The organism is Paenibacillus sp. R-74696 (assembly GCF_055814915.1).
In genome coordinates this window covers 1-57,671 of record NZ_JBPULM010000046.1, presented here as the reverse complement: position 1 = coordinate 57,671, position 57,671 = coordinate 1, and the positions used below count along the sequence as shown (strand labels likewise).

Annotated in this window: 48 protein-coding genes and 1 riboswitch (1 of these 49 running past the window's edge); of the genes, 35 read left to right on the top strand and 13 right to left on the bottom strand. The window is 48.2% G+C overall.

Going from position 1 to position 57,671, the window contains the following annotated elements; translation table 11 throughout:
• The 14 genes from ACSR9A_RS24825 to ACSR9A_RS24760 form a co-directional block, all read left to right on the top strand.
• Nucleotides 1–618, top strand: partial view of an acyl carrier protein gene (locus tag ACSR9A_RS24825; RefSeq protein ID WP_473760345.1) — the 3' portion only. It extends 192 nt beyond the left edge of the window; 618 of the gene's 810 nt are visible here — the last part of the coding sequence; its start codon lies beyond the left edge, outside the window; the stop codon is at nucleotides 616–618.
• A complete protein-coding gene (locus ACSR9A_RS24820; protein ID WP_473760343.1) occupies nucleotides 615–890 on the top strand; it encodes a hypothetical protein in 276 nt (91 codons plus the stop codon). Before ACSR9A_RS24825 ends, ACSR9A_RS24820 begins: the two co-directional genes overlap by 4 nt.
• A gap of 14 nt (nucleotides 891–904) precedes the next feature.
• Nucleotides 905–2,074 carry a beta-ketoacyl-[acyl-carrier-protein] synthase family protein gene (locus ACSR9A_RS24815; protein WP_473760341.1) on the top strand — a complete coding sequence of 390 codons (1,170 nt, stop codon included), beginning with the start codon at nucleotides 905–907 and terminating at the stop codon, nucleotides 2,072–2,074.
• A gap of 3 nt (nucleotides 2,075–2,077) precedes the next feature.
• Nucleotides 2,078–2,902 (top strand): hypothetical protein, encoded by an 825-nt coding sequence (locus ACSR9A_RS24810; RefSeq protein WP_473760339.1) that lies wholly within the window; start codon nucleotides 2,078–2,080, stop codon nucleotides 2,900–2,902.
• A complete protein-coding gene (locus tag ACSR9A_RS24805; protein ID WP_473760337.1) occupies nucleotides 2,880–5,654 on the top strand; it encodes an AMP-binding protein in 2,775 nt (924 codons plus the stop codon). Before ACSR9A_RS24810 ends, ACSR9A_RS24805 begins: the two co-directional genes overlap by 23 nt.
• 20 nt (nucleotides 5,655–5,674) lie before the next feature.
• A complete protein-coding gene (locus ACSR9A_RS24800) occupies nucleotides 5,675–8,005 on the top strand; it encodes a PEP/pyruvate-binding domain-containing protein (RefSeq protein ID WP_473760335.1) in 2,331 nt (776 codons plus the stop codon).
• Nucleotides 8,002–8,604, top strand: coding sequence for a gamma-glutamyl-gamma-aminobutyrate hydrolase family protein (locus ACSR9A_RS24795; RefSeq protein ID WP_473760333.1), 603 nt, complete (start codon nucleotides 8,002–8,004; stop codon nucleotides 8,602–8,604). Before ACSR9A_RS24800 ends, ACSR9A_RS24795 begins: the two co-directional genes overlap by 4 nt.
• Before the next feature lie 2 nt (nucleotides 8,605–8,606).
• Nucleotides 8,607–9,380 (top strand): class I SAM-dependent methyltransferase, encoded by a 774-nt coding sequence (locus ACSR9A_RS24790; RefSeq protein WP_341278788.1) that lies wholly within the window; start codon nucleotides 8,607–8,609, stop codon nucleotides 9,378–9,380.
• A 17-nt stretch (nucleotides 9,381–9,397) separates the two neighbouring features.
• On the top strand, nucleotides 9,398–10,135 hold the full coding sequence (locus ACSR9A_RS24785) for a phosphocholine cytidylyltransferase family protein (protein ID WP_473760331.1): 738 nt from the start codon (nucleotides 9,398–9,400) through the stop codon (nucleotides 10,133–10,135).
• A 20-nt stretch (nucleotides 10,136–10,155) separates the two neighbouring features.
• The gene (locus ACSR9A_RS24780; protein WP_473760330.1) at nucleotides 10,156–11,211 is read left to right on the top strand and encodes a hypothetical protein; all 1,056 of its coding nucleotides are present in this window, start codon (nucleotides 10,156–10,158) and stop codon (nucleotides 11,209–11,211) included.
• Complete coding sequence (locus tag ACSR9A_RS24775; protein ID WP_473760328.1) at nucleotides 11,208–11,723, top strand: adenylyl-sulfate kinase; 516 nt, start codon at nucleotides 11,208–11,210, stop codon at nucleotides 11,721–11,723. The genes ACSR9A_RS24780 and ACSR9A_RS24775 overlap by 4 nt, the downstream gene beginning before the upstream one ends.
• Nucleotides 11,724–11,757: 34 nt before the next feature.
• Complete coding sequence (locus tag ACSR9A_RS24770) at nucleotides 11,758–12,567, top strand: helix-turn-helix transcriptional regulator (RefSeq protein WP_473760326.1); 810 nt, start codon at nucleotides 11,758–11,760, stop codon at nucleotides 12,565–12,567.
• 242 nt (nucleotides 12,568–12,809) lie between these two features.
• The gene (locus ACSR9A_RS24765) at nucleotides 12,810–14,630 is read left to right on the top strand and encodes a helix-turn-helix domain-containing protein (RefSeq protein ID WP_473761252.1); all 1,821 of its coding nucleotides are present in this window, start codon (nucleotides 12,810–12,812) and stop codon (nucleotides 14,628–14,630) included.
• Between the two features lie 131 nt (nucleotides 14,631–14,761).
• A complete protein-coding gene (locus ACSR9A_RS24760) occupies nucleotides 14,762–16,171 on the top strand; it encodes a phosphodiester glycosidase family protein (RefSeq protein ID WP_473760324.1) in 1,410 nt (469 codons plus the stop codon).
• 198 nt (nucleotides 16,172–16,369) lie between these two features.
• Here the strand turns inward: ACSR9A_RS24760 and ACSR9A_RS24755 are convergent, their stop codons facing one another.
• Nucleotides 16,370–16,654, bottom strand: coding sequence for a hypothetical protein (locus ACSR9A_RS24755; RefSeq protein ID WP_473760323.1), 285 nt, complete (start codon nucleotides 16,652–16,654; stop codon nucleotides 16,370–16,372).
• 264 nt (nucleotides 16,655–16,918) lie between these two features.
• Here ACSR9A_RS24755 and ACSR9A_RS24750 point away from each other — a divergent pair, with 264 nt between their 5' ends.
• Together ACSR9A_RS24750 and ACSR9A_RS24745 are read left to right on the top strand one after the other, a co-directional pair.
• The gene (locus tag ACSR9A_RS24750) at nucleotides 16,919–17,920 is read left to right on the top strand and encodes an HRDC domain-containing protein (RefSeq protein ID WP_473760321.1); all 1,002 of its coding nucleotides are present in this window, start codon (nucleotides 16,919–16,921) and stop codon (nucleotides 17,918–17,920) included.
• A 235-nt stretch (nucleotides 17,921–18,155) separates the two neighbouring features.
• Nucleotides 18,156–18,617, top strand: a complete 462-nt coding sequence (locus ACSR9A_RS24745; RefSeq protein ID WP_473760319.1) for a chemotaxis protein CheX — start codon at nucleotides 18,156–18,158, stop codon at nucleotides 18,615–18,617.
• 87 nt (nucleotides 18,618–18,704) lie between these two features.
• On the opposite strand, the gene ACSR9A_RS24740 is transcribed toward ACSR9A_RS24745, so the two are convergent.
• A complete protein-coding gene (locus ACSR9A_RS24740; RefSeq protein WP_473760318.1) occupies nucleotides 18,705–19,346 on the bottom strand; it encodes a DUF2625 family protein in 642 nt (213 codons plus the stop codon).
• A 149-nt stretch (nucleotides 19,347–19,495) separates the two neighbouring features.
• Between ACSR9A_RS24740 and ACSR9A_RS24735 the strand changes: the two genes are divergently transcribed.
• From ACSR9A_RS24735 to ACSR9A_RS24720, 4 genes are all read left to right on the top strand, one after another.
• On the top strand, nucleotides 19,496–20,269 hold the full coding sequence (locus ACSR9A_RS24735) for an SDR family NAD(P)-dependent oxidoreductase (protein WP_473760316.1): 774 nt from the start codon (nucleotides 19,496–19,498) through the stop codon (nucleotides 20,267–20,269).
• Between the two features lie 26 nt (nucleotides 20,270–20,295).
• Nucleotides 20,296–21,837: a DEAD/DEAH box helicase gene (locus tag ACSR9A_RS24730; RefSeq protein WP_473760314.1), complete on the top strand. Its 1,542-nt coding sequence runs from the start codon at nucleotides 20,296–20,298 to the stop codon at nucleotides 21,835–21,837.
• A gap of 257 nt (nucleotides 21,838–22,094) precedes the next feature.
• Nucleotides 22,095–22,847, top strand: a complete 753-nt coding sequence (locus ACSR9A_RS24725; protein ID WP_445933750.1) for an ABC transporter ATP-binding protein — start codon at nucleotides 22,095–22,097, stop codon at nucleotides 22,845–22,847.
• Complete coding sequence (locus tag ACSR9A_RS24720; RefSeq protein ID WP_473760313.1) at nucleotides 22,844–24,133, top strand: ABC transporter permease; 1,290 nt, start codon at nucleotides 22,844–22,846, stop codon at nucleotides 24,131–24,133. The genes ACSR9A_RS24725 and ACSR9A_RS24720 overlap by 4 nt, the downstream gene beginning before the upstream one ends.
• A gap of 237 nt (nucleotides 24,134–24,370) precedes the next feature.
• Here the strand turns inward: ACSR9A_RS24720 and ACSR9A_RS24715 are convergent, their stop codons facing one another.
• The 3 genes from ACSR9A_RS24715 to ACSR9A_RS24705 all read right to left on the bottom strand — a co-directional run bounded on the left by ACSR9A_RS24715 (nucleotide 24,371) and on the right by ACSR9A_RS24705 (nucleotide 28,127).
• Nucleotides 24,371–25,306 (bottom strand): AEC family transporter, encoded by a 936-nt coding sequence (locus tag ACSR9A_RS24715; RefSeq protein ID WP_473760311.1) that lies wholly within the window; start codon nucleotides 25,304–25,306, stop codon nucleotides 24,371–24,373.
• A 135-nt stretch (nucleotides 25,307–25,441) separates the two neighbouring features.
• On the bottom strand, nucleotides 25,442–27,382 hold the full coding sequence (locus ACSR9A_RS24710) for an ABC transporter permease (protein WP_473760308.1): 1,941 nt from the start codon (nucleotides 27,380–27,382) through the stop codon (nucleotides 25,442–25,444).
• Nucleotides 27,357–28,127 (bottom strand): ABC transporter ATP-binding protein, encoded by a 771-nt coding sequence (locus ACSR9A_RS24705; protein ID WP_473761251.1) that lies wholly within the window; start codon nucleotides 28,125–28,127, stop codon nucleotides 27,357–27,359. The genes ACSR9A_RS24710 and ACSR9A_RS24705 overlap by 26 nt, the downstream gene beginning before the upstream one ends.
• A gap of 219 nt (nucleotides 28,128–28,346) precedes the next feature.
• Between ACSR9A_RS24705 and ACSR9A_RS24700 the strand changes: the two genes are divergently transcribed.
• Nucleotides 28,347–28,634 carry a DUF1330 domain-containing protein gene (locus tag ACSR9A_RS24700; protein ID WP_473760307.1) on the top strand — a complete coding sequence of 96 codons (288 nt, stop codon included), beginning with the start codon at nucleotides 28,347–28,349 and terminating at the stop codon, nucleotides 28,632–28,634.
• Between the two features lie 78 nt (nucleotides 28,635–28,712).
• On the opposite strand, the gene ACSR9A_RS24695 is transcribed toward ACSR9A_RS24700, so the two are convergent.
• The 3 genes from ACSR9A_RS24695 to ACSR9A_RS24685 form a co-directional block, all read right to left on the bottom strand.
• Nucleotides 28,713–29,729 carry a sensor histidine kinase gene (locus ACSR9A_RS24695; RefSeq protein WP_473760304.1) on the bottom strand — a complete coding sequence of 339 codons (1,017 nt, stop codon included), beginning with the start codon at nucleotides 29,727–29,729 and terminating at the stop codon, nucleotides 28,713–28,715.
• Nucleotides 29,726–30,445, bottom strand: coding sequence for a response regulator transcription factor (locus ACSR9A_RS24690; RefSeq protein ID WP_473760302.1), 720 nt, complete (start codon nucleotides 30,443–30,445; stop codon nucleotides 29,726–29,728). The genes ACSR9A_RS24695 and ACSR9A_RS24690 overlap by 4 nt, the downstream gene beginning before the upstream one ends.
• A gap of 137 nt (nucleotides 30,446–30,582) precedes the next feature.
• A complete protein-coding gene (locus ACSR9A_RS24685) occupies nucleotides 30,583–31,878 on the bottom strand; it encodes an aminotransferase class I/II-fold pyridoxal phosphate-dependent enzyme (RefSeq protein WP_473761249.1) in 1,296 nt (431 codons plus the stop codon).
• A gap of 199 nt (nucleotides 31,879–32,077) precedes the next feature.
• On the opposite strand from ACSR9A_RS24685, the gene ACSR9A_RS24680 reads away from it, so the two are divergent.
• On the top strand, nucleotides 32,078–32,872 hold the full coding sequence (locus ACSR9A_RS24680) for a helix-turn-helix domain-containing protein (RefSeq protein WP_338552302.1): 795 nt from the start codon (nucleotides 32,078–32,080) through the stop codon (nucleotides 32,870–32,872).
• 196 nt (nucleotides 32,873–33,068) lie between these two features.
• On the opposite strand, the gene ACSR9A_RS24675 is transcribed toward ACSR9A_RS24680, so the two are convergent.
• Complete coding sequence (locus ACSR9A_RS24675; RefSeq protein WP_473760300.1) at nucleotides 33,069–33,710, bottom strand: pyridoxamine 5'-phosphate oxidase family protein; 642 nt, start codon at nucleotides 33,708–33,710, stop codon at nucleotides 33,069–33,071.
• Nucleotides 33,711–33,905: 195 nt separating this feature from the next.
• Here ACSR9A_RS24675 and pdxR point away from each other — a divergent pair, with 195 nt between their 5' ends.
• The gene (gene pdxR / locus ACSR9A_RS24670) at nucleotides 33,906–35,396 is read left to right on the top strand and encodes a MocR-like pyridoxine biosynthesis transcription factor PdxR (RefSeq protein ID WP_473760298.1); all 1,491 of its coding nucleotides are present in this window, start codon (nucleotides 33,906–33,908) and stop codon (nucleotides 35,394–35,396) included.
• Between the two features lie 168 nt (nucleotides 35,397–35,564).
• Here the strand turns inward: pdxR and asd are convergent, their stop codons facing one another.
• On the bottom strand, nucleotides 35,565–36,353 hold the full coding sequence (gene asd / locus ACSR9A_RS24665; RefSeq protein WP_473760296.1) for an archaetidylserine decarboxylase: 789 nt from the start codon (nucleotides 36,351–36,353) through the stop codon (nucleotides 35,565–35,567).
• Between the two features lie 863 nt (nucleotides 36,354–37,216).
• Here asd and ACSR9A_RS24660 point away from each other — a divergent pair.
• The 6 genes from ACSR9A_RS24660 (at nucleotide 37,217) to ACSR9A_RS24635 (ending at nucleotide 44,505) form a co-directional block, all read left to right on the top strand.
• Nucleotides 37,217–38,038 carry a hypothetical protein gene (locus ACSR9A_RS24660; RefSeq protein ID WP_473760293.1) on the top strand — a complete coding sequence of 274 codons (822 nt, stop codon included), beginning with the start codon at nucleotides 37,217–37,219 and terminating at the stop codon, nucleotides 38,036–38,038.
• A complete protein-coding gene (locus ACSR9A_RS24655; protein ID WP_473760291.1) occupies nucleotides 37,989–41,651 on the top strand; it encodes a hypothetical protein in 3,663 nt (1,220 codons plus the stop codon). Before ACSR9A_RS24660 ends, ACSR9A_RS24655 begins: the two co-directional genes overlap by 50 nt.
• A 16-nt stretch (nucleotides 41,652–41,667) precedes the next feature.
• A complete protein-coding gene (locus ACSR9A_RS24650) occupies nucleotides 41,668–42,156 on the top strand; it encodes a hypothetical protein (protein ID WP_473760288.1) in 489 nt (162 codons plus the stop codon).
• Between the two features lie 424 nt (nucleotides 42,157–42,580).
• A complete protein-coding gene (locus ACSR9A_RS24645; protein WP_473760286.1) occupies nucleotides 42,581–42,952 on the top strand; it encodes a hypothetical protein in 372 nt (123 codons plus the stop codon).
• Between the two features lie 116 nt (nucleotides 42,953–43,068).
• A complete protein-coding gene (locus ACSR9A_RS24640; protein ID WP_473760284.1) occupies nucleotides 43,069–43,446 on the top strand; it encodes a 1,4-dihydroxy-6-naphthoate synthase in 378 nt (125 codons plus the stop codon).
• A gap of 153 nt (nucleotides 43,447–43,599) precedes the next feature.
• Nucleotides 43,600–44,505, top strand: a complete 906-nt coding sequence (locus tag ACSR9A_RS24635; protein ID WP_473760283.1) for an ATP-grasp domain-containing protein — start codon at nucleotides 43,600–43,602, stop codon at nucleotides 44,503–44,505.
• Nucleotides 44,506–44,632: 127 nt separating this feature from the next.
• Here ACSR9A_RS24635 and ACSR9A_RS24630 read toward each other — a convergent pair whose 3' ends face one another.
• Nucleotides 44,633–45,394 (bottom strand): tryptophan-rich sensory protein, encoded by a 762-nt coding sequence (locus ACSR9A_RS24630; protein ID WP_473760281.1) that lies wholly within the window; start codon nucleotides 45,392–45,394, stop codon nucleotides 44,633–44,635.
• A gap of 142 nt (nucleotides 45,395–45,536) precedes the next feature.
• Here ACSR9A_RS24630 and ACSR9A_RS24625 point away from each other — a divergent pair, with 142 nt between their 5' ends.
• From ACSR9A_RS24625 to thiC, 3 genes are all read left to right on the top strand, one after another.
• Nucleotides 45,537–45,833, top strand: coding sequence for a hypothetical protein (locus ACSR9A_RS24625; protein ID WP_473760278.1), 297 nt, complete (start codon nucleotides 45,537–45,539; stop codon nucleotides 45,831–45,833).
• An 88-nt stretch (nucleotides 45,834–45,921) separates the two neighbouring features.
• Nucleotides 45,922–47,091: a glycosyltransferase family 4 protein gene (locus tag ACSR9A_RS24620; RefSeq protein ID WP_473760276.1), complete on the top strand. Its 1,170-nt coding sequence runs from the start codon at nucleotides 45,922–45,924 to the stop codon at nucleotides 47,089–47,091.
• Nucleotides 47,092–47,125: 34 nt separating this feature from the next.
• A riboswitch (TPP riboswitch) is annotated at nucleotides 47,126–47,231 on the top strand.
• 285 nt (nucleotides 47,232–47,516) lie between these two features.
• Complete coding sequence (gene thiC / locus ACSR9A_RS24615; RefSeq protein ID WP_473760274.1) at nucleotides 47,517–49,286, top strand: phosphomethylpyrimidine synthase ThiC; 1,770 nt, start codon at nucleotides 47,517–47,519, stop codon at nucleotides 49,284–49,286.
• A 12-nt stretch (nucleotides 49,287–49,298) separates the two neighbouring features.
• Here the strand turns inward: thiC and ACSR9A_RS24610 are convergent, their stop codons facing one another.
• The gene (locus ACSR9A_RS24610) at nucleotides 49,299–49,871 is read right to left on the bottom strand and encodes an NAD(P)H-dependent oxidoreductase (protein ID WP_473760272.1); all 573 of its coding nucleotides are present in this window, start codon (nucleotides 49,869–49,871) and stop codon (nucleotides 49,299–49,301) included.
• Nucleotides 49,872–49,934: 63 nt separating this feature from the next.
• Nucleotides 49,935–50,516: a TetR/AcrR family transcriptional regulator gene (locus ACSR9A_RS24605; RefSeq protein ID WP_473760270.1), complete on the bottom strand. Its 582-nt coding sequence runs from the start codon at nucleotides 50,514–50,516 to the stop codon at nucleotides 49,935–49,937.
• Between the two features lie 199 nt (nucleotides 50,517–50,715).
• Between ACSR9A_RS24605 and ACSR9A_RS24600 the strand changes: the two genes are divergently transcribed.
• The 3 genes from ACSR9A_RS24600 to ACSR9A_RS24590 form a co-directional block, all read left to right on the top strand.
• Nucleotides 50,716–51,762, top strand: a complete 1,047-nt coding sequence (locus tag ACSR9A_RS24600; protein WP_473760269.1) for a FecCD family ABC transporter permease — start codon at nucleotides 50,716–50,718, stop codon at nucleotides 51,760–51,762.
• Between the two features lie 2 nt (nucleotides 51,763–51,764).
• Nucleotides 51,765–52,799 (top strand): FecCD family ABC transporter permease, encoded by a 1,035-nt coding sequence (locus ACSR9A_RS24595; protein ID WP_473760267.1) that lies wholly within the window; start codon nucleotides 51,765–51,767, stop codon nucleotides 52,797–52,799.
• Between the two features lie 272 nt (nucleotides 52,800–53,071).
• Nucleotides 53,072–57,671 (top strand): hypothetical protein (locus tag ACSR9A_RS24590; RefSeq protein ID WP_473760265.1); only part of this gene is annotated, 4,600 nt, incomplete at its 3' end.

The window sequence follows — 57,671 nt, the reverse complement described above, 5'->3', positions numbered from 1 at the left end:
TCGCAGAATATCGTTTTAATTGATCCGGCCTACGTTCCCTCTATGCTGCTGGAGCAGATTATGAGTAAGAAGGAGGGAATCGGTCATGTGCTCAGAGTAAACCATACTCGTGATATTCGGAGCATGATTCAGTACGGCTGGCGGCTGACAGCCGAGGCCGTGGATTTATTCGATAAACCATATCACCTTCGATTTCAAGAGCATCGCCGGGTTCCATTCAAGGAATATAAGATGACTTTTCCTCCATTTCAGGAAAGCGGCGTGCATCTCATCGAATATTTTAATCCAGATATGATCCGAATGAATACCAAATCGACCCAGCCATTTATGGATGAGGAAGGGGACTACGATAGGATGAACAGACAACAAATGTTCGATGAAGTGATGAATATGATCACCAGGCAGATGAATATACAGATGAATCAAGACGAGGTTGACGAGACAATGCCACTTGGGGACAAGGGGCTCGAGCTTGACTCTATTCAAATTATCGAGCTTGCTGCAAGAATAGAGACGCAGTTCGGCTTGACAATAGCCGATAGCGAGCTCATTCAAATTAGCGGGTATACGGTCGGACAACTGATTGGCACTCTGCATGAGCGAGTCAATGCAGTATGAACGAGAGTCCGCTGATAAGCAAGGGGGCAATCAAAAGTCTGCTGCTAGAGAATCAGTTGTTCGTCTCAAGGCCAGATGAGTTAAACGATGATTCAGTTATTATGATGGATTCTTTATGCCTCATATGGTTTCTCGATATGCTTGAGCATCGCAATCATATCTTTTTGCAGCTTGAAGACGGGGACTACGAGCGCTTCGACTCCATCATATCCATTTACCGGCTCATTCAGGAGAAGGGAGTAATGATCGAGAAGCATACGAACATGATGTGAGAAAGGGGTACGCGATGAGCAAGCGGGTAGTGGTAACGGGAATCGGTTTAATGATTCCAAACGGATTTGGAGAAGAGGCCGTTAAGAGGAGCGTACTGACGGGAGAGCATCTTTTTAGGCCGGTTACACGCTTCGACAGCACACCTTTCCGGGCTGCTTTCGCAGCGGAATCCGATTTCAAGGGAACCTTGCTCGGGCTGGGGATACGCTTGGCCGAGGAGGCCGTTGCTTCCTCCGGCATAAACGATTTATCGGAATCGTCCATTGTACTCGGCCTGCAAGGCGATTACAATGCGCTTCAACAGTACTGGAGGTTGAAGTCCTCCGGTCAACATTCAGCAATACCGCTATCAGAATTTCTGCCATCCTACCATTTGAAGGTATTGGCTGACCTGTACCGAGTTAACGGCAACGGAAGGAAAATAAGCTTAAACAATGCTTGTATTGCTTCCAGCAACGCGATAGGCGTCGCTTACGAGCTTATCAGGAGGGGACAATCGGATACAGCACTTTGCGGCGGATATTCTCTGGTAACGGAAGAGATGTTTGCGAAGTTTAATTCAGGCCGCGCCTTTGCTTCGGACGGTCGCGTAAGGGCATTTTCGGCCAATAGATCAGGCATGCTGCTCGGGGATGGCGGCGCTATGCTCCTGCTCGAAAGTCTGGAGCATGCCGAGAAGCGCGGAGCTACGATTCTGGCGGAAATGCTTGGCTGGGGACTATCCTGCGACGCCTTCCATGTGTGCCAGCCTCACCCTGATGGAACCGGTATGGCACTTGCCATTGAGCGGGCATTGGCCGCAGCTTCTATTCAAAAGGAAGAAATAGATTATATTCATGCCCATGGAACAGGCACTCCTCTTAATGACCGTGCAGAAACGGCGGCGATTAAGCAAGCGTTTGGTCCGAAGGCTTATGATACACCGATCTCATCGACGAAGACGGTGACGGGACATATTCTGGAAGGCACAGGAGCAGTTGAGACCGCTCTCTCCATCTTGGCTATGAAGCACAACACGATTCCGCCCACGATGGGGTATGAACAGAAGGATCCCAATTGCGACTTGGACTATGTACCGAATTACCCAAGGAAGAAGCAGCTGAACAAGGTTATTAATTTAAATGCATCCTTCGGGGGCAACAATACGGCTATTGTTCTGCAAAAATCGGTTGAGAGGGGGTAATTTATGCTGAAGGTGACAGCGACTGAATGCTTAGGTCCATGGGGACATTCCATCGAAGGTCTCGCCGATTATGCGGATATGCTTAAAGCGGCGGAAGAGCCAACCCGGTCGATTGCGATAGAACCCGTCCCCGGTTTTATCGAATCCGCCTTCAATCCCATGGTGTATCAGATTTTGAAAAAACATGTGGAGTCGGGTACGATTCGCTCGCACCAGAAGCTGGCTATTTTGCTTGGCAGTGCGTTTGGCGATACGGCTACTGCAGATCGGGCAAGTCAGAACTTGCTTCAAGGCAAAGTTCATAATCCTTTATTGTTTTATCAATCCGTTCCTAATTCCATTCTTGGCTACGCTTCCAAACAATTTGGCTTTACCGGCTTGATATCAGCGGTCTCCCACTTCGGGAACGGGCTTGTCTCCTTGCTCGATCTAGCTGCAATCTATATGGATCAACCAGATGTTGAGCAGGTACTAGTCATTGGAGTAGAGCTGCAAAGCAGCCGTTCCGACGAACTGCTTGCGGAGCTTGTTGATTCAGAGGTGACCTTGCGATCATGCGATCATGCCATCTCGCTCTTACTGGAGAGCGCCAAGGGAGATGGTTTCTCAGATTCTGGCGATGAGCTTCTTATTTATATTGAAGCGGTCGAAAGCTTGACTGAGCCCTTGAGCACCGGGCTGCCTGTACGACCGTTTGCCGGCAACCAAGGGTTAGCGGATTTGGTCATTGCTGTCGATCGATTAAAAAAAGGGGAATTAGCCGCCCCGGTTATTATTTACGATTATGAATTCGGTGGAGGCTGCCATGCAATTAAACTCAATCGATAAGCAAGCATTCTATCAGGCGTTGATTTCAAGCTCAGCAGAGCCCTCGCGCTTGGCTATGAAATTCTCTTCTTCTGTAACGTACGGGCAGCTTTTCGAGGAAATCGAAAGAGGGCGGCTGCAGCTGTCGGAAGCAGGCGTCAAGGAAGGGGATCTCATTGCGCTGCAAGTCAAAAGCTCCCTGACCTTTGTTTATATGTTATTTGCCGTATGGAGTCAAGGGGCTCAGGCGATGCTGCTGGACAGCCGTTTGAAACGGACGGAAACCGAGGCGTTGCTGCAGGAATATGGTCCACACTATTATATTCGCTCAACCGATCAGAGTCATCCGCTGGCAACCTTTGCCGAAAAAGTTTCCTTCGAAATCGTGAAGCTCCAGCAAAGCAAAAGCTGCGAGCCCGAATGCGTGCTTCATTTGTTCACATCGGGCTCAACGGGCAAGCCGAAAGCAATCGGTAGAACGGCAGAAGCGATCCTTGGCGATCTGCACAAATTGACAGCGGTACCTTTGTTATCAAGCGATGATCGTGTTCTGGCCTTGTCCCCGCTTACGCATACATTCGGTTTGCTTAATGGACTGCTGCTCACATTATTCACAGGGTCGTGCTTATATTTTCCGCGAAGTCACCAGAGCCAATCTATCCTTCAGACACTCCGGGAGGAAAGGATTACGGTGATGTATGGCGTTCCGTTCCACTATCAACTATTAGGACAAGCGCCGGGTTCGGGGCCTCTCCCTGACCTTAAGCATGCCATTTCTGCTGGGGAGGCTCTCTCTCTAGAGGTTTATGAAGCTTTTTACGACAGATATGGAGTCAGGATCGGTCAGCAATACGGGACAAGCGAGACCGGCGTTCTGACCATGGACTGGGACGGCAAATATCCGGAGAGCGTAGGTCGCCCGCTGCCGGGAGTAAGCTTGCGGATTGAGAACGATGAGGTGCTGGCGGAATTGCGGGAATCTCCCTATCTTCCTCGTACCGTGAACGAAAGATGGAGCAAGGGATGGTTCAACACATCGGATACGGGTTCCATTAACGAGGAGCAGTTTTTATATTTAGCCGGGCGTTCAGACAGTATTAAGATAATCGGCGGACTTAAAGTGAATCTTCAGGAGATCGAGCTTAAGCTGAAGTGCCACCCGAAAATCCGTAATGCGCTTGTCTGTTTGTCAGAGGACAACAAGATTATTGAAGCTCATATTGAGCGGCAGGAATCATTGCTGGAGTCCAGCTTGCTGGAATGGTGTCGAGAACACATGGCCGATTATAAAGTGCCTAGACGGTTTTATTGGACAAGCAAGCTTCCAAGAACATCGACGGGCAAGTTGATTCGGATAAATCCCCATTTACTGAATCGGGAGGAGGAACGGTTGCAGAAGCTGCTGTACCAGGAACCTCAAAAGGTGTCACTGCTGCTGGAGCTCGGATCTTTATACGAAAAGCAAGGCCGGCTGCTTGAAGCCAATGATCTCTATAGGAGAGCGAAACGTTCCGCAGTCTCTAGTGAATATATGCCTGAGATTGAGAAAGATCTTGCGCGTATTCACATGCTTATGGAACGCGCTGCATTCACGAAGAGAGACTTTGCGGCTTCATTAAATAAAGTAGTAAGTATTTATTGCTATGGTCGAAGCGGCACGCATTTGATGAAAAGTCTGCTAGACGGTCATCCGAATATTATATTAACCATGTTGAACGGTATGGAAATTTTCAAGCTGTGGCAATCAACGATCAAACCGAGTGAAGGGAGCATGGACAAGGAGGGAATCGTTGATGCGATATTCAAAACGTTCCCTGACGAGTTCAATGAGGGCTGCATTCTTGAAGAACCGAAGCAAAACGGGATGTGCGCCTTAGGTGAAGGCAGAGATCAGATTTTCTCGATTGACCGAGCCCAATTTAAGACGGCATTTCTGGAAATTACGGAGTCGGCGGATCTGATGGACAAGGCATTTTTCTACCAAGCCGTACAGCTTGCGGCATCCTGCGCGATGGGAAGAACCTATGACTTCACCTCAGAGCTTCCGGTCATTATTGAAGGTGGCATTCACTTCGGAACGAGCGTCGCGGAGACCGAGCAGTTCATTGAGCATTTTCCCTTCGCTAAATTATTTCATATGATTCGAAATCCCGTTATTGCGTTTGCTTCCGCACTGAACTACCAGTTGCATGCAGGCAAAGCGAGTGTTTATAACTTATGCTTTCAACTGCAAGCTCTGTTCCATGGCGTCCCTGTATCAGCGCGCTGGACAGACCGGACGTATTTGGTGAAACTAGAGGATTTGCATGTAAAGCCGGAGGCTACACTTGAGCTTATATGCAAGCATCTGGGCATTGATTGGGATGAAAGCTTGCTTCACAGCACGTTTGGCGGCATGAAATGGTGGAATTCATTAACATCCGAGGTTGTTTCCGGATTTAATACACGTACCATCTCGAAATCTTATGATGAGTTATTGTCTTCTTTCGACAAATTCAGGCTTGAGAGCATGCTTCGAATTAAATACCGGGCATGGGGTTATCCAGGACACGATTATTACAACTACGATAACCTGATGGAGCTCCTGGCATTCCCGTTTAAGTTTGAGAAGCAATATGGAGAGTTCATAGAGAACCCTGCCATTATTCGTACGATGGTACATCGTCTGTGCATGAAATTACTCGCAGAAGAGCATGAGCTTGGCGACACCGACAGATTGGAATATCAAGTCCAATTATTGTCTGAGCGTCAAGTGGACAATGCCGTGCGATAAGGGGGCTGGGTGAGAGTGGATTGATCCTATTCGGTACAAAATCAGAAACGTTGGAGAGGCTTGAGAGACTAGTCAAGTGTGCAATCGTACTACCCCAGCTTCAATTTACCGCATATGAGTGGCGTTATCACCAATCGGACGTTTTAGACAGCCTTAGGCAGCTTTCATGGTCGGGGGCGCCACTAATTGTACGAAGCAGTGCTTCTTGGGAGGATGGGGCTGCGGCTTCCTATGCAGGTCGCTATGATTCCGTTCTTGATGTGTTTGGAGAGAGCGAAGTCATACAGGCAGTTAACAGGGTGCTTGCCTCCTATCAAGACGAGGATCCGGTCCATCATGTATTCATACAACCGATGCTTCCTAATGTTGCGATCAGCGGAGTTGCCTTTGGAGTTAATCCTAATAATGGCGGCAATTATATCGTCATCAACTACGATGATGTCAGCGGTGCAACCGATGCTGTCACCTCAGGCGCAACTAATCATCTCAAAACCTATCATTATTTCAAAGGTTCGCCACTGCCTGCAGTGAGGCCACTGGGTCAAATTGTTGACTTGATGGATGAACTGGAGCACATATTCGAGACACCCAGGCTCGATATTGAGTTTGCAGTGGACAAGGCGGGCAAGCTGTATCTTTTTCAGGTTCGGCCCTTGTTATTAACCTGCGATTTAGCAAGCCTTGACCATCAATCTGCGATACTAAAACGGATCTATGACAAAGTAGGACAAGGTCAAGCGAGGCAGCCTTACCTTTATGGACACAAAACGGTCTACGGTGTCATGCCCGACTGGAATCCAGCCGAAATAATCGGCATTCGGCCCCGGCCGCTCGCGCTATCGCTGTACAAAGAATTAGTGACTGACAGCATATGGGCCTATCAGCGGAGTCAATACGGATATAAGAATGTCAGGAGCTTTCCTCTGCTCATCGATCTTGGAGGATTTCCATATATCGATGTAAGAGTCAGCTTCAACTCCTTCTTGCCAAAGGAGCTGGATGCCGAATTAAGCGAGAAGCTCCTGAATTATTATATGCAAAGCTTGATCGATAACCCTCAGAATCATGACAAGGTCGAGTTTGAGATCATCTTTTCTTGTTTTACCTTCGATCTGGATACCAGATTGGAGATTCTCTATGAGCATGGATTCACAAAGCCGGAATTGAAGCAGCTTAGTCTTTGTCTGAAGGATCTCACGAATCATATTGTATGTACGGAAAATGGCTTGTTACAAAATGATCTGAGTAAAATCAACCAGTTGGAAGCAAGGCGTACGGAATTGCTGGACAGCTCAATCGACAAGGTTTCGAAAATTTACTGGCTGCTAGAGGATTGCAAGCGTTATGGTACGCTGCCATTCGCTGGGCTGGCAAGAGGGGGATTCGTAGCCGTACAAATGCTTCGTTCCCTCGTCTCCATTGGTATTCTATCGGAAAGCGACTACCATCGTTATATGAGCAGTCTGGAGACAGTCAGTACACAAATCAGTATGGATTACGCACAGTTAGGCATGGAGGAATTTTTAGCGAAATATGGACATTTACGACCTGGAACCTATGAGATTTGTTCGCTTCGTTATGACGAAGCACCAGAGCAGTATTTTGAATTCTCCTCATCGCGCGAGCTGAGCGGTGTGATAGAGAAGCCATCCTTCTTTCTTTCGCTTGCTCAATATAAAAGGATTCAAGCTTTATTGATAGAGCACGGTCTGTTAGATGGCAATGTGCTTGGACTATTCGACTTTTTTAAGACTGCGATTGAGGGAAGGGAATATTCCAAGTTTGTATTTACAAAAAGCTTGAGCGAGGCGATTCGGCTATTCGGCCAATTGGCGGAGGAATACGGTATTTCGAAGGAGGAGGCTTCCTTTGCCAATATCGAGGTAATCAAGCGGGCTTATGAGTCAGATTGCGATATACAGGGCTTGCTACTGGATAGTGTTAGGGCTGGCAAACAAAGATATGAGGCAACCTTGCAGCTGGAGCTGCCGCCATTGATTACCGAGCCCTCTAATGTATGGTTGTTCAGTCAACCGGAGCTTGAGCCGAATTTTATTACAATGAATCAGGTCACCAGCAAGATTGCATTCTCAAATGAGGATCATGAAAGCTTGCGGGGAAGCATTTTATTTCTTCCGAGTGCCGATCCCGGTTATGACTGGATTTTTTCCAAAGGAATTGCTGGCCTAGTAACCATGTACGGAGGCGTCAATTCACATATGGCTATTCGTGCTGGAGAGCTTTCGATTCCCGCCGTAATTGGAGTAGGAGAAAATTTGTATAACCACTACGGCAATGCCAAGGTGCTTGCCATCGATTGCGCGGGGAAAAACATGAGGATCATTCAATGATTATGATTGGCATTACAATGCGTGTCGAAGAGGTAGCGAGCCGCGGTGAGCGAAGAGATGCTATTGACCAAAGCTGGATCAACCTTTTAGCCATCTGCGGCTATATGCCGATTCTGCTGCCCAATCATTTGCCAACGGTTCAGGAGATGATACGCAGTCTGCCGATCCGAGGCGTGATTATGACGGGAGGCAACGATCTGCTAACGTATGGCGGGAGTTCACCGGAGAGGGATGAGGTAGAGCGATTTCTCATTCAATATGCATGTGACAGCGGCAAACCCTTGCTGGGCGTATGTAGAGGTATGCAAATGCTTCAGGATTTTTGGGGCATCGAACTGGAGAGGATCGAGGGCCATGTTGCGGTGCATCATGCTGTGCACACGCATGAAGGCAGCTTGAGCAAGAACAGCTATCACCGCTACGGATCTCGAATGACTGTAGATAAGCTCGTTGTAACCGCAAGGGCTGCCGACGGGATCATTGAGGCGGTCATGCACAAGCATGCCAGCATTAAAGGAATTATGTGGCATCCAGAACGGGAAATGCCGTTTGAACCAAGCGATATGAGCATGATAAAACATTTATTTGGAGGAGAATGAGAATGAATAAGATGATGCACGGTGATTTTACTTTGCTAGCCAAACAATATGTCAACAGACCAGGTTATTCGGAAGATATTCTACATGCGCTGATGTCGCATACGGGAGCAGCTAGCGAGGGTTTTGTGACTGCAGACGTAGGGGCGGGAACGGGGAAGCTAACCGAAATACTGGCCAAGCTCGGGATGAGGGGTGTAGCTGTCGAGCCTAACGATGCAATGCGGGAAGAAGGTATTCGTCTGGATACTTGCAATAAGCAGTTTGCTTGGCAAAAAGGTTTTGCGGAGGAAACGGGCTTGGCGAATGATTCGGTAAACTGGGTGTTTATGGCCTCTTCCTTTCATTGGACAGATCAAAAGCAAGCGTTAAGCGAGTTTCATCGTATCTTGAAAGAAGGGGGGCATTTTACTGCTTTATGGAATCCGCGGGATATTGAGCGAAATGAACTGCAGCAGCAGATTGAAAGCATAGTAAGACACTATGTCCCTGATTTAAAGCGTGTTTCATCAGGCTCGCAGAGCCACATGAGCGGTGTCGAGGAGGCGCTGTTATCTACGGGGCATTTCGGACGCTTAATATTTATGGAGGCTCCGCATACCGTTGTTATGACAAAAGAACGTTATTTGAACGCTTGGCGTTCGGTAAATGATATTCAAGTGCAAGCGGGGCAGATTCTGTTCGAGAAGATTATGGACGAGATCAGCCTTTGCTTAAGCCAGATTGATGAAATTGAGGTGCCTTACAAGACAAGAGCTTGGACAGTCCAAGCGATATAGGAAGCGGGTTGCATGAGATGAAAGCTATTCTATTGGCGGCAGGACGTGGAAGTAGGTTAGGCTCCCATACCCTGCATGAGCCGAAATGCCGCACTATGCTGCTAGGCAAACGATTAATTGATCGACAGCTTGAAGCGCTTCGCGAGGCTTCCATCCGCGATATCGCGATCGTCCGTGGATATATGGCGGGTAGGATACAAGTGGCTGGAGCAACATACTTCGAGAATAGGGAATGGGAACAAACGAATATGCTTGCCAGTCTGTGCTGTGCTTCCGATTGGCTGGAGCGCGAGCCTTGCATCGTTAGCTATACCGATATCGTCTATACGTCTGATGTTATCGAGCTTATGCTGCGCGCAGATGAAGATGACGATATTGTCATTCCTTACAATATCAACTGGCTTCCCTTGTGGGAAGACCGATTCCATAATCCGTTAAGCGATGCCGAAACGTTCAGACTGGGAAGCGACAGCCGAGTTATTGAAATCGGCGGCAGGCCAACATCTCTTCAGGAGGTGGAAGGGCAATTCATGGGGTTGCTCCGTATTTCGCCAAAGGGGTGGCGGATGATTCAACAATTTCTCTCCTTGCAGGATCAAAGCCTAGTGGAGCGCATGGATTTGACGGCTTTGCTAGCCGGATTAATCGAACAGGGGATTGCCATTAAGGCAATTCCTTATCGCGGACTATGGTTAGAAGTTGATCACGAATCAGACCTGTTGCTCTATGAGAACAAGTATGGAGACAGGCTATAAACCGGAAGGAGGGAATGACGGTGTTCAAACTGGATTTTGTGCCCTATAACACGAACCGAATTGATTGTTATTGGAATAATGTGATCGCCATTCTAATGACGAGGGATTCGGCTTTTGAATGTATGGTCCCTCTTATTACATCTCAATATGAAATAGAGATCCCCAATCGTGAATTAATAACTGACGCAGCTTACAAGGAAAAACAAGAGAATGGCGCATTGGTCCCGTATGTTACAAGGAATTTGCCAGACGTGCTATATGATGAATATTTTCAGAAGGTTGAATTGCCACTCTACAGAGATACCGATGCTATCGAACTCGTCAAAGGTTATTTGAATCAGGGTATGTATTGTATTCTACGATTGAATCGTTTTCATTTTCCCTTCTGCCTTGAATGCCGTAAAACGGATTTGATTCATCCCGTTTTGATCTATGGGTATAGTGACGAGCTATCCACATTCTATATGGTGGAAGACTGCGTTCCACCAGGGAATATCGTTAAGCATGAAATAAGCTACCAGGATTTCCAGCTTTCCTACGACTCGATTCCCGCAGATCAGTTGTTTGGATTAGGGCTGCGCGTTTTTAAGGAGCAGTTGGACCCGCAGGTGCCTTATAGGATCATCCAATCGAATATTGAAAAACAGCTTTACGGCGAATCTATAGTTTCGGAGGAAATGACAATAAAGAGAGGTCTAGGTGTATTGGAGTACCTTCGCGATCAATTTAGTGAAATTATTCTCTCTGCCCATGCTCTCAACTCCAATATGACTCACCGACTGACATACTCATTATTTTATCAGGAACGCAATCTAATGCTTATTGACTATTTGAAAAAGCAAGGTATATTCGGTAGCAATGTTTATGAAGAATTGCACAAGGGCTTCACTGATCTGTACAACAATTGGACGTTAATCCGAACCAAGGTCGTTCAATATTATGTCAAGCCGGATCGGCCTAATGCGCAAGCCTATGCGTTGACTATACGGCCTTATTTGGATGCTTGCATGAAAGAAAGTGAGCTTCTTATGCAGCTGCTAGAATGCTTGAATAAAGTCGGGGAGGAAACAAGTTGAACGAATCGGGCCGCGTTTATTGGATTACAGGACTTGCGGGCTCAGGAAAAACCACAATAGGTAAACGAGTATATACTCAGTTGAAGGCAAAAAGCGATGCGGTTGTTTTTCTTGACGGCGATATGCTAAGAGAGGTTTTCGGCCATGATCTTGGCTACTCTAGCGCTGACCGACATGCAAGTGCCATGCGTAATGCAAGGATGTGCAGGATGCTGGCTTTGCAAGGATTGGATGTGGTGTGCGCGACGATCTCTATGTTCCATTCCTGCCGGGCATGGAATAAGGAAAATATTTCGCATTACTATGAAATCTACCTGCGTGTATCCAAAGATACGCTAATTGCTCGTAATCAAAAGGAGCTGTATACTGGGGCTTTGAACGGACAGGTACAGGAGGTTGTTGGTATGGATATGGATTTTGAAGAACCATCGCAACCTGATCTAATTGTCGTTAATGAGGCATCTGCTTCTTTAGATGCAATTGTTACACAAATCTTGAAGCTGCCTGAATAATCGGGATTTGGCGGAGAGACGGGGGAATGAGGTTATGTTAAAGATTCAATTCTATTCCTTAATATCTCAGCAGTCGATTACGATGAACAGAAAGTCGCAACGACCCTTACAGCTGATCCATGGGGATCAAATCATGCTGCTGCTTGCGCTCAATCCAATGGAGCTTATGCAGGAGCAGCAAGCCATTTCGTTAGGTAGGGAGGAGCTTCTGCTTGCCTCGGGTCCATTGTGCATCGTGCCGCAGCACGAACCTACGATTAGCTATAAAGGGATTGTCTGCAATATTGAAGGTGAACGCACAGACGAGGAAGCCGAGTGGACTATATCAATCATCAAACCCGCTGATCGGGAATTAGCACAGCAGCTATTGAAAAATCCTGTTCAGACTGAACAGGATATCCATGTATTAGAGCGGTATCTACAATTATTCATCCAGTCGAATCCGAAAAGAAAAGTATGCGCAATGGAATCAGCCCGAAGGTCTTCTGAACAGATCGACAAACGAATAAGTTTCGTATATCGCTATATGCTGCTCCATTATGAGAAGCCGCTTACGCTTCACGACCTTTCGAAATTAGTAGGCTGCCATCCCGTTTATTTGAGCAGCGTATATACGAGAGTATATCAAGTATCCCCGATGCAGCATTTACAGCAGATTCGTATGAGAAAGGCTAGTGTGTTTGTTCGAAGCACGAATATGAAAATGAAAGAAATCGCTCATTCCATAGGCTATGTATCTAGTTCCCAATTCGGCTCCATTTACAAACGTTATTATGGCGTTTCGCCAAATCGGGATCGCGCAGCTACCATGATGAATACAAGTTGGATAGAACCCTATTATTGAGCCTTGCCTTACGTCCCATTTTTATGGGGCGTTTTTTGTTGGAACCTTTATCCGTTATCCGATACATGCGAACGACAATACTCTTTATAGGAACGCCATTATGTTACATCTAATAGCTGAAAATCATCTATAGTTTACTAAGCGTAAACTATAGATGCCCATCTTATCTTTTTTTTTCATATTATGTATAATTGGTAAAGAGATTAGATTAGACTGTCCACATAATGGAGGTATTTGCTGTGATGAGGATGAATGATTATTACCAATTGATATCATTATATATTTTTATTGTATCTATAGCGATTATTTCCTTTTTATTTATCTTTCTCGGTGCATCACATCAAAATTCCAATAATAAAAATATTGAGATTAATCAAGCCATTGAAGATGAACAACGAATCATTCCCGATTTAGGCGCATACTCCCTTCAATCATCCAAAGATAGCGATTCAAACTCTTTGGGATTAATAGGTAATATAAATTTTAATCTTGCAAATTTGAATAAGGACAATGCTGACTCTACGACTATCGTTCATTCCAAGTATACAGACTGGAAGTTCTATTCAAGTAGGGCGGTTGACATAAATGACACAAAGCTTTCTGTTTTTTCAGGCAGATGGATGTTAATAGTGGTCATTAGTATCTTAATGATTCTTGTTGGATTTACTCTTGTAAAACATATTCGCTATAAACCGACTCAATCCATCCTTAATAAGCTGGGGCAATACTCCATTAGACAAAGTGAGGAAGTAGGCATTAAAAATACGAATAATGAATTTACGTTCATTGAGATGGCAGTGGATCAGCTTCTTAAGAAGTCCCTAGATTATGAAAGCTTGTTTAAGGAATACAGTCTGCTTCGCCAGCAGCGTCTATTTTATGATTTGCTGTCAGGGCAGCAGGTCTTGACTGACAGGCAGTTCGAGACTCAAATGACAGCTCTTAATATGCCGTATCTATTCGATCGCCTCAGTGTCATCATAGTTGAAATAGATTACTACACACGTTTCACAGAAAAGTATAATCCCAGAGATCAGCATCTACTCAAATTTATAATAGAAAACGCATTTCACGATTTAGGAGAGCAGTGTAAGATTTTTGTTTGGCATGCTTGGATGGAGCCAAATCGTATCGCGTTTGTTGTTCATCAATGCAAATCAGAATTATCAGTTGCGAAACCAGTAATAGAGCTTGCGAGTGAATTTCAATCCTGGATTTTGCACAATCTGGAGTTGACGGTAACGATAGGGATTGGAGCTGATTCAGATAGCATTGAGACAATCGCGGAATCGTATCGCAATGCGAAGGAGAATGTTTCTTTAAAGCCTGTTTTTGGAACGAATACGTTGATAGATAATCGGGTAAGCTCAGGAAAAATCAGTCTGGACAATTACGCCTATTTGCAAGCTATAGAAAATATTGTACACTCGTTCCGCAAAAATGAATGCGATTGTAATAAAAAACTTACACAACTGTTCAAGCAGCTAAGAGAGATGAGATTTGATAAACATGAAATGTTTGCGTTCGTTAAAAGCTTTGTGATGCAGATGGAGAAAGAAATCAACGTATTGAATCCGGGAATTCAACAGCTATGGAGGAATGAATTCCTTTATAAGTTTACAGAGCTTTGGGCTCAGTCAGAAACTTTGGATGAGCTTGAGAAAGAGCTTATGAGTACGATGCTGGCATTCGAAGCTAGTGCAGATCAAGATCGTCAGGCTAGAAGACATCATGTTATCGCTTTCCAAGCCAAAAGCTATATCGATATGAATTTCGCCGATCCCCTTCTTTCTCTTTCGGGTGTTAGCGCCTATCTTAAACTTCAGCCCAGTTCATTAAGCCAGCTTTTTAAGGAAGAACTGGGCGAAAAATTCATTGACTACGTTCTGAGAGTCAGGCTTGAATATGCGAAACGATTATTATCGGAGACGGATGAACCGATTCAATCCATTGCGGAGCAAATTGGTTATCAGAACGTCATTTCATTCTACAGAGCATTCAAAAAGATTCAAGAAATTCCTCCAGGAGAATATCGAAACATACACCGAGCTCATTCGAAATGATGAGGAAAGCGATCTATTTTTAAAAAAGGCATAAACAAAGTTGGACCAAATGGTTCAATTGTTCCCTAGTTCTGCCGATATAGGTATAAGAGCCTAATTTTGGACATAGCTAGGGAGGACTAGAAACAACAATGAAATCATTAAACCAGTCATCATGGAAAAAAAGTATGCAGCGCACAGTCTTAGTCGGAGGCGCGTCGCTTCTGCTGTTAAGCTCAGCAGGCGGAGAAACGGCCTACAATTTTGGAGGTTCGGCGTATGCAGCTGAAGCACAATCAACTGTCAAAAATGTCACGATTACGTATCCAGCATCAGCCGTAACGGTTGCTCTTAATGAAAGGCTGCCGCTGCTCGCAAAGCTGAAGCTGTCAGAGCAGGTGACGCTGCGGTATGAATCAGGCAATGGCGCGGTAGCGCGCGTGAACAGCGATGGTGTTATTATCCCTGTTTCCGCAGGGAAAACTAAAATTCGCGTTCATGTGACCTCCGCTTCCTATAAGGGCAAGCTTGAGCTGCCAGTAACGATCCGTGCAGCATCAACTTCTTACAAGGCTGTGGCGGCTTCGAAGCGCGTGTCCGCAGGGGGACGTTCCTTCACCGTTCAAACCGTGGCGATTCCGAAAGGGATGCCCGTTACAGCAGGCCTGCCTAGCAGGACAGTCGGGTTGACGCAGGGCTTATCTGGAATAGCTTCCCTGTACAATGCAGCAGCAGCCATTAATGGCACGTATTTTGAATCGTATGGCGGAATTCCTGAGCCTTATGGCAACATCATTAGCGATGGCGTTGTCGAGCATATTGGAAATACAGGAACGAGCATTGGCTTTCAATGGGACGGCTCGGCTCTTATGGATACGTTGCAGGTGAAGATGAGCGGCAAAGTAAGCAGCCCCGGGAAATCCTCACAAAGCTGGTATGTGTATTTCGTTAATCGGACACCTACCCCAGGCAGAACTGCTGCCATTATGTATACGCCGAAACGCGGCAGCAAAATCGGCATGACCACAGGCTCAGCCGTAACGGTCAGCAAGGGTATCGTAACGAAGGTTAGCAAAAATACGAATGTCGATATTCCGAAGGATGGGTATGTTCTCTTCTTTACAGGGGAGGAGGAGCATTTGGCGAGCCGTTTCCAAAAAGGCAGCTACGTTGACTATACCGTCAGCTATAACGATGTTTCCGGCAAAGCGATTGACTGGAGCGAGGTGCATACCGCAATTGGTGCGGGCCCGCGCCTAGTGAAGGATGGCAAGCTGGCCGTTGATCCAGCGAACGAAGGTTTTGTCAGCCCGAAAATTTTAACCGACTCTGGCGCACGAAGCGGAATTGCGATAATGAACGATGGCTCGATTTTGCTGGTTACGGTACCGGCTGCGACCATAAAGCAATGGGGACAAATTATGGTCAGCCTGGGTGCTAAGCAGGCGATGAATTTGGATGGCGGCGCATCTTCCGGCTTGTATGCGAATGGCAAGCAAATTACGCCTGCCGGACGCGAGCTCAGCAATGCGCTTGTATTCAGCTCCTTGCCGAAATGGTAAGGGTTGCTTGAAAGCTGTTTAATTGACAGAAAGAGAGCACAACATGGCAGCATGACGTAAAAAATACGGCCTGCCTTGAAGCGGCAACAGCCAAAAAGGTTCAGCGAGACGAGGTCTCGCTGAACCTTTTTTTCATACCTGGTGAGCAGGCGTTTGTGCGGTAAATTCGTTGAAGGGGCTTGAGTAAAATTTGTCTTTCTAGCTCTGTTCCTCTTCTTCTGTCTCGGTGGAGAGCACAAATTCATCATCTGCTCCGGGATAGTCGCGTTTCAAATCTGCATGCAGAGCGCGGTTTTCATAGCTGAAACGGTTGTTAGGGCGCTGATCTTTGCGCCATGGCGAGCTTTTGCCAAGCGGCAGACCGGGTCTCTCCGCTGCGTAAGGCCCTTCTGGAAACTCCTCCGGCACCAGGTCATTTCGCTGTGATTCTACGGTTGAGACATCGGTTGAGCGCTTGCGGTCCTCTTCGATAAAACCGTCCATGTGGATCATCCTTTCTCCTTCCATTTTGCATTTGCAATACCTGCGCTTTCATTGTTCCCTGTTCGAAGGGCATCATGCAGTTTATAAAGCAACTGCTATATCTGTATATAAAAGCTTGTCAGATTGAAAAGCATATGATAATATACTGCTAATCGAATATTTGAACGTGAGGAAGCACCTCTCTATGGCTCTGGATGAGCTATGGGGAGGTGCTTTTTTTATGTCCTTTTATTTGAAATTGGAGCAGCCAGGGAGAGATGAAAGATGCAAATTTTCTTTTTGAACACATTTGAAAAATCCTCTATGGAGGAGGGCGTACATACCGCCCAATTGTCGATTTGCGAACAGGAGGGCATTTGGTCAGTACTATGGGTCGATGGCGAGCATACGGCAGCTGCGCCTGATGTCTGGTATGAAGGCGTTTCCTGGGAGGACATGCTGCTCGCCTTTCGCCATGGAGTTGCGGTACGAATGGGAGAGGGCTTTACGCCGGTCATTGAATCTATGCTGGAAGGCCGGCGCCATTCGGGAATGGGCAGCTTGCAGGCTATGGTACAGTGTTATGGCGAACTGAACGCAGATCAAGACTTGTTTGAACAATTAAGAGATTGGCGCAGGGTGAAAGCAGGAGGAGAGAAGAGGTCGGCTTACCTCATTGCAACGAATCGGATGCTGTGGATGTTCAGCACGTTTGTACCGCATACGGCCGAAGAACTGCTGCAAATTCCCGGGTGGGGAGAGAGCAAGCAAAATCGATATGGAGCTGAAATTTTGGCGATTACAGAGAAGCATGCCCGTGAAACAAGCTTTCCGCTTGACTGGGTAGAGCAGCTGCTGGACAAGTCTGATTTTACAAGGTGGTTGTATAAGCAGAAGGAAGTAAAATTCAAAAACGAGATGGACAAGCAGCTGCAGAAAAAGCGGATTCTCAGCTGTTTGAACAGCGAGGAGACGCTGGAGCAGCTAGGCGCCGGCCTCGAGCTGTCGCGCAGGGAAATAATGGACAGAATCGAACAGCTTGAAGCTGAAGGATATGATGTCGAGCCTCTTATTGCACGCGAGCTGCTGCGTATGCCGGAATCCGAGCAGCAGCTTGTCTGGGAAACGTTCGAGCAGTTGGGCGACCGCTACTTGAAGCCCGTGCTTCAGCAAGTATATGGAGCAGAGGGCTTGAAGCATGAACAGGTGGATATGCTGTATGAACGGCTGCGGCTGCTTAGAATCCGTTACCGCAAGGCTCATGCAAATCAGGCGCAAGCTATATAAGCCATGATTGTGTGTTGCTGCGTTCATCTAGTACTTTATGTCCGGAAATTAACTAGGTCCATAAATTTGGTGCGAAAATCCTCAAAATTGCCTTGTAAAGCATTTGAAAATGAACACAAACTCATAGGTCTTAAGGTTCAAAAATGATAAAAATAGTATACTTGTCCTATTTTTAAAAGTATAATGAGGAATATAAAAAATCGCGATCTTTGTCGAAAAGGAGCGTATTCCCGTTATGAAGGCTGAGTATATTAATCCGTTTCTTGAAGCGGCAAAAAGTGTAATTGAGCAGGTCATCCAGATAAAGCCATCGGCAGGGCAATTAGGCTTGAAAGATGTTAAATTTGTTGAAAATTACATTTGGATACAAATCGGCCTGAACGGACAAATGAACGCTGATATCGTTTTTGGATTAAGCGAATCGGTAGCGATGAAGATGATATCGGCTATGATGGGCGGCTTCTCGATTTCTGAAATTGACGAAATGGGCAGAAGCGCCATTTCTGAGCTTGGCAACATGATTAGCGGGAATGCGAGCACGATGTTATCGAATCAAGGCGTCCATGTAGATATTACACCGCCGAAGGTCATTCAGTCTGCAACTGCTGCTGGCTTTAAAGCGCAGCAAGCATTAACCATTCCGCTCATTATGGAGGGAATTGGTGAACTGGATATTCAAGTGCTGGTAGCATCATAATCGTAACGGCGAAAAACTCCTTAGGGAGTTTTTTTGCATTTATAAGAGCTGAATTTATATTTCCATCTTTTTGGAGGAAAAGGCTTTCTACGGCTGGGATAAAGTGTTTAATGATTTGCCCATTTCCTGATGGAGCTCATACAGCTCAAGTACGCTTACGGGCCTTTTGGATGCTTGCTCGATATTTTGCCCTTCGGCAGTCCATAGGTAGGGGACAATGGAAAAGGCTTGATCTCCTTTTAGCGTTTGGGAGTCCGCCATCCAGCTTTCCCAACGCATTGTCTTATAAAATAAATGCAGATCGCCATTCAACGCCCAGCCTATAAACTCGGAATAGGTACACTCGGTATCCTCCCATTCAAGCGTGTCAGGCGCCAAATAAAACACGGTTTTATAATTGGAATGAATGGCAAAGAAGCCGCCAATTATATCATAGGCTACGACCAAAATGTTTTGGATGGGATTGTTCCAAGTTGCTAAAGAGCCTGAAAGCCGCTCATTTCCTGCCCCTAATATTTTTAACCACCCATAATCGACAAGCAGTCCTCCGCATTCCAAGGCAATAGCCCCCAAATAGGAGCGATTCGTAACTTGCAGATGCTCCAACGTTTTCCTGCCATCCTCAATGGAACAGCTGACAATGGTAACGGGATTGGCAGCTTCGGATACAAGGCTTTGAATTTCTTCCCATGCATCCTCAGGCACCATTAATTCCTTATAGGATTTCATTTTTCTCATCCTTCCTTTCCTTATTATTGTACTGAGGCAGAAGCGCATTGTCCAAAATCAAAAAGTGGCGGAAGCCTAAGCAATGTTTTACAAAGGTTTCTTTGCTTAAAATGCCCTGATCAAGTAGAATTAGCTTTAGGTGATGACGGATGTTAAATGGCAAAGTTGTGCTTATTTCCGGCGCTTCCAGCGGGATAGGAGCACTTGCTGCAAAGCAGCTTGCGATGCGCGGCGCCATTGTGGTGCTGACCGGACGAAATGTGGAGAAGCTGAAGGCGCATGTGGCAGAAATCGGCAGCAATAGCTCCTATTTTCAGATGGATGTAACGAGCATGGAAGATGTTCAGCAGGTCACTCAGGCTGTCCTGCAAAAGCATGGGCGTCTCGATATATTGATTAATAATGCTGGTTACGGGCAGTTTGAATATTTTGAGACGATGCCGGTCGAAGAATTTGACCAGATGATGGATACGAATTATATGGGTATCGTTCGCTGCACGAAGGCTGTGCTGCCATATATGCTTTCCCAAGGCAGCGGTCATATCGTAAATATTGCCTCACTCGCAGGCAAGATCGGCTCAGCCAAGTCAACGGCCTACACGGCAACGAAGCATGCGGTGCTCGGCTTTACCAATTCGCTGCGGATGGAGCTGCGGGGCAAAGGGATTGTCGTATCGGCGGTAAATCCCGGACCGATTGACACGCCGTTTTTCTCGCTGGCAGATCCGTCAGGCAATTATGTGAAAAATGTCAGCTTCTTTATGATGAAGCCTGACTATGTAGTCAAGGCCATTGTGCGGCTTATTGAGCGCAGGAAGGCAGAAATTAATTTGCCGAGATCGGCGGCGTTCGGCATTAAGCTTTATCAGCTTTTTCCGCGTCTGATTGACCGATTGTTCGGCGGCATGCTGGATCGAAAATAGTGTTTTGAACAAGAGAGGACTCGAACATGAGTAAGCAAAATTGGTTGGATTTAGGTTTAAATGAACAGCTGGCGGAAGCGCTGGTTGAAGAGGGTATTCAGGAGCCTACTGCGGTGCAAGCTGAGGCCATTCCGGTGCTGCTCGGAGGGCAGGACGTTTCCGCACGTTCGCAGACGGGAACAGGCAAGACGCTGGCCTATTTGCTGCCTTTGCTACAGAAGCTGAATGCATCGTCGAAAGAAATTCAGGGCGTGGTCATTGCTCCTACGCAGGAGCTGGCTATGCAGATTGTACGGGTAGCTGAATTTTATGCGAAGCCGCTGGGCCTCCGTGTGCAGCAGCTAATTGGCGGCGCAGCACTCAAGCGCCAAGTAGAGAAGCTTAAGCTGCATCCGCAAATTGTCATTGGTACGCCGGGACGTATTCACGAGCTGCTTAAGCTGCGCAAAATCAAGCTGCATGCCGTCAATCAGGTCGTCGTTGATGAAGTGGACCAAGTGTTCCAGCTGAGCTCGACTCGCGAAGTGGAGACGATTCTTTTTGCTATGGGACAAAATCGCCAAATCGCTTTTTTCTCGGCGACTTATCCAGAGCAGATGGCACGCTTTGAAAGCCGCTGGATGAATGAGCCGCACCGAATTCAGGTTGCCCCTGAGCATCGCGTGTCGGAGACAATTACGAATTATTATTTCGTATGCGACAAACGGGACAAGCCGGATATCGCCCGTCGCATCATTCGCATGCTGAAGCCAAAATCAGCGTTGCTGTTTTTGAATGAGACGGACACGATTTCAAACTGGGAAGCGAAGCTCAGCTATGAGGGCTTTACGGTAGAGGCGCTATATGGCGATGCTGACAAGCAGCGTCGTGCTGCTACGCTTGCGCGCTTTCGCGAAGGTGCGTGCCAGCTACTGCTTGCGACTGACGTTGCCGCGAGGGGACTCGATATTGAAGGCTTGCCGCTCGTAATCAATCTGGAGCCAGCGCTTGATGCCGATCATTATGTGCATCGGGCGGGCCGGACGGGCCGCATGGGCCGCACGGGAACCGTTATTTCCATTGTTACGCCGCAGGAGCATTTTATTATGGACAAGTTCCGCAAGCAGCTTGGCATTGATCTTCCGGAGAAGGCGATGCTTAGAGGCAAGCTGGTTACACCGGAGGAAGCGCGGAATGATAAATCCTCGTTCAAACGTCCGGATTATACGGGAGCGCCGAAGAGTCGTCAGGCGTCAGGCAGCGACTTAGCGCAAGGTGATGGAGCGCGGGGCGAGAGGCAGCGTGGAGAGTTCAGACAAGGTGCAGGTGGGCAAGCTCCGCAAGGCGAGAGGCGCCGGGGCGAAGTTCAGCCGGGCAGCCGCAGGAATGATGCACAAGCAGATGGGGCAGTGCGGGTGAGGACAGCGGGAATCGCTGCCTCCGCAGCTAACGAGCCACAGAAAGCGGCTGTTCCAGCGAAACCGAAGGCGAAGGTGCTGTCCAAGCAGGAGCGCCAGAAGAAGAGCAAGGATAAAGGCGCTCCGAAATGGCTGAAAGCAAAGCGCGAGTCGGGCGATACGAAGGAGTAAGCTTTTAAGCAAGAATAAGGTTATAATTCAAGCCCCTTTTCCAGCAAATTGGTATGAAGAGGCAAGCTGGCGTCCAGCCATTTTTCCTTGGCGCCACGCTAGCCGTTTTAGCTTCAGCCATTGCGGAACGGGGGCTTTTTTTAAAACATAAGCAAGGGTCTGAATAGATACTAAGAATGGGAAATTTTGAATTTTGCTTTCGAATTCGGTATGCTGAAGAAGCGATATTAATTTTATAGTATGAAGGTGAATGGATAATGATAGAGCCTGTATTGGAAGTTGCCGATTTGACAGGAGGATATAGTCCGCGCCGTCCTGTCCTGCATCATGTATCGTTTCAGCTGCGTCCGGGCGAAATGGTCGGCTTGATTGGCCTCAATGGGGCAGGCAAAAGTACGACAATTAAGCATATTCTCGGCTTGATGAAGCCGCAGCAGGGTGAGGTTAAGGTTGGCGGCGTCAAGCTGGAGGAAGATCCGGATCGCTATCGTTCCGCTTTTGCCTATGTGCCCGAAACCCCGGTGCTATTCGACGAGCTTACGGTTGAGGAGCATTTGCGGCTGACGGGAATGGCCTACGGGGTCTCTGTTCAGGAATATGAAAAAAAGCGAATGGATTTGTTGAACGAGTTCCAGATGAATGCGAAAAAAGGAGCTTTTGCCGCCCATCTATCTAAAGGGATGAAGCAGAAGGTCATGATAATGAACGCGCTGCTGTCAGAGCCGCCATTATACATCATTGACGAGCCGTTCCTTGGGCTGGACCCGCTGGGCATTCGCTCCTTGCTGGAACGGCTTGTGGAAGTTAAGCAGAACGGCTCGGCTATTTTGATGAGCTCGCATATTTTGGCTACGGTGGAAGCTTATTGCGACAAGTTTATTGTGATGCATCATGGACGCATCGTTGCCAGCGGAACGCTTGCGGATGTATGCGAAGCGGCGGGCATGGCGATGCGCGGCGGAACGCTGGAGGATGCGTTCTATAAGCTTGTTGCTGGAGACAAGCCATGATGGCTAAATCGCAAGCAGCTAATCAAGAGCAGCGGCAACTGCAGGAACAGGCGATGCAAAAGCTATGGAAAAAGCGTGCCAGAAGCTTCCGCGAGGAAACGCTGCCGTATTTGCGCTATATGGGCCAAAGTGGATTCCCGCTGTTTCTTTCGCTGTTTGTCATTTCTGGAATGTTTAGTTATTTTAAGCTGATTCGTGACGTACCAGCTGATTTTCCGACCGCGCTGGTTGGCATAGTGGCACTGGTTCCCGTGCTTTGCTGGAGCCCGTTTCGCACCTTTCTGCAGGCGGCAGATGTCGTCTTCCATATGCCGCAGGAGTCGGCGATGCGCCGTTATTGGGGGCTTTCCTTTAGGCGAAGCATAATGGCTTTGGGAGCTTTATGCGCATTCATGCTGCTTGCTTATTGGCCTATTTACAAGGAGGGCACCGGCCCAGCGGATATGTGGCTGCTGGTTTTGGCTGCGGCTGTGCTGCGCATAGCCAATACAGCTGCTGCATGGCGGGAACGGCAGTTGGCCTGGGGCGGCATGAGAATGCTGTTTCGAGTGGCTCGCTGGGCAGCGACGGCGCTTGCTTGGGCGGGTATGCTGACCCGTGCACCGCTGTATGCGGGAGGCTTTATAATATTGCTCATCCTGCTATTCGCCCTGCTGTACAGGCTCCCTAGCCGATTCGTCATACCATGGGAGCGGCTAATTGAAGAAGAGGCAGCGACAAGAAGAAGGTATTATGTCTTTTTCGGTTTGTTTATCGATGTGCCTACGATGCCATCACGAACAGCTGGCCGCAAATATCTTTCCTGGGTCATGAACTTTATACCCTATCGCCGCCGCCTGACTTACGATTATTTATATGCGGCTTCCATGCTGCGAATGGAAATGGGAGGCATTTTGCTAAGGCTGCTCGTTCTGTTCGCGCTTATTGCCTATTGGATGGCGGATGCGGTCTGGTTGTCCGGCTGGGGGGCTGCCTGTGCTTATGCAGTATTTATGCTCATTGTTGGGGCCCAGCTTGGCGGGCTTCGCCATACGCATCGTTATACGGTATGGAGGCATGTTTATCCGCTTCCTGATGCGCAAAGGATGGAAAGCCTCATCCGACTGGACCGATGGACGATGCTCATTATTGCCCTGTTTATGTGGCTTCCTGCGTGTATTATGCTGCTGCATGCCAACTGCCTGCTTGCTGCAGCAGCAGCACCGATTGCAGCGATCGTCTATTTACTTGCGATTCGCCCGCTCAGACTGCGCCGCGCTTTTGCTGCTGATGCGGAAGAAGATTAGATCGCCTCACCTGCCAGGGTGGCTGCCTATTATAGATAAGGCACAGCTATCTCGGTGAAAAAGCTAGCAAAAAACGTCCAGCCCCACCGAAACAGGTGGGACTGGACGTTTTTTAATATAGGAAGAAAGTATAGCATTACGCGATACCGTCTCTATATTTCTCGGAAAGAAACGCGCCGCGCTGCCAGAGGACAGCGCGTTTCACCTTGCTGGCATTTATCCTGTTTGCTTAAGTGCTCAAGTCGGCTGCACCAGGACAATCAGCAGAGGCAGCACGATAAAGGAGGCGAGCGTCGTCCATAAAATACAGCGGGAAACGAGCCTCGGCGATGCTTCAAATTGCTCTGCCATAATAACGGCGTTGACTGCCGTCGGCATCGAGGCGAGTATAAGCAGGACGGCGAATAGCATCCCTTTTACCTGCAGCAGCCAGAGCAGAAGGGCTGCGATGACTGGAGAAAGCAGCAGCCGGATCGCGATAGCCGTCCAGAGCGGCTTGCTCAGGACCGAATCGGTCGCTTTATTGCTGCTGCGCGCTCCGGCCATCTGTGCGCCTAGCAAAATCAGCACGACAGGCGCGTAGGCGTAGGACAGCATCGATAGGCCTTCCTCTACAGCCGCGGGCATAACCATACCTGTATACCGGATAATGACCGCGAGCACAACGGCGTATAAAGCGGGAAGCTTGCATACCGATTGGACCGCTTTTTTTACCGAGAAATGGGAGCGAGCTGCGAAATACACGCCGACGGTATTGACAAGAATCATTTGCGAGATGACGTAGACCGATGCTTTGGCAAGCCCAAGCTGGCCGAAGGCGAGCAGCACGAGCGGGAGTCCATAGTTGACACAGTTCGTAAATACAGATACAAGCGTGAGGCCAGCTTGGTCTGCTGGAGAAAGCCGCAGCAGCCGGGAGACGAGAACGGCGACGAGCCAGAGAGCGACCAGATTAATAATGCTGAATGCGCTCGTCTGAATAATATCTGCCATCGACAGCTTGGCGCTGATCAGCGTCTCCAGAATAAGAGCCGGGCTGAGCAAATAAAGGGCAATGGTCGATAGGGGCTTCGTCTCCAGTCCCCGCCAGCGCTTCAAGGCAGCTCCTCCAAGCACAGGCAGCGAAATCGGCAGAAACACGCCATATACGATAAGCAAAAATGAATGCAGCATACGAATCAGTCCTTTGCCTAAATCAATATGCCTTATTTTTGCATAAAGCGTCTGTTAGCGTCCAAGACCCTTTTCCTATATATTCATAAGCTTTGGCTATATACAGCTCTGTGAGCCTTCAACGCATTCCCCTCATTATGCAAGCTTGAGATGCATATGGCGCAAATACCGCCAGCGAATCATGAGGAAATAGGCGAGCTGGAGGAGGAAGAAGCTAATATAGATCATGAGTGCTGCATTCAGCATCGAGATATCGAGCAGCAGCGCAATATTTATAAAGGCGACGATGCCATGCACAAGCGCAATCACAAAGGGCAGGAAAAACATGATGAGCAGCTGCCTTGTAACCAGCCGGTTCAGTTCCTTGCCGCTGAGGCCGATTTTGCTAATCATCTGGTATTGCTTCTCATCCCGCTCCAAATCGGCATACAGCCTAAAGTAGATAAAGCTGACAGCATAGGTGAAAAAGACTCCGCCCACAAGCACGCTAATAATGAGCAATAGCCCGTTAAGCTGCTTGAATTCATACCATTCAATCACGAGTGACCGTATATTATAATAGCCCTGCGTGTCCTGTGGGATTTCCTTCATAACGCTTTGCGCCACGCCGATCGTGTCAATCCAATTGGGAATGACATAATAATACGTGACCTGGTTCGTGTCGTCTTTCATGCGGTTCATTGCTTGGAAATAATCGTCCGAAACGACATAAACATCATTGTAATTATTTAATACGAAAGAAGGAAGTCTCTTTACTACAGTAAGCTTCCGCTGCTTTTCGCCTGGCGCGACGTTTCCTAAATCCAAAATGGGCTCAAAGGCCGTCACGTTCTGGGCGCGCGAGACTTTGCCTGAGGCGATAAAAGCTTCGCTGGGCACATTTAGCGTCTCGGCGGTGAATCCGAGTGCAGTGGCAAGCTGATTGTATTCGGACAGACTCATGACCGACTGCCATTCTTCCGTGTTTTTAATGTGTGAAGCGCCTTTTGTAAAAGTAAAGCCGCCCTCTGATAGTCTATGCTCCAATAACGCCAGGTGCTGCTTCGTTTGTAATTCACTTTGCGCAAGAGATTCGCTATCGCCGCCATAGGAATCATAAATAAAGGCGTAAGGATTGTCTTTTTCCGACAGCTTCGGATCGCCAATCGCCAGGCAAGTGCCCATACCGCACAAGGCGACTGCCGTTACCGTTGCCACCATGAAAAACATATTGGCATTGTCTCTCATTCGGTAAGCGAGATCGGAGAGCGTTAGTAAATTAATTTTTCGCAGCAATAAGCTTTCTCGTCCGCGCAGTGCACGAATCACATACACGCTGAGCTGTGTAAACAGAAAATAAGTCCCTAATATGACACTGCCAATGGCGGCTGCGAGAAGTGCCAGTGAGAAGACGCGACCGAGTACAAAATAAAAGACCATTCCATAGCCTGCGAGCAGAAGAAAAGCAGCGAGCAGCGACAGCAGTACAGAAGCTTTCGGCTCCTTCTTCGGCTTCTCGTCTGAACGAATCAGCTCAAGCAGCTGAGATTTTCGCCCAAGGCGTGACGCGAGTATGGACAGAAGCAGAAATACGATTAAAAAAGCGCCTGCCGTAATCAATACGCTCTGGATAGGGACGAGGAATTCGAGTCCTTGCTGCAGCACCAGCAGCCGCTCGGTTATAAGCAAAAACAGCTTGGTGAACAAAATGCCAAAGCCGATTCCAAAAACAGTGGAGATGAGGCCAATGATCATATTTTCCACAAAAATCAATCTGCGGTACTGCTTATCGGACATGCCGAGCAGCATCAAAATGCCGAATTCACGTTTACGCGCCTTCAGAAAGGCACCGGCGGAATACATCAAAAACAGAAAGGAAAAAATAACGATTAAATACTGCGAAATTTTCAGCCCCATGGTGCCAAGCATAGAGGCAGTTGGACTACTGGCGGCGATTTCCCCCTGCAAATCCGGATGATACAGCAGCACTGAATAGATGAAAAAAATCATGACCGCGAACGAGCTGCTCATAAAATGTGCGGCGTACGTCCGTTTGCGGCGCAGTACATTATTAAACGCGAACTGTCGGAAATTCATTTTCAGTCCCCCCAAGCAGAGCAAGCACATTAATAATTTTCTGATAAAAGGCCGCGCGGTTGTCGCCGCAATTCACTTCACTGTAAAACTGGCCATCTTTAATAAAAATAACCCGGTGACAGTAGCTCGCCGCCATAGCGTCATGTGTAACGAGCATCATCGTCGTATTATCCTCGCGATTGAGCTTGCTCATCAGCTCCATGACATCACGTGCTGATTTTGAATCGAGGTTGCCTGTCGGCTCGTCGGCCAGCAGCAGCTTCGGGTTATGGATGAGTGCCCGGGCAATGGCTGTACGCTGCGCCTGGCCGCCGGATATTTCATACGTTCGTTTGTCCGAAAGCTCAGCAATACCGAGTTTTTCCATGATGGAGGTGGCTCGCAGCTTCATTTGGGCGATATTTGTGCCGTCGAGCGTGAGTGGCAGCATAATATTTTCACTGACCGTCAGCGTATCGAGCAAATTAAACGATTGAAAGACGAAGCCAAGCTCCCGCCGGCGGAAAAAAGCAAGCTTTTCCCGTGACAGCTCATACGGGTCTTGGCCAGCAATACGCAGCTCGCCAGAAGTGGGCTTGTCGATCGTCGATACCATGTTCAGCAGCGTCGTTTTGCCGCTGCCCGATGGGCCCATAATGCCGACGAATTCGCCTTGCTGTATCGTTAAATCAATGTTGGTGAGCGCTTTATAGGTCACTTTTCCGGGATAAATTTTGTTCAGGTTTCGTGCATATAGCAATTCCAATTTGATCTCCCCTTGCTTGTTTGTCAATAAACCCAGTATACCCCTCATCCGCGCCTGCTCCTATGAACGCAGCTTTCATTTACCTTACAGCTTTGTAAGATAACGCTGCCCGCTTTTGTATCAATAGGAGAAGCGAGATCAATTCTCCGCTCTAGTTCGTATACTGAACGCAAGGAAGGGGTAGCTGGCCTTCCTCATCAACGAAAGGAGCTGTTGGATTTGAGCGCATATCTCGTGATCGATATTGATATTTCTAACCCGGAAAACTTCAAGGAATACGAAAATAAGATTTTTGATGTCATGGCACATTTTGGGGGCCGCCCGATCGTTCATGATAGCAGCGTAACGACGATGGAAGGAGATTGGCAGCCGAAAAGACTTGTCATTTTGGAGTTTCCTAACAAACCGAGTATCGAGGCCTTTTACAACTCGAAAATGTACGAACCGTTGAAAAAAATAAGATGGGCAAACTCTACTGGGAAAGCGATCGTCGTGGAAGGCTTATAATCACGAAAAACAAGCAGATTGCCATCCTAAGACAGTCTGCTTGTTCGATTCTTGTACGTTTAAAACTTTAAAGCACGATTACTTTGTATGTGGATCAACGGACTGAACAGCGGCAAAGGGGAAAATAATTCGCATCGTCGTGCCGCTGCCTTCTCCTACTTTAGATTCAACCTCGATCTCATGATTCATTTTATCGAGCACGGTTCGGACGATGTAGAGGCCCATGCCCGTCGATTCCTTGAATGTCCGTCCATTTTCCCCGGTGAAAAAGGCGTTGAAAATGCGGCTCAAATCAGAGGCAGGAATGCCGACGCCATAATCCTTCACCTCAAGGATGACCGAACGCTCGCTTCGGCAGCCGCTAATCGTTATTTTCGCGCCGCTGCCTGCTGAATAATTGACCGCATTGGCGATCAGCTGCTGCATAATAAATCGCAGCCATTTGCCGTCTGTCTCCACGACTAAATTTTCCTCGATTTGCATATCCGGGTACACGAAGCTGCGAATAAACAGCCGCCTGTTTTCCAAAATCACCGCGTTGGCAAGCTCCCGCAATTGAATTTTCTCCACCTGAAAATCCTGCTCGAACGTTTCCAACCGGGCGACGTACAGGACCATATCGAGCCCTTTGCGAATGCGATCTGTCTCTTCCCTCATGCTGTTGTTACGCTCATCGGCTTCTTCCGACAGCATAAGCTCCAGCACGGAAAGGGGCGTTTTCATCTGATGCACCCACTGGTTCATAAAGGTCAGATGATTTTGCTGCTTGCGCTCGCCCTCAATAATCTGTTTCTGGTAGTGGCGATATTGAAGCTGCAGCAGCTCGGCAAGCGACGCAGGGAGGGGAGCGGACTCAAGCTGCTGGATTGACTCCTCAAGACCTGTCTGTCTGCTGCTGAGCAGCGTATAAAATCGGCGGTGAGTCACATAACGGTAAGCCAGAAAAGCAATAAATACGCAGAGGCCAAGCAGCAGGGCATACGAGGCGATAACCATATCTTTATAGCCATCCAGCCAGAACACGGCGGTCACTACGACGAGCTGGATGAGCATAAATAATACAAGTGCAAGCTGGTCCCGTAAAAATAGCTTCATCGGCGATCGCTCTGCTGCTCGCCATTTGTCCAGCTGTCGTTCAGGCGGTAGCCTGTGCCGCGTATCGTTTCGAGCGCTCCTTCGATGCCGAGCTCAGCCAGCTTCTTGCGAACTCGCGTTATATTGACGCTAAGCGCATTGTCATCGACATACGTATAATCATCCCACAGCTTCTCCAAAATCGTTTCCCGGCTTACAAGCCTTTGGCAGCGCTGGAGCAGCGTCTCCACAAGCACGGTTTCCTTTTTCGTCAAAGCTACAAATTGTCCGGATAGATGAAGCTCCATTCGCTCGGGATACAAAATCAATCCGGCATGCTCGACCATCCGCTCCCCAGCAGCTTGGGCATAGTCGCCGTAAACACGCCTTAGCTGGCTGCGGATTTTCGCCATTACAACCTCATAGTGGAAGGGCTTGGTCAAATAGTCGTCGCCGCCATTTTCGATGGCGCGCACCGTATCCATTTCACCGCTGCGGGCAGAAATGAAAATAATCGGGCAGGTGGAAACGGTGCGAATTTGCCGGCACCAATAAAACCCGTCAAAGCTTGGCAGGTTGATATCCATCAGCACAATATGCGGCTTTACCTGCTCGAATTGCTCCATGACGCCAGCAAAATCAGTCGTCACAACCGCTGTGTTGCCATATTTCTCAATATGTGCCCGCAGAAGCTCAGCGATCTTCGCATCGTCCTCGACAATCATGATCGTATACATCGTTATTCAGCTCCTTACGCAGCATATGCTCTACTTCAGTTGTTCTCATTTTATTATAAAACAAAATAAACCCCTTGGCCGTAACCGTATTATACACGGCTACTATCCAAGGGGAAAGGAATGAAATGCTGAAATGGTTAAGCGAGTAGTTCGGTTACTGCTTTATAAATCGTATCGTAAAGCGACTCCAAGTCCGCTTCCTCAATGCAGGAGAAGGCGACGCGAAGATCGGTCTCGCCAAGGGCGATCGTACCGATGCCGTATTCTTCAAGCAGGCGCACACGAACGGCCTCGGCCGACACGCCGCTGAGCTTGAGACACATGAAATAACCGGAGTTGAACGGGTAATAGGCTAGCGTATCGCCATAACGGCCGCTATCAAGCAGCGCTTTGACGCGGTTGGCACGCCCCTTCATAATATCGTATTTCTCCGCTTTCTGCGCGTCAAAATCAGGCGATTGCAAAGCCTTCAGCACAAACGTCTGAGAAGGGTGCGGTCCGCTGGAAATCGTAGCCCGAATAATGCCGAGCGTCTTCTGCTCCAGCGCATTCAATACTTTATCCGAAGCTGCAGCGTACGTAATGAAACCGACGCGGAAGCCCCACACATAATCCTCTTTCGTCGCGCCGTCGATTTTGATAGCTAGGACGCGAGGGTGCAGGTCGGCAAATTTGCCGAACAGCGACTCGTGAACCGAATCCTCGAAAAATAAGCCGAAGTAAGCGTCATCGGTTACAACAACGACATTAATGCCTGCATCCGCAGCGTCCTTGACAGCGGCTACAATCTCTTCGCTTTCTTGGAGGCCTGGCGTATAGCCAGTCGGGTTGTTCGGGAAGTTAAGCAGGACGATGGCTTTGCCTTTATCCTTCTGTGCAAGCAGCGCTTCACGCAAGCCCTCACTGTTAAACGTGTTGCTATCATTAAGTAAAGGATATTCCACGATTTCCGCGCCGCGGCGGATGCCGAAGGTCAACTCGTAGTTTTCCCAGTTTTTATTTGGAATAATAACGGTATCGCCCGCATCTGCGAACAGGTCGGCGACAATGCTCAGCCCATGCGTTAAAGCGTTCGTGACGATAGGATTGCTGAGACGCTTGCCTTCCAGCGAAGGATTTTCTTTCAGCATTTTCTCAAGCCAAGCTGCGCGCAGCTCAGGTTTGCCCGCAGGGGGCGCATATTCATATAGATCTTTAGGATTGTAAGCAGTCAGCGTATCCTGAATTACCTTAAGGTGCATCGGCTGTCCGCCTTCGATCGCAATGCCGATTGTGGCATTAAACGTCTTGGCCTTCGCCTTCGCTTCTGCGGATTGGCTAAGTATGCCTTCCTTCGGGAAATATATGGCTTTTCCTAAAGCTGACAACATGGCATGGACGTTCGGACTTTCTGCGGAGAGCGTCTCATTCAACTGCTGAGCAAGTGGGTTCATGAACTTCATTCCATCCTTCCCAAAAATCAATTCATTTTCTGATCATACTTATCGGGAGCTATTATATCATTTTTTAACGTGTCAGAACCATTTCAAATTCAAATTTTTTTGGAAAATGTGACGACTGCCAGCCGGGGTTGCGCTAAAGTTTGGCGCTGGTGTATGATGACGGCATAGGCTTACGTATCAGGAGGGTTTTATGCTGCATTTATCACCCGATGCATATTTATTGCTGCCGCCTTTCGCGAAGATCGTTTGCGAGCCGGGCTGGAAATGGCAGCGTCGTGAAAAGCCGATGGCTAATTTTGATTTATTTTATGTATGGAGCGGTGAAGGGGAAGTCGAAGTGGGCGGCGTTCATTATCCGGTGGGTAAAGGAAGCTGTTTCCTGTTCCGTCCAGGCGACTACACGAGTGCGACCCATAATCCGCAGAAGCCTCTGGTTCTAACTTACATACACTTTGATACGGCAGAAGAGCCGGTGCTGGTGCCGGAACGGTACCGCCAGCTGCTTGATACGGTAGATTTTGAATATATGCTGTCGCGTTATGTGCGGTTGTTTTTGGTCAAAACCTATGCGGCTGAAATTGAAGCTCGCCTTGTGCTGAAGCAGCTGATGATCCATCTGCTGCGGGAGGACCGAGTGACGAAGCAAACGCCCGTGGAGAAAAAAGCGAGCAATCAGCTGACCGAGGCGATTCACGAGGTCGCCAATTATGTCCGGCAAAATCCCGGCATTGCCCACCGGGTCGAGGATCTTGCAATGCGCGCCCAGCTGTCGCCGCGTTATTTTTCAATGAAATTCAAGGAGCTGATCGGCATGTCGGTCCAGACGTATATGATCAGCACCCGCATTGACCGCGCCCAGCACCTGCTGATGCACGCAGGCATGAATGTGACGGAGGTGGCGGACGCTCTCGGCTACCGAGATATTTTTTTCTTCAGCCGCCAATTCAAGCAATATACCGGACGGAGCCCGTCGGAAATCCGTTAGTCGTCAGAAATTCGTTAGGATAAGTTGTTTGTTAGGATAAGCAGTTCGTAAGAATATGCGGTTCGAAATAATAAGCAGTTCGTAAAAAAAAGCCGGTGCGGCCTTCATTCCCGACAACAAAGGGGAGAAGGGCGCTCGGCTTTTTTTGAAATATAAGCATTTATAAGTTTCACACTTGCAAATGGATGGGGTATGGTTAGTCGCCGGGATGAGCTTGTTCCTTATGGTGCGGGCAGTAACGGCGCATGAGGTCGACCGTCTCCTCATCGAGCTCCCGTCCGCGTGCCAGCAGGCCATTAGTAATGGCTTCGCGGTTTTCCTCATTGGCATTTTGGCCGAATTTGAATTTGGCGCTCATTTGCTGTGGCTCGATTTTTACGACGGCAACTCCTTTGAGCCTGCCTCTATAGGCGGGATCATCTCCGGCAATCGGCAAATGCCCGCCTTCTGGCTGGAGCTTGCCCATCAGGGCTTGCAGCGCCTCGCCTTTTTCCATCAAATCCTCGACAACCGATGCCGTGCCCTCAATAATGACCGATTTGAAAAAGGCGGAGGCCGGACAGGCCATCAGCGGATCGGTAAAATGGGAAGGAATGATCGCATATTCCTTGGCCACACAGAAGGTGACGCGCGGATCTGCTCCGAGCAGTGCCATTTTATCCCCTGCGCGGCTGCCGTGAAAATACACGTTTCCATTCAAATAAATGTAATTCAGCGGGGTAATGGAAGGGGCGCCATCCGCTCTGGCTGTTCCTAGAAAGCCATAGCTCATTTCCTCCAAAAAGGCGGTAACCTCTTGTACATCTTCACTTCCGATTGCAAATTCTTTTCTGCGCATAGCGGACTGCTCCTTTCGTAACCATAGCGATAACTTGAATTGGGGATATGCCAAGCGTTCAGCTCGTTATTTGCAAGTTTAAACGGAATATTGACATATAAAAAGATCCACTTTACAGTGATTTTATTGAACCACTTTTGTAATGGATGGAAATAGACGGAAGTAGTAGGCAACAGGAGAGTCATAGGAGGTTGAATGATGGATGATCGCTGCCGTGCCGCTTATGAGCGATATTATGAGGAGCTAGGGCGCAAGGCGGATGCGCTTTTTCTGGCGCTGCGCGAAGAAATTGTGTCGGGGATGCTGGGGGATGGGGAAAAGCTTGCCTCCAGCAGAAGGCTCGCCGAAAGCTATGGCATGTCTCGTGGTTCGGTCAATGCCGCTTACGATATGCTTTATGCGGAAGGTTTTGTCAGGCCCGGAAGGGGAAGCGGCACCTACGTTTCCTACAGCAAGCCGGCGGCTTCCAAAGCGGAAGATGGGCAAGAGGGAAAGGCCAGTGCACTTGCGTTATCCTCTTGGGCGCAGCGGCTGCCGCAGATTAAAGGATATACGAAGCTGCCTGTGCGTGAGGAGTCAGATTTCATTGCGTTTGATGTAGGTTATGCGGATACGCTGCTGTTCCCGCAGGATGAATGGAAGACGGCGATGTTTGCAGAGGTCAGGGGGCTGCTGGAACGCCAGTATGAGGATTACTGGGCGATAGAGGGACATCTGCCACTGCGCGAAGCGATTGCTAGCGAGCTGCGCCGCGAGCGCAGCATGATTACGAGCGTGGATCATTTATTTATTACGAGCGGCTCCATGTATGGCATTGCCCTGCTCGCCCAGCTGTTGATTGAACCAGGTGATCATGTCGTGGTTGAAAACCCGTGCTATCCTGGCATTAGGCGGGCAATTGCGGCTGCGGGTGGCGTCATTATAGATGCGGCTGTCGACGATTATGGCATTATTCCGCAGGACTGGGATGCGAAGCTGCTGTTTGTAACGCCGACGCGCCAATATCCAACCGGCGCCCAGCTTGCACCCGAGCGCAAGCTGGAGCTGCTGCAATGGGCCTCCCGGCGCGGCGCTGTCATCATCGAGGATGATTATGACAGCGAATTTCGCTGGGGCGGGCGCCCGGCGGAGCCGCTCAAGACGCTCGACCACGAAGGACGGGTCGTGTACGTAGGCACTTTCTCCAAGACGATGTACGCCGACCTGAGGCTGGGCTATGTCATTACGCCGGCTGCGCTGCGGGAGCCGCTGAGGCGGGCGAAGTTTTTGCTTGAGCCAAGCCCAAGCTCAATCGCGGAGCAGCGGGCGCTCGCCGTGTTTATGGCGAGCGGGCAGTATGTTCGGCATTTGCGGCGGATGAGGCGCAGCTGCGGACGGCGCCTCAAGCTCTTTAAGGAACAAGCCGCGGAGCAGCTCGCGGGCTTGTTCCGATTTACGCCGTCGGATGCAGGCTTGCATCAGTACGGCGTGTGGCTTGGGGCAGCCGCGGATTATGAGCGGCTGATTGCGGCCTGCGAGCGGGAAGGCGTCAGCTGGAACCGCGGCGAGCGGCTGTGGCGGCAGCCGGATGAGCGGCGCGCTCCGGCTGCGCTGTTCGGCTTCGCGCATTTGGCCGAAGCCGATATTAAGGAGGGCATGCGGCGAATTGCGGCATGCTGGGAGGTCGTTCAGCGGCAGCGCGGCTGAACGCGATTGCAGAGCAAAGCAGCAGCATTGCTGTGGCTCGCTGCTGCGGAAACAGAAAAAAGCTCGCTGCCAGGCGGAGATTTCTCCGCACAGGCAGCGAGCTTTTTTGAATATAAAAATGTAGGATACGCCTCTTTTGCAACTATGCTCGAATGTCGAGCCACTGACTTAACGCGGTTGCAAGCGGCCGAGCGCTTCACCCATTTTCACCTTTTGACCGAGCTTTAAGCTAGGAAGCGGGGTGAAGGTTTTATTTTCAGTCAGCAGCACGACTGTAGATCCGAACTCAAAATAAGCAAGATCGCCACCCTTTACTGTGTGCGGCGGCAGCGGCTCAACATAGCGGATACTGCTGACGTTCATGGCGCCGACTTTCACGACAGCCGTTTCGCCGCCCTCATGTTTAATATAAGTAATAAGCCGTTCATTGCGGCTGAGCACCCGGCGCATTTTGGTTAAGCCGAAATCATTGACCGGATACACCTTGCCGGGAATATGCTCGCTCTCAACAATAGTGCCATCCACAGGAGCATGAATCCGGTGATAATCGGTCGGGCTCAAATAAAGGACAAAATAATGGCCGTTCCGATAGTTTTCCGCCCTCGGTGAACGGTTCAGCAGCTCTTCAATCGTGTAATCCTGCCCTTTCACATTGACAATTGTGCCGTCTTCGATCGGGCCAATTCCTGTAATAAGAGCGTCAACCGGACTCACAAGGCTGTCTGCTGCATTGTCTATTTTTCGCATGCCTGGCTTTAATCGACGGGTGAAAAATTCATTTAGCGTAGCGTATTCATTTAGCGGTTTCTCGGCTTCCTCGACCTTAATTCCATACATGGAAGCAAAGCGCGGAATAAAACGGCGGCTCGCTCTAGATTGTGCAAAACGCCCAGTCAACCTCGAAATCGACTTGCGTGAGCTTAATTCCGTCATGGCACGAAGTAATCCATCTAGCATGCTCGTACCGTCACGTCCTTTCTTGCTTCGAATAGTGGTGCTTGTCCCAAACAGTGTGCCACAACCCGCATCACAAAGCAATAGGTTCGATTCGCGACCTTTTAATAGGTTGGGAAACAGGAAGGGGCGATTAACCGATTATTTTTCTTTATTATGCTTTATCTAGCACATGGATACTTGGTGAACAAGCCATAGTTCGAGATGTTCCGTCCTTTTTTGGAGGACACAGATTCCGCTATTCCGGTATTTTCTACGATTTCAGGCCGTAAGCGGACAGGAGATCCGTTATCACCCTCAATATCTCGTCAAAATGGCTTTTGGCATCGTATTAGCGGCTCCTGAGTCCGCAGCCTGTCCTAAACCCGTGATTCTGTTGAAATAGCTGCCGCTGTGTCCACCAAGCCTGTTTTTGTACGGGGCGTAAACCTTTGAGCCGAAAAATCTAAAGCTGTCTTTCAGTACTCAGGTACACTTTGCATGAAGGCAGACATTCCCGAGAGCAGTGCTAATAGGTTTGGCGCTAATTTGAGCAACATCTGGCTCGATTACGTTTGCACACACGCCCTAGCCTGCATTTTAAAGATCTGGTTGGAAAATAATTTTGTTAGTTCCCATTTCCTACCCTTGAATTCAAGGTGCTACTAAGCCAATTCTATAATATTCCAAAGTTATATAATATTCAATTTGAATAATCTGTGTAGCGTAGTGTAGGCGGGAAATCAGTAGAGGTACCTGCTAAAAAGTCAAAAGAAGGGTAGTTTCAGAAATAATTCAGAAAAATACTATGGAAAAATTTTAATGAAAATTATATCATAAACTGTAAATTTTAAATTCTTGATTTTGTAAATAGGGGAGTCAACTAGATGGCATTAAATTCAGTCAGACCAGCAGCGGTATCAGCGATTGGCCCAATTATTAAATCGGCAGTAAGCAGCACTCCAACTGCAAAATCAACCTCCAGCAGTTCAAGCACGCAATCCTCAGCTAAAACTACGCCAGCGCCCGCAGCGCAGCCGCCTGCCAAAAGCACGCCAGCCCCACAGACGCCCGTCAAAACTGCGCCAGCACCAGCATCTCAAGCAGCTGCTAATCAGCAAATTATAAAAGCGAAGGCAGATTATGATGCAGCTGCAGCCCGAGGAGATAAGGCGGGTATGCAGGCCGCACATCAGCAGGCAGAGACTGCCCGGGCTAATGGGGGAACCATTGGAGCGGACAAGACACTGGAACAAGCGCGTGCAACGCAGCCTGCTGCACCAGCTTCTCCAACTCCACCAAAGGGTATAGCCTCCTCGTCGCCAAATGCTTCAACTTCTTCTTCATCAACTACTAAAGGAACAACTACACCAAATACGGCTGTTAGTCAGCAAAGCTTGAATGCAGAATTAGAGAAAAATAAGCAAATGTGGTGGGATGCCAAGTTTAAAGGCGACCAGGCTGGGATGGACAAGGCGGCTCAGGCAGGTGAGGAGCTGCGCAAAAAAGGTGCAGTAGAAACAGAAAGCAGCAAGCAACTGGACACAAAAAACACCGCCATTTTAAAAGAACAGAAGCAAACGGGTTTGAACCAAGAACTGGAAAGGACGAAAATTGATTGGTGGAATGCATCTGCAACTGGCGATCAGGCAGCAATGGATGCGGCAAAAAAAGAAAGGCGATCAATTGCGTGCCGACGGAGCGATTGAAACAGAGGCGGCTAAGAAGAGAGATCAGGATGAGCTGAATCGGCTGTTGCTTCAAACAAAGAAGAATTGGTGGGAAGCGCGGTTAATCGATAATAAAGATGGGATGCAGGCAGCGGAGGACCGAGGCTCCGTATTAAGGAAAATGGGCGCAGTCGATACCGCAGAAACGCAAAAGCTTGATACTGAGTATTTGTTAAAGCTACAGCAAAAGCAGGACGTTAATCGGCTGGCTGAGCAAAATCAGAACAATGCCCAATTGAAAATGTGGAAAGAAAAATGGTGGTTGGGGAGATTAAATGACAATCAGGCGGAAATGGACGAGGCTTCCAAGCAAGGCGAGCGGCTGCGAGCTAAAGGTGCAGTAGAAACAGATGAATCGCGAGCCATAGACGCGAAATATAGCCCTTTGCTAGCGAAAAAGCTGGAAAATGAAGGCCTTCTGCTTCAAGCCAAGAAGGATTGGTGGGCGGGTACCCTAAATCTGGATAATACGAAGAAAGATAACGCGGCCAAAACGGCCAGCAGCTTGCGCAGTCAGGCGTATGTGAACGATCAAACGCCGGAGATGCAAAAGCTTGATACGCAGAACAGGCTATTTTTGAATGCTAAAATCAGTTATTACAACCAAGTTGTAAATATGAATGAAGCGGGAAAAAGCTCTGAGCTGGCGGCTATGAAACAGGCGAGACTGAACGGGGCAAGCTTAAACGAATCCGTGGTCTATGGTTTGGACAAGATTAATGAACAGTTAATTGGCAATAAAAAAGAATATTGGCAGAAGCGGGCGCAATATGATGCAGAAGGAGCTAGTATTGTAAAAGGCCAGGAGGCAAATATTCGGAAAGAGCATAAAGATTTCGCTACAATGCTCGTAACAAACAGTCAAACCGAATTTGACACGCTGGCAAACGCTATTATTTATAACAAGAAGCTGCGCTGGGATGTTTATGCAACACTGAATCAGAACGAGGTTTCTCAAATCCAATCACGAGATGCAGCTATTGGTAACGACATACGCCGTATGAATGCAGCAATGGGAAACGTTTTTACTAAAACGAAGCTGGATGAAGTGAATGAGCAATTAATAGCGCTTCGCAAGGAGTACTGGACTAATGTCGATCAATATCAATTATCTGCTGCCGACACCAAGGCTAAAGAATGGTCAAAGCTGGTAGCCAGCCATTCCGGCATGGAGGGGCTGTTGAAGTCTAGTAAACAGGACGCTAACAATTGGACCTTTAACGAAACGCGGAATCAGATGAACGCAGCGCTTAAGAACGGAGAGCATGAGGATGCCATCCACTATATCCGTTCCATGCAGCAGCAGATAGAGGCAACAGGAACAGACTTGTCCATTCGCCGATCTGGAACCGTATCCCAGCAGTCGGCGAATAACTTAATGGTTTACATTAAGGAGCAGGAATGGAGCAACTTGCTTGAGCTGCGAACCGATGAAGGCGGTAGGCTGCAAAAAGCGAAGGCAGCAGTCAAATACAATCTGGGCATTGATGTCGATGATCCAAAAATAACGCAGCTGGATCAAAAGAACTTTTTGATTTTGTCAGCGAAAAGAGATTATTGGCAAGGCGTAGCAAAGCTATCCACTTCGGATATGCAGCAGGCGATCGGAGCAATGAACAGTGCGGCGGCGAGTCCCTATGCTTCCTTGAAAGCGGGTGTAGATACGCCGTATGACCGATTATATCGGGATGCAATCGAGCTGGATCTACTCAAGTGGAGTGGTAAAGGGAATGTTGCGCTGGAAGCAAGTTTTGAGCAGAAAAATAAGCAGTTGCAGTCTGCTATTAATCAGGCCAACAGCTATACGAAAACTTTTATGGCGGCGACAGGCCAAGCTTTTACGGTACAGCGACTCGATTCTGGCACGATGCTTGATCAAGAGCTGGGGCGGTTGTATGAATTGAAAAAGCAGAAGTGGGAAGGTATCGCTTCTGGAAACATGCCCAGTATGCGATTGCTTATTACTGTGGAGCAGAATAAAGTAAAGTCAATTGAGTCAATCTTGCAGACGACTAATGGTCGAATCGCCCAGGATTTAAAGCTGCCTGCATTCGCCTTAGATGCTGCCAATGAGCGCGTATTGGAGCAACGTAATGCGATTAATCAGGCGATTCAAGATGGTGATCGGGAACGAGCTAGTAAGTTGTTAACGATGGGGCAGGATTGGGTTAAAGAAGGGGCAACACTGGATATTAGGAAGCTCGTGCCTGATCTGGGCAGCATCGATTGGGATGGCCCATCGGAGGCTGATCATTTTAATGAACAAGTAGCGTCTATTATAGCCTCGACGAATGCGAAGTTCAGCTCAGAGGATATTAAATCCCTTCAGCAGTCGCTGACGAAAATGAACATCTATGACGGTGCGGTGACAGGGGTGCACGACAAAAAAACCTTTGTGTCGGTATATGCCTATCAGAAGCTGCTGGAAAGTGACGCGCGTGCGGCGATGTGGGAGAAGCAAGGAACTTTGTTAGGCCGAGATGGGGTCGTCACAGAGGGGCTTATTAAATTCGCGATGACTGATGTAAGCCTAGGCAGATTCAATTCACCTAATGCCAATCAGCAAGCCATGAAAAATACGGTCATGCTGATAGGGATAGGAGATGGAGTGGTATCTCAACTCGCGAGCGATGGTATGGACATGCTGAATGCCGCGGCAGCCTTTAATCCATTAACCACAAAGTTTTGGAAAGAAACGGTGCCTAGTTTCACTTCGCTTGTTATGGGAATAGGCAACGGTACAATTACAGCGGGCAGCTTATTTGAAGGATTAAAAGAGAGTGTGAAGCAGGAGTTCGTTGAGCCGTTTCAGTATATAAAGAACAACTACAATAAAGTAGTAAATTTGCAAGCGAGCTATGAAGAGAACCGAGAATTTGGTAAAAATGTGGCGAAGGCGATTATGGTCGTGGGAGCAGCCATCTCGCTCGGAGCAGGAGTCGCTAAGCTGGCATCAAAGCTTCCTCCAAAGCTGGTAGAGGGTATTGAAGGAGCGGTGGGGAAAACTGTAGCAGATGCGGAGAAGCTGGAGAGTAAGGTTGTTGCAGTGACTGGGGATTTTAAACCTTATACTGTTGAGATGAGAAAACATATTATTGTGCCAGAGGATGGATTTCAAGCTTTCCTAGAGAGGAAATATATTGATATCAGAAAATCAGGTATTGACGATATTACAAATGTAGCAAAGAATACAGGATTGACTGAAGGTCAAATTTTAAAAATGAAAAAGCATTTGTTCTTAGACACAAAACCGTTATCTGTACAGGGTAAACCATACGAAGAATTATATTTTCAAGCTGATCCAGATATTGCATATGCATGGCAGTTGGCTCAAAAAGGCGAACTTAATGATGCGCAAAAATCTTGGTTTAGGGAACTCGCGAATCATGAATTAAAGGAAAAAGAATTAATGGATGGAGGTATGCCTTTAAGAGATCCATCTACATGGAACGGGCACGGATATGATGAAAATCCAGGAAAAAATGCACATGATAAAGCAAATTTAACTGATAAACAACCAGTTAGTGAATTCCCAGATTATGATCAATACAAAGAGTACAAACAAAATCATAATAAAGAAATATACTATTAAATCTTGAGGTGAAAAGATGTACCTAGATAAAGCAGTGTCGAGAATTAATGATATTGATTGGGATAAAGTTGGTACGATTGTTTCATATGAAGATGCAGATTTGGGTCTTGAGTTTTTAAGGAGATTGGCATTATTTTATAAAAATGAGTGCATAAATCCAGAACCGCCTAAGTTTTCTAATGTAGCAGAATTACTTGGTGATACTGAAAATGAAGTGCTAATTTCGATGTACTGCAATTCAAGGGTTTCAGAGTTTGTTTCTAGCTATCAATATATAAAAAAAATATTTGAGTTTCATATACAATTATCAATATACGGTGATAAAAACCCGAAATATACTGAGTATTTAAATGTATATGAACCATTGATCAGAATCTTTGAAAGAGGTGGTTTTTTTGTTCTCAGACCACAAGAATTAGAGATACAGAGCGTAATGTATATACCATTAAATGGGTGGTATGATAGGTTTGTATCAACTGAACCCTATGCCATAGATAAATTGTAATTACCCTAAATTAAGAATTCAATATCCCTGAAGGATTAACAATTAGGGAATGAGGGGCAGCCCAATGCCGAATAAACTCATCATCCAACCAATAACACATCAAGTCCATCTAATACCTCTATAAAGATTTATCGATTTCGTTTATACGTACAGAAATGCTCGAAAAGTATAACCTGATTAATGCTTTAACGATACATCAATCAGGTCAATTGTGGTCAGATACTACCACGATTGACCTGTTTTTTATGTTCACTTTCTTACAGTTACACTGCCCTACTAGAAAGGAGTAAATAGCAATAAATCGTATCTTCTAGGATAGGTATTTCTTGCCCAATAAGACGTAAGCCTAGGCAGATTCAATTCACCTAATGCCAATCAGCAAGCTACGAAAAATACGGTCATGCTTATTGGAGTCGGAGATGGAGTGGTATCTCAACTCGCCAGCGATGGCATGGATATGCTGAATGCCGCGGCAGTTTTTAATCCATTAACCACAAAGTTTTGGAAAGAAACGGTGCCTAGTTTCACTTCGTTTGTTATGGGAATAGGCGACGGTACAATTACAGCGGGCAGCTTATTTGAAGGATTAAAAGAGAGTGTGAAGCAGGAGTTCGTTGAGCCGTTTCAGTATATAAAGAACAACTACAATAAAGTAGTGGGTTTGCTAGCGAGTTATGAAGAGAGCCGAGAATTCGGTAAAAATGTGGCGAAGGCGATTATGGTCGTGGGAGCAGCGATCTCGCTCGGAGCAGGAGCTGCCAAGCTGGTATCGAAGCTTCCTCCCATACAGGTATAAGAAATTAAAGGAGCGGTGGGGAGATCAGCAGCAAATACGGAGAAGCAAGAGAATAAGGTTATTGAGGGGACGGGAAAGGAGCTTTTACCCCGATTAAATAATGCGAGGTGCTTCAAGTGGAATCTCAATATGATTTGTTTACAAAGATATTTTTGGATACCGATAAGGAGAAAACATCAGTCGTAGAGACAGTTTCAATGATCGTTAAGGGTTTGGTTACAGGTTCGACAGTTGTAACGGAACAAGCTGAAATATTTATTTTTAATAATGGTGATTTCTTTGATGAGAAAAGAAACCAAGGAAGTGATGAATTTTTATATTATAGATACTATCTCGATATAGAATCAATTGAAGATGTTGAAGAAAAGGTTTATATTGCAGGAATTTCAAAATTGTTGACAAAACTATGGGACTCTGGATTCAAAGCGATAGCCTCATGTGACTTTGAAGATGAACTTCCAAGAAAAGGCGGTTATAATTTTAAAGAGCGTTAAGATTTTAGGTTTGCGTGAGGGGAACTATTGTAGGGTTTGCATCGTAACAGCAGGGTCGTACAATACAATCAACAAAGCCACATTCGGTAAGGCAAGGAAGCAGAATTTATTTATATTGATATTGGTAATATCTTTGAAATTTGGAGGTTAATAATGCGGATCATATACTGTGCTGACCCTATGAATCCTAAAAAAGTAGATTCTGACTATGAAAAAGAGTATGAGGTTGCGAAACAAATAGGGTTTGATGTTAGTTTAATAAATTTTGAAGAGTTACAATCTAATCATGCAGCGAAAGCTACTAAGCACATATCAAGCCAAGAACAAAAAGAGAAAGCATTATATCGTGGATGGATGATGACGGGGGAGGTTTATTTTCAGCTGTATAATCATTTAAAAACTAAAAATATTGAATTGATAAATACTATAGATGAATATAATTTTTGTCATTATACCCCTAATTCATATGAGGTTATTAAGGAGATTACACCTTTAACGGTTTGGTTGCACCAATCAGAAATAGAGGACTCATTAGACAAGGTTTTAGATGCTGTTGAAGTATTTGGACAGGGACCCATTATTCTGAAAGACTATGTGAAATCACGTAAACATGATTGGAACGAAGCTTGTTATATCCCCGATGCTTCAAATACAAAAAAAATATTACAAGTAGTAAAGAAATTTGTACAATTGCAAGCTGACGAGTTGAATGAAGGGCTTGTGTTTAAGGAATTCGTAAATTTAGAATTTTTATCCTACCATCCGCAAAGTGGGGCACCATTGTCAAAGGAATTTAGAATTTTCTTCTTGGAAGGTAAGCCTTTAATAACGCTGGAATATTGGGACGAGGGAATATATGATGAAAATATACCAGATCTAACTCCCTTTATAGAAATTGCGAAGAAAATAAACAGTCACTTTTTCACAATGGATATAGCAAAAGTTGAGAATGGCTCATGGGTCATTCTTGAATTGGGAGATGGGCAAGTATCAGGCCTGCCCGATAACGCAGACCTTATAAGTTTCTATAATAAAATTAAATTAGCAAATATTCATTAGGCCAAATTTGTGAATTGCTTTTCAAATATAGAGATGAGAATGATCCAATGCAACCAAGGAAGCTGCATTGGATCATTCTCATCTCAAACAGGCAAGCTATTTTCTTTCCCCTCACTTCACTCCACCACTACCCACGAAGCCTCCGCAGCTTCAACACCAGCAAAAGCACAATAAACAACGCGAGCACAATCGTAACAGCGAGCGTGCTGAATACGATGGCTTCCTGTCCCTGCTGCTTGACGATGATGGCGATGAACGCCCAGACGAAGACGGCGGCGAAAGCGGCATCGCGGTAGCACCAGCCCATGATTAAGGCGAGCAAGGTAGCGACTGCCAGCAAAATAATCGTCCAAGCCGTCTCGGACAGCCCAAAGCCCTGCCAGCCCGATTTGTACAGCGCAGAAGTAATATTGACGATGGTCGCGACGCTAATCCAGCCGAGATAGAGACTGAAGGGCAGCAATATGAAAAAGCGTTCGCCCGTCGTTGCCGTCTGCCAGCCGAGCGTTCTGACGCGCGTATAGATGGCGATCAGCGTGATGAGCAGCGCGAGCATAATAAATACGCTGGCGTACACCTTCTCGTATTGCCAAGCAAAAATCCAAGTCGCATTAAACAGGCAGCTAACGAAAAACAAGATGCCTATCTGTGCGGGCAGCCTGCTTGCTCTGCCTGAGGGCAGAAAGGAATAAATAACAAATATGGCAAGCAGCAAATAAATCAGGCTCCAGATGGAGAAGGCATAGCCAGCGGGCATGAACAAAATCGGGTATTGCGCCGCAAGCTGGGCAGTCGTTTTGCCTCCAAGCGGCAGGGTAACGGCGAGTGCATTGACGACAATGACGATCAACAGTCCAAAAGCGTTAAGCCAGCGATAGGCAGCGTTCATTATATTTTTCTCCTCTCCTTGAGCATCTCTATTGTCTTATTCACCATGTCAGGCTTTTATTTCACTCCATCTCGTTTATTTCTTGCACAAAAAGCTCAAGCTTCATGTAGGAAAGCGCAAAAGAGAAGGGGTATTTGCTTAAATGACCATAACTGTCTCCATCACACTTATACTTGCTGCTTGCTGTCTGGCAGCAGGCTGGATTGGCAACCGCAGCCGGAAGGCGCAGCTTGTTATGGATGCGCTGGCAGCCATTTTGCTTTTTACGACGTTTATTTCCATTGCTTCGGCGATAACGAGAACGATGCTGAAGGGCACCGTGTTTATGACCGAAATTCATGCGGTGCTGCTTAATCCTGTTTTTATTATAGGAGGGGCTTATTTGGCTATCTATACACCTGCGCGAATGGCTTTGAATGTCCTTCGGCCGTCCAGCTAGCAGCAAACTAGTGGCAATGTGCGAGAGCAGCGCGTATGCTATCGCAATTATATTGCCATTTTAATGCGCAAGGAGGCAGTTGCACGAAATGACGCTTGCCAAAGTGGCGTTTGTTACGCCAGGGTCATTTCCGATCCCATCCGCGAAAAGCAGCTCGGTCGAGCGGGTAGTCGAAAAATTCGTTCCACTTCTGAAAAATCGGATTCATCCCCGCATTTACGGCAGGACGACAAAAGGACTGAAAGGCAACGGGCTAGTGGGCGGCGTCGACTGCGTCAGATTCCCAGCGGTGAACAAAGCAAGCTATATTGCCGCTGTTGGACGTTCCCTAGCTGCCTACAAGCCGCATGTTATTCAGGTGGAGAATCGTCCCCATAACGTGCTTGCCCTTAAGAAAAAGCTGCCGGCCGCCCGGATTTGGCTGAGCCTGCATTCCTCTACTTTCCTAAGTCCCGGGCATATCTCACCGGCCAGGCTGCACCAAAGCCTGCAAGCGGCCGATCGCATTATTGTAAATAGCGAGTTTCTGCGCCGCGTCGTTGCGACGAGGGCGCCTGAATCGGCAGCGAAAATACGAGTCGTCTATCCCGGCGTAGAGACGGAGCTTTTTCCGTCGCGGTTTACCGAGGAAGGGCGACAGAAGCGGGAGCGGCAGCGGCAGGCGAAAAAGCTGGTGGGCCGCGAGGTCGTTATTTTTCTCGGCAGGCTCATTCCACTGAAAGGCGCTCACCATCTGCTGCATATTATGCCTGAGCTGGTAAAAAAACATCCTAATATGCTTGCTGTCATCGTTGGCAGTCCGTTCTATGGCTCACATCGCTCCACCGCTTATTCCCGCAAGCTCCAGCAGCTCGGCCGCGCTTACCCCAATCATGTACGCTTCGTTCCTTATGTGCCTTATACCGAAGTGCCGGGCTGGTTTTTAGCCGCAGATATGGCAATCGTACCTTCCGGACAGCGTGAAGCTTTCGGGCTTGTTAATGTCGAAGCGATGGCGACGGGCCTTCCAGTAGTGGCCACACGGGCGGGAGGCATGAAGGAAATTGTACGGGACGGCGTCACTGGCTATTTGATATCGCAGCAAAATCTGGAAAATGAGCTGAAAGCCAAGCTGCATGCTTTACTCGAAAGCTCCGAGCTTAGGGCGAGTATGGGGAAGAAGAGCCGCGAGCGGGTGGAGCGGAATTTTACTTGGCAGCATACGGGTCGCAGCTGGATGAATGTGCTAAATGAACGAAAACTGTTTGATTCGAATTGACAACCAGTATATGGGAGCGGTATAGTCTAACAAGGAAATCCACTAGGGGCGCCTTCATGGCTGAGATAAAGCGAATGAGCTTTGGTCCCTTTGAACCTGATCTGGGTTATGCCAGCGTAGGAAAGTGGGAAAGTGAGTTCATCGCGAGCAGCTTCTTTTTGCTTTTTTAGCATGGGGGAAGCTCTGCCATTCGCGTATGTTTGCACATTCTGCCGCTTCTTCGCCGGAGCGGTTTTTTTGTTGCCCTCTGGTTGAAAAAGCAGGCAAGCGGAGCGCCTTTTGGCGTCTTCGTTTGTGGGGCGTCGTCATCCCGCCTAATGGAATGAAAGCAAAGGAACAGGCGCCTAGCGCTGCATTTTCCAACTGAATATACGTTTAAAGGCCTCCTGGTGGAATTTCATAATGCCATGGGAGGTTTTTTGCATATGACGATTTTTATGAATCCGCTGCCGGGTAGCAGCAAAGTGTACGAATCGGGAGCAAGACTGGATATTTGGGTGCCAATGCGCGAAATTGAGCTGGAGGCAAGCACAGGCAGAAACGGAGAAAAAATACCGAATGCGCCGATCCGTGTGTATGACGCGAGTGGGCCGTATACCGATACCGCATATGAGGCGGATGTTTATAAAGGGCTGCCACATGTAAGGGGAGACTGGACCCAAGGGCGAGGAGATGTGGAGCGGTATGACGGACGCACGATAAGGCCAGAGGATAACGGCTTCATGACGGCTGAGAAGGCGAGCGAGCGCGGAGCGGAGCTTTTTCCAATAACGACGCGGCCGCTGCGGGCGGCAAAAGGACATAACGTCACCCAGCTTCATTATGCGCGCCGAGGAATCATCACGCATGAAATGGAATTTATTGCGATAAGAGAAGGGATGGACCCTGAATTTGTCCGCTCGGAGATTGCGCTTGGGCGTGCGATCATACCAGCCAATATTAATCATCCCGAGATCGAGCCCATGATTATTGGTCGGCAATTTCATGTGAAAATTAATGCCAATATTGGCAATTCCGCAGTAGCTTCTTCTATTGAGGAAGAGGTGGAGAAGATGACATGGGCGACGCGCTGGGGCGCGGATACGATTATGGACTTGTCCACAGGGAAAAATATTCATACAACGCGCGAATGGATTATTCGCAATTCTCCGGTACCGGTCGGCACGGTGCCGATTTATCAGGCGCTGGAGAAGGTTAATGGCAAAGCGGAGGATCTGTGCTGGGACGTATTTCGCGATACGCTTATAGAGCAGGCGGAGCAGGGGGTTGATTATTTTACGATCCATGCAGGCGTATTGCTTCGCTACATTCCGCTCACAGCCAAGCGGGTGACGGGCATCGTATCGCGTGGCGGCTCCATTATGGCGGCATGGTGCCTGGCCCATCATCAGGAAAATTTTTTATATACGCATTTTGAGGAGATTTGCGAAATTATGAAGGCTTACGATGTGTCTTTCTCTCTAGGAGATGGTCTGCGTCCGGGCTCGATAGCCGATGCCAACGATGCCGCGCAGTTTGCCGAGCTGGATACGCTGGGCGAGCTGACGAAAATCGCCTGGAAGCATGATGTCCAGGTGATGATCGAAGGACCGGGGCATGTGCCCATGCATCTGATTAAGGAAAATATGGACCGCCAGCTCGAGGTATGCGATGAAGCGCCTTTTTATACGCTGGGGCCACTGACAACTGATATTGCACCAGGCTATGACCATATAACATCCGCTATTGGCGCTGCCATGATCGGTTGGTTTGGCACTGCGATGCTCTGTTATGTGACGCCGAAGGAGCATCTTGGGCTTCCAAATAAGGAGGATGTGAAGGAGGGGGTTATTACGTATAAAATAGCTGCCCACGCTGCCGACTTGGCCAAGGGTCATCCAAGGGCCCGCCTGCGGGACGATGCGCTGTCGAAAGCGCGCTTCGAGTTCCGCTGGCGCGACCAGTTCCACTTGTCGCTGGATCCTGAGCGCGCCATGGCGTACCACGATGAGACGCTGCCGGCGGAGGCCGCCAAGTCGGCCCATTTCTGCTCGATGTGCGGTCCTAAATTTTGCAGCATGCGTATTACGCAAGATATTAGAGAGTACGCGGAGCGGAGTGGGCTGGAGACGACTGAGGCCATTGAAGCAGGGATGAAGGAGAAGTCCGAAGCATTCAAGGCATCGGGAAGCAAAATATATGTTAGCGGAACATAAAATGATAGTTGCTTAGGCGTACCGTTCTCCGAGCTGCTTCACCTTGGAAAGCCAGCTTTGCCTTTTTGCGAGCGATGATTTTCTGACCTCGCACAGCGTAGTGAAGCGGACGGATTTGACGCCGCAAAATTGCAGAATGTTGATTTTCATCATTTTGTGGCCAGCCATGCCTTGGAAAAAACGATAATACCAGCCCGGTGCGTCCATCGTGACGATGAGCCGGGCAGTTTTTCCTTTGAGCAGCTGCTCAGGAAGCGCCTTTCCTTTCACATATTTATAAGCAAAGCCGGGCAGAAAGACGCGATCAATAAAGCCTTTAAGCAAAGCGGGAGGCCCGCCCCACCAGGTTGGATATACAAAAACAAGATGATCGGCCCATTTGATATGCGCCTGCGCGTCCTGCAAATCCTGCTCCAGTGGTTCCTTATTGCTGTAGCCACCGGTCAGGACGGGGTTGAAGTCGAGCTGGGACAAATGAATAGTGCGGACCTCGGCGCCAGCGGCTCCTTCGGCATAAGCGGCAGCCAGCGCCTCGCTATAGCTTCCTTCAACGGGATTGCTTTGAATAATTAATATTTTTTTCATCGTTTTGAAACACTCCTCTTATTTTAGTTAACAAACACTAACTAATTGATCAAAAAGAAAAGGTCACGAATGACCAATTAAAGCTAATAGATGCCGTTTAATCTGCTCAGCGTCCGGCGCAAGCTGGGAGGGAAGATCGCCATGCATGCTGGATACAGCAAGCTGGGTTATAATGCCGATCACCATAACAGCCGACAGGCGGGCATTTTGCTCTGGAAGCTCCCCGCGCTCAATACCCTGCTCTATAAAATCAATTAATGCATCTAGTGGCTGTCTAAGCTGCCCTTCCATCCTCGCTGTATAAAACAGCTCATGCTGCTGGGCAAGTAGCAGCAATCCGTACTGGTCCTCATCGTGCATTTGCAGTACCTCATCGATTAATTGCCTAAACCGGCTGGCGCTGCTTCCGTCCTTCTGCACGTAATAATCGATTAAAGCGGTGTAGCTGGCACAATCCTGCTCAAAGATTTCCAAGGCAACGGCGTCCTTGCTTTTAAAATGCTTGTAAATCGCCGCATCGGTAACCCCGGCAGCATGCCCGATTTCTTTGACGGAAACGCCGTCAACGCCCTTCGTGGCAAATAGCAGCATCGCCGCCTGCAAAATATCCTTTTTTTTACTATCGGCATGTGATTTTTTATTCATGTTTGTATTGTAAGTGAACACTAACTAAAATGCAAGGGGCAATCAATTTATATTTAACCCTCGAAACGGTAGCTTTGCCACCAGAGGATGGCGGTAGCCGTTTACGCTTGAATAAACAAACAAACTTTGGTATATTTGAAAACGAGAATCGTTATCATGATACCATTTTGTTTGGTGTGAAGGGAAAGGTAGCTGCATCATGTCGTTGAAACAGGAGCAAAAACAGGAATTAAAGCAGATGAGGCAGCGTTCAAGGCCGCTAGTAGCGACCATCATTCTTATCGTTGGCACAGCCGCTGTATTATTTGGCCTTGCTTTATCTATTTCGGTCGGAGCGGCTAAAATTAGCTTATCCACGGTCTGGACTGCCGTTTTTAATTTTAATCCGGATATTACCCAGCATCAGATTATTCAAGAGCTGAGAATGCCAAGGGCGCTTGCAGCTGCACTTATAGGGGCTGCCTTCGCGGTATCAGGCTCCGTTATGCAGGGGATGACCCGAAATCCACTGGCCGATCCGAGCTTGCTCGGGCTTAATGCGGGCGCAGGCTTTGCGCTGGCGCTTTGCTTTGCTTTTTTCCGCGGCATGTCGCATTTGGAAATTATGATTATTTGTTTCTTTGGAGCGGCGCTTGCCGCAGGTATCGTCTATGGTATCGGCTCGCTCGCCAAGGGCGGCTTGACGCCTGTCCGGCTGACGCTTGCGGGCGCAGCTATTAGTACATTGTTCATGAGCCTGTCGGAAGGGATTCAAATTCACTTTCAAATTGGACAGGATATTGCATTTTGGTATGCAGGCGGCATTGCCGGTACAAAATGGTCGCAAATTGGCATTGTTGCCCCTTGGATTATCGGCGGCATCTTGGCAGCCATTGCGATTTCACGCTCCATATCCTTGCTCAGTCTAGGTGATGATGTGGCGGTGTCCCTCGGTCAGCGTACGAAGCTGACGAAGACGATCGGCATTATTGTCACGCTCATTTTGGCCGGTGCATCGGTATCCGTTGTCGGAGCGGTCGGCTTTATCGGACTAATTGTTCCCCATGTGGCCCGTTATTTGGTTGGCGTGGATTATCGCTGGATTATTCCTTGTTCCGCCGTGCTTGGTGCGCTTTTGCTCATCGTAGCTGATATTGTAGCGCGTACGATTAATAGCCCTTATGAGACGCCGGTTGGCGCTCTAATTGCTATTATTGGTGTTCCGTTCTTCCTTTATCTTGCGGTTAAGCAAAGGGGGAACTTATAGTTATGAGCACCGCTACTTTAATTTCAAAAAGCGAGCAGCAAAGAACAAGGCGAGCTATAATAGTCATGTCCATTATGGGCGTTCTTATTGTTACAGCTTTTGTGATTAGTATGAATACAGGATTTATTAAGCTTACTCCACTTGATGTGTTCAAAACGTTATTCGGATATGGAACACCGAAGCAGGATCTGATTTTATTTGATTTCCGCTTGCCTCGTATCGTTATTTCCGTATTGATCGGTGCGGGCTTTGCTGTTTCCGGCTGTGTGATGCAGGGTTTGTTCCGTAATCCGCTGGCCGATCCGGGCTTGCTCGGCATTAATGCTGGAGCAGGACTAATGGTTATTTTGTATGTCTCCTTTTTCCGTGATAATCAGATGGCGTCGCCATTTGTCATGCCGATGCTTGCATTCTGCGGGGCTGGACTTACTGCCTTGCTGATTTATACATTATCTTATAAACGTTATCACGGGCTGCTGCCTACGCGGATGATTTTGGTCGGTGTTGCGGTGCAAGCCGGAATTAGTGCGCTTGTTATAGTACTCAGCCTAGCACTTGATCCGAATGACTTTCAATTCGTTCAAATTTGGTTGGCTGGAAATATATGGGGTACGAACTGGAAGTTTGTACAAGCAGCCCTTCCATGGATATTAATTTTGATTCCATACGTGATGTACAAATCTCGTACAATGAACGTTTTGAACCTTGGCGAACAAATGGCAACGGGACTCGGGTCGCCGGTTGAGAAGGACCGGATGAAGCTGCTTGCAGCAGCGGTAGGTCTGGCTGCAACGTGCGTGGCCGTTGGCGGTGGCATTTCCTTTGTTGGGCTGATCGGTCCGCATTTGGCTCGTCGTCTTGTTGGACCGACGCATCAAATACTCGTTCCAGCTTCCGCGATGGCAGGAGCATTGCTCGTCATTGTGTCCGATACGCTGGCCCGCTGGGCGTTCCAGCCTTCGGAAATCCCGACGGGTATCGTAATCGCCGTCATTGGCGCTCCGTATTTTCTTTACTTGCTCTCCCGTTCCAAATAGGCTGTGGCAGCACCATTTATTATTGTTTTATGAGGTCTTTCGAAGCGCTTTGCGCTTTCGGAAGGCCTTTTTTCTATATAGGAGTGGAATGGATGTTATTGCGTTAAAGTGGAGCGTCCTATTGTGTTTTTGGGCTTTTGCCCCATTCTTTTACTTTACGGGGATTGTTAGTCCGTCATACTTCTGCCTGTCAGCCCGCAAGATCAAGTAACGAGCCCATAGGTTTGTGCATATATTGCCTAAGACAAATCAGGTGGAAGAAGGAGAGGGCAATGGCGAAAAGCAGAAAAACAGGAAGCTCGAGAAGAAAAAGGCCGCTTTTTTACGTTGATAATCCGAATGCTTCTGAATTGAAATGGCTCGATGATTTAAATAGCAAAAAGGCGCAAGCTCAAGCAACCCAGAAACTGGAAGAATCAAAGCCGGCAAATGCAGGGCAGGCGAAGACGGTTAGCATTAATGCGATTGCGGCGCCGGAAGCTTCATTCAGCATTGACCAGCTGCAAGCTGAAGAAGGAGAGCTACTGCCAAGCGAGGCTGATGCAGAACTGCAAGGTATTCAATTGGTTGGGAAGCAAGGATCGTCGCCAATTTTTAAGCAAGAGGCGCCATCAGTGGATGTGCAGGAGGAACTGCTGCTGGATGTAGACCAGCCAGTTGAGCTTGCATTTGCCAGCGACCATCAAGAGATTGTTGAGCTGAGTCATGGAGAGAATACTGAACTGAGCCAAGAAGAGAATACTGTACTGAGTCATGAAGAGAAGCTGGCGCTGGTAGCAGAGAAACAAAATCCTGAGCTTGGCGGGCCAAATCCATTTATTTATACCGACGATTTAGTGGATGGTTCGGTTACCGGCGACAAAATTGCGCCAGCTTCTATTGATTCCACAAAGCTATGTGCGGGAAGCGTCGATGGAACAGCTGTGCAGGATTATGCGATTGAAGCTATTCACATTGCTAGGGGAGCTGTATCCGGCAGCAAAATCGCACCAGAAGCGATAATATCGGAACATCTGGCCAACAATGCTATCGCAGGAACAAAGCTGGCAGATGGCTCCGTAACAGGAGAGAAGCTGCAAAATAACAGCATTTCTTCCGAGAAGCTCGCAGATCGTACGATCGGTTCCGACAAATTTGCCGACGGCTCGATTGAAGCGAGGCATTTGAAACGGATGTTAGTAACGGAAGAATTGCTTGGACAACAGTCCGTCACCGCTAGCAAAATCAAAAGCGGAGCTGTCCGTCCCGAGCACCTTTCGAATGATGCAGTAAACAATTCCAAGCTCGCCGATGGAGCTGTAACCCGCTCCAAGCTGCGCGATGGTTCTGTGCATACGGAGAAGCTAGCCCCAGAGTCCGTCGATTCCGTGCATATTAAACCTGGGGTATTGCTCGCCGATCATGTTGCCGTCGGAGTAATATCGGGAAAGCATTTGGCCCCAGGCGAAATAAGCGCCCAGCATCTGGAAGTAGGCGCGGTCGGAGCAAGGGAATTGCAGCCGAACGCAGTAGACGCCGAGCGTCTAGCAAGCGGAGCGGTATCCAGCGCTCATTTGCAGGCGGGGGCCGTTCTGGGGCCAAATATCTCACCGCGCCAAATCGAAAGCGGTCATCTCGTTGATCAAGCCGTAACAGCCTCCAAGCTGATGGATCAGTCCGTATCAACAATCAAGCTGGTTGATCATGCGGTTACCGTTTCCAAGCTTTCGGAGCAAAGTGTAACCGCGGCAAAGCTCGCCGATGATGCGGTGCAATCCAGACATTTGAGCCGTCTCAGCATAACATCTGAGAAAGTAGCGGACGGACAAATACACAATCGTCATTTGGCGGTAAATACCGTATCTGGCGTCCAACTGCGGGAAGAGGCGGTTGGTACGGAGCATTTGCGCAGCAGCTCCGTTACAGATGAGAAAATTGCGCCGGGAGCGATTCGGGTGCAGCATTTGACAGATGCGGCTGTTGGCAGCAGACAGCTTGCGGAACAAAGCGTCACTTCGGCAAAGCTGGCTGCTGGAGCTGTATCTGCTGCGCATCTTGCAGATAATTCGGTAGATACGAAGCAATTGCGCGATGAAGCGATTACGTTTCACAAAATCGCGCCGGAAGCGCTGCGGGCGTACCATTTTGCAAATGGAGCTGTTACGGGAGAGGCCGTGTCGCCTGAAGCGATAAATTCCAATCATTTACAACCGCATATTATTCATGAGAAGCATGTTGTAGATGATGCGATTACAACTCGAATGCTCCATGATGGCGCCGTGACGAGCGCAAAGCTTGCTTATGAAGCTGTGACAGAAAGATATATTGCACCTGGCGTTGTATCTTCGCATCATTTGGCAGATCACAGTGTCAATTCACTCAAGCTTTCCCCGGAAGCGGTGACGTCGGATAAGCTCGCAGATTACAGTGTAACGGGAGCAAAGCTTGCTGAATCAAGTGTGACGGGAACTAAGCTTGCCCCAGGAACCATTCAAGGCGAGCACATCGCTCCAGCTGTTATTGAAGGCATTCACATTCAGCTAGGCTCGCTTAAGAAAGAGCATCTGCAAAGTGGGATTATTGTGGCCTCCCATTTGCAGCCTGGAGCGGTTGGAAGTGAGCAGGTTGCTGACTTGGCGATTCACTCTGCTAAATTAGCGCAGGATGCTATACAGCCGAAGCATATTGCGGGAGAAGCGATTCACAGCCGTCATTTATCCAATGGGTCGGTGTTGGGTATTCACGTACAGGAAGGCAGCATCCGCGATGTTCATTTAGCGGAAGGTGCTGTGACGGCGTCAAATCTGGCGGAAGCAAGCGTTGCAAGCGAGCATATTCAGAAGGGGGCAATTGGCAGTGCAGCGCTCCAGCAGCGTATTATCGGTACGGAGCATTTGCAAAGTCAAGCGGTAACATCTGAACAGCTGGCCCCGCTTTCTGTAGGAGAAAAGCATATTCAGCTGTATTGCATCGACGAGGGGCATTTAGCTATAAACAGCGTCGCTAGTGCTAATTTGCAGGATGGCAGTGTGACAGAGTTAAAGCTTGGAAAGGATTCCGTGTCTGGCGAGCATTTGCAACTAGAGACGATAGCTGGCAAGCATCTTCGGGCGGAAACGGTGCAGGGCTATCATATTCGTAAAAACTCGCTGTCTTTAGCGCATCTCACAGCCGATGTTATTACAGTTGACCGTGCTGAGGATGAGAGTATTTTTGGAAGCAAGCTGAAAAATGGCACAATCCGCACTGAGAAGCTGGCGGATGGCTGCATCACGACGGAAAAGCTGGGCGAGGCGAGCGTAACGTCATCGAAGCTAGCCTTTGCGAGCGTAAGCAGTGAGACGCTGGCGGAAGGAGCTGTGATCGCCGAGCATCTGACGGCACAGAGCGTAACGAGCGATAAGCTGGCAGATGGCAGTGTCACGACGGAAAAGCTCAGCGAGGCGAGCATAACAGCATCGAAGCTGGCCTTTGCGAGCGTAAGTAGTGAAGCTCTGGCGGAAGGAACCGTAATCGCCGAGCATCTGACGGCAATGAGCGTAACGAGCGATAAGCTGGCGATTGGCAGTGTCACGACGGAAAAGCTCGGCGAGGCGAGTGTAACGTCATCGAAGCTGGCCTTTGCGAGCGTAGGAAGTGAAGCTCTGGCGGAAGGAGCCGTGATCGCCGAGCATCTGACGGCAATGAGCGTAACGAGCGATAAGCTGGCGAATGGCAGTGTCACGACGGTAAAGCTCAGCGAGGCGAGCATAACGTCATCGAAGCTGGCCTTTGCGAGCGTAGGCAGTGAGGCGCTGGCGGAAGGAGCCGTGATAGCCGAGCATCTGACGGCAGAGAGCGTAACGAGCGATAAGCTGGCGAATGGCAGTGTCACGACGGAAAAGCTGGGCGAGGCGAGCATAACGTCATCGAAGCTGGCGTTTGCGAGTGTAAGTAGTGAAGCACTGGCGGAAGGAGCCGTGATAGCCGAGCATCTGACGGCAGAAAGCGTAACGAGCGATAAGCTGGCGAATGGCAGTGTCACGACAGAAAAGCTGAGCGAATCGAGTATAACGGCATCGAAGCTGGCATTTGCGAGCGTAGGCATTGAGGCACTGGCGGAAGGAGCCGTGATTGCTGAGCATCTGACGGCAGAGAGCGTGACGAGCGATAAGCTGGCGAATGGCGGTGTCACGACAGAAAAGCTGGGCGAATCGAGTGTAACGTCGTCGAAGCTGGCCTTTGCAAGTGTAGGCAGTGAAGCGCTAGCGGAAGGAGCCGTGATCACTGAGCATCTGACGGCAGAGAGCGTGACGAGCGATAAGCTAGCGGATGGCTGCATCACAGCGGAAAAGCTAGGCGAATCGAGTATAACGTCATCGAAGCTGGCATTTGCGAGCGTAGATGGTGAGGCGCTGGCGGGAGGAGCCGTGAAGGCGGAGCATTTAGCGACGGATAGCGTGACGAGCGATAAGCTGGCGAATAACAGTGTCACGACGGAAAAGCTTGGTGAATCGAGCATAACGTCGTCGAAGTTGGCTTTTGCGAGCGTAAGAAGTGAGGCGCTGGCGGAAGGAGCCGTGATTGCGGAACATCTGACGGCAGAGAGCGTGACGAGCGATAAGCTGGCGAATAACAGTGTCACGACGGAAAAGCTTGGTGAATCGAGCATAACGTCATCGAAGCTGGCCTTTGCAAGTGTAGGCAGTGAAGCGCTGGCGGAAGGAGCCGTAATTGCTGAACATCTGACGGCAGAGAGCGTGACGAGCGATAAGCTGGCGAATAACAGTGTCACGACGGAAAAGCTTGGTGAATCGAGCATAACGTCATCGAAGTTGGCTTTTGCGAGTGTAAGCAGTGAAGCGCTGGCGGAAGGAGCCGTAAAGGCGGAGCATCTGTCGACGGATAGCGTAA

Excerpts from the sequence above, each read along its gene's own strand:
- ACSR9A_RS24820 (WP_473760343.1), top strand. The coding sequence starts at position 615 with ATGAACGAGAGTCCGCTGATAAGCAAGGGGGCAATCAAAAGTCTGCTG.
- ACSR9A_RS24815 (WP_473760341.1), top strand. The coding sequence starts at position 905 with ATGAGCAAGCGGGTAGTGGTAACGGGAATCGGTTTAATGATTCCAAAC.
- ACSR9A_RS24810 (WP_473760339.1), top strand. The coding sequence starts at position 2,078 with ATGCTGAAGGTGACAGCGACTGAATGCTTAGGTCCATGGGGACATTCC.
- ACSR9A_RS24805 (WP_473760337.1), top strand. The coding sequence starts at position 2,880 with ATGCAATTAAACTCAATCGATAAGCAAGCATTCTATCAGGCGTTGATT.
- ACSR9A_RS24795 (WP_473760333.1), top strand. The coding sequence starts at position 8,002 with ATGATTATGATTGGCATTACAATGCGTGTCGAAGAGGTAGCGAGCCGC.
- ACSR9A_RS24790 (WP_341278788.1), top strand. The coding sequence starts at position 8,607 with ATGAATAAGATGATGCACGGTGATTTTACTTTGCTAGCCAAACAATAT.
- ACSR9A_RS24785 (WP_473760331.1), top strand. The coding sequence starts at position 9,398 with ATGAAAGCTATTCTATTGGCGGCAGGACGTGGAAGTAGGTTAGGCTCC.
- ACSR9A_RS24770 (WP_473760326.1), top strand. The coding sequence starts at position 11,758 with ATGTTAAAGATTCAATTCTATTCCTTAATATCTCAGCAGTCGATTACG.
- ACSR9A_RS24765 (WP_473761252.1), top strand. The coding sequence starts at position 12,810 with ATGAGGATGAATGATTATTACCAATTGATATCATTATATATTTTTATT.
- ACSR9A_RS24760 (WP_473760324.1), top strand. The coding sequence starts at position 14,762 with ATGAAATCATTAAACCAGTCATCATGGAAAAAAAGTATGCAGCGCACA.
- ACSR9A_RS24755 (WP_473760323.1), bottom strand. The coding sequence starts at position 16,654 with ATGGACGGTTTTATCGAAGAGGACCGCAAGCGCTCAACCGATGTCTCA.
- ACSR9A_RS24750 (WP_473760321.1), top strand. The coding sequence starts at position 16,919 with ATGCAAATTTTCTTTTTGAACACATTTGAAAAATCCTCTATGGAGGAG.
- ACSR9A_RS24745 (WP_473760319.1), top strand. The coding sequence starts at position 18,156 with ATGAAGGCTGAGTATATTAATCCGTTTCTTGAAGCGGCAAAAAGTGTA.
- ACSR9A_RS24740 (WP_473760318.1), bottom strand. The coding sequence starts at position 19,346 with ATGAAATCCTATAAGGAATTAATGGTGCCTGAGGATGCATGGGAAGAA.
- ACSR9A_RS24735 (WP_473760316.1), top strand. The coding sequence starts at position 19,496 with ATGTTAAATGGCAAAGTTGTGCTTATTTCCGGCGCTTCCAGCGGGATA.
- ACSR9A_RS24730 (WP_473760314.1), top strand. The coding sequence starts at position 20,296 with ATGAGTAAGCAAAATTGGTTGGATTTAGGTTTAAATGAACAGCTGGCG.
- ACSR9A_RS24725 (WP_445933750.1), top strand. The coding sequence starts at position 22,095 with ATGATAGAGCCTGTATTGGAAGTTGCCGATTTGACAGGAGGATATAGT.
- ACSR9A_RS24720 (WP_473760313.1), top strand. The coding sequence starts at position 22,844 with ATGATGGCTAAATCGCAAGCAGCTAATCAAGAGCAGCGGCAACTGCAG.
- ACSR9A_RS24715 (WP_473760311.1), bottom strand. The coding sequence starts at position 25,306 with ATGCTGCATTCATTTTTGCTTATCGTATATGGCGTGTTTCTGCCGATT.
- ACSR9A_RS24710 (WP_473760308.1), bottom strand. The coding sequence starts at position 27,382 with ATGAATTTCCGACAGTTCGCGTTTAATAATGTACTGCGCCGCAAACGG.
- ACSR9A_RS24695 (WP_473760304.1), bottom strand. The coding sequence starts at position 29,729 with ATGAAGCTATTTTTACGGGACCAGCTTGCACTTGTATTATTTATGCTC.
- ACSR9A_RS24690 (WP_473760302.1), bottom strand. The coding sequence starts at position 30,445 with ATGTATACGATCATGATTGTCGAGGACGATGCGAAGATCGCTGAGCTT.
- ACSR9A_RS24685 (WP_473761249.1), bottom strand. The coding sequence starts at position 31,878 with ATGAACCCACTTGCTCAGCAGTTGAATGAGACGCTCTCCGCAGAAAGT.
- ACSR9A_RS24680 (WP_338552302.1), top strand. The coding sequence starts at position 32,078 with ATGCTGCATTTATCACCCGATGCATATTTATTGCTGCCGCCTTTCGCG.
- ACSR9A_RS24675 (WP_473760300.1), bottom strand. The coding sequence starts at position 33,710 with ATGCGCAGAAAAGAATTTGCAATCGGAAGTGAAGATGTACAAGAGGTT.
- pdxR (WP_473760298.1), top strand. The coding sequence starts at position 33,906 with ATGATGGATGATCGCTGCCGTGCCGCTTATGAGCGATATTATGAGGAG.
- asd (WP_473760296.1), bottom strand. The coding sequence starts at position 36,353 with ATGCTAGATGGATTACTTCGTGCCATGACGGAATTAAGCTCACGCAAG.
- ACSR9A_RS24660 (WP_473760293.1), top strand. The coding sequence starts at position 37,217 with ATGGCATTAAATTCAGTCAGACCAGCAGCGGTATCAGCGATTGGCCCA.
- ACSR9A_RS24655 (WP_473760291.1), top strand. The coding sequence starts at position 37,989 with ATGCGGCAAAAAAAGAAAGGCGATCAATTGCGTGCCGACGGAGCGATT.
- ACSR9A_RS24650 (WP_473760288.1), top strand. The coding sequence starts at position 41,668 with ATGTACCTAGATAAAGCAGTGTCGAGAATTAATGATATTGATTGGGAT.
- ACSR9A_RS24635 (WP_473760283.1), top strand. The coding sequence starts at position 43,600 with ATGCGGATCATATACTGTGCTGACCCTATGAATCCTAAAAAAGTAGAT.
- ACSR9A_RS24630 (WP_473760281.1), bottom strand. The coding sequence starts at position 45,394 with ATGAACGCTGCCTATCGCTGGCTTAACGCTTTTGGACTGTTGATCGTC.
- ACSR9A_RS24625 (WP_473760278.1), top strand. The coding sequence starts at position 45,537 with ATGACCATAACTGTCTCCATCACACTTATACTTGCTGCTTGCTGTCTG.
- ACSR9A_RS24620 (WP_473760276.1), top strand. The coding sequence starts at position 45,922 with ATGACGCTTGCCAAAGTGGCGTTTGTTACGCCAGGGTCATTTCCGATC.
- thiC (WP_473760274.1), top strand. The coding sequence starts at position 47,517 with ATGACGATTTTTATGAATCCGCTGCCGGGTAGCAGCAAAGTGTACGAA.
- ACSR9A_RS24610 (WP_473760272.1), bottom strand. The coding sequence starts at position 49,871 with ATGAAAAAAATATTAATTATTCAAAGCAATCCCGTTGAAGGAAGCTAT.
- ACSR9A_RS24605 (WP_473760270.1), bottom strand. The coding sequence starts at position 50,516 with ATGAATAAAAAATCACATGCCGATAGTAAAAAAAAGGATATTTTGCAG.
- ACSR9A_RS24600 (WP_473760269.1), top strand. The coding sequence starts at position 50,716 with ATGTCGTTGAAACAGGAGCAAAAACAGGAATTAAAGCAGATGAGGCAG.
- ACSR9A_RS24595 (WP_473760267.1), top strand. The coding sequence starts at position 51,765 with ATGAGCACCGCTACTTTAATTTCAAAAAGCGAGCAGCAAAGAACAAGG.